The 53774-nt window shown below is 67.4% G+C and carries 60 protein-coding genes, 2 pseudogenes and 1 riboswitch (1 of these 63 only partly in view); of the genes and pseudogenes, 29 read left to right on the top strand and 33 right to left on the bottom strand.

Annotated features, from left to right (window positions below; all coding sequences use genetic code 11):
• Positions 1-773: pseudogene (locus ACFVWG_RS15630) on the top strand (MFS transporter) (its annotated part extends 241 nt beyond the left edge of the window); the annotation flags it as partial.
• A gap of 17 nt (positions 774-790) precedes the next feature.
• Here ACFVWG_RS15630 and ACFVWG_RS15625 read toward each other — a convergent pair.
• Entirely contained in the window at positions 791-1564 is a 774-nt protein-coding gene (locus ACFVWG_RS15625) for a TetR/AcrR family transcriptional regulator (protein WP_391543967.1), read from the bottom strand.
• 46 nt (positions 1565-1610) lie between these two features.
• Here ACFVWG_RS15625 and ACFVWG_RS15620 point away from each other — a divergent pair, with 46 nt between their 5' ends.
• Positions 1611-2516 carry an SDR family oxidoreductase gene (locus ACFVWG_RS15620; RefSeq protein ID WP_391543966.1) on the top strand — a complete coding sequence of 302 codons (906 nt, stop codon included), beginning with the start codon at positions 1611-1613 and terminating at the stop codon, positions 2514-2516.
• 89 nt (positions 2517-2605) lie between these two features.
• Here ACFVWG_RS15620 and ACFVWG_RS15615 read toward each other — a convergent pair whose 3' ends face one another.
• A complete protein-coding gene (locus ACFVWG_RS15615; RefSeq protein WP_391543965.1) occupies positions 2606-3202 on the bottom strand; it encodes a LysE/ArgO family amino acid transporter in 597 nt (198 codons plus the stop codon).
• 73 nt (positions 3203-3275) lie between these two features.
• Here ACFVWG_RS15615 and ACFVWG_RS15610 point away from each other — a divergent pair, with 73 nt between their 5' ends.
• Together ACFVWG_RS15610 and ACFVWG_RS15605 are read left to right on the top strand one after the other, a co-directional pair.
• The gene (locus tag ACFVWG_RS15610) at positions 3276-4160 is read left to right on the top strand and encodes a LysR family transcriptional regulator ArgP (protein WP_391543964.1); all 885 of its coding nucleotides are present in this window, start codon (positions 3276-3278) and stop codon (positions 4158-4160) included.
• Between the two features lie 57 nt (positions 4161-4217).
• Positions 4218-4355, top strand: a complete 138-nt coding sequence (locus ACFVWG_RS15605; protein ID WP_391543963.1) for a hypothetical protein — start codon at positions 4218-4220, stop codon at positions 4353-4355.
• Here ACFVWG_RS15605 and ACFVWG_RS15600 read toward each other — a convergent pair.
• Both ACFVWG_RS15600 and ACFVWG_RS15595 read right to left on the bottom strand, forming a co-directional pair.
• Positions 4345-5190, bottom strand: a complete 846-nt coding sequence (locus tag ACFVWG_RS15600; RefSeq protein WP_391543962.1) for a hypothetical protein — start codon at positions 5188-5190, stop codon at positions 4345-4347. The two genes, ACFVWG_RS15605 and ACFVWG_RS15600, sit on opposite strands and share 11 nt — an antisense overlap.
• Entirely contained in the window at positions 5187-5687 is a 501-nt protein-coding gene (locus ACFVWG_RS15595) for a GNAT family N-acetyltransferase (RefSeq protein WP_391543961.1), read from the bottom strand. Before ACFVWG_RS15595 ends, ACFVWG_RS15600 begins: the two co-directional genes overlap by 4 nt.
• A gap of 72 nt (positions 5688-5759) precedes the next feature.
• Between ACFVWG_RS15595 and ACFVWG_RS15590 the strand changes: the two genes are divergently transcribed.
• Complete coding sequence (locus ACFVWG_RS15590) at positions 5760-6866, top strand: calcium:proton antiporter (RefSeq protein WP_391543960.1); 1107 nt, start codon at positions 5760-5762, stop codon at positions 6864-6866.
• On the opposite strand, the gene ACFVWG_RS15585 is transcribed toward ACFVWG_RS15590, so the two are convergent.
• The 4 genes from ACFVWG_RS15585 to ACFVWG_RS15570 form a co-directional block, all read right to left on the bottom strand.
• Positions 6832-8229: an ankyrin repeat domain-containing protein gene (locus tag ACFVWG_RS15585; protein WP_391543959.1), complete on the bottom strand. Its 1398-nt coding sequence runs from the start codon at positions 8227-8229 to the stop codon at positions 6832-6834. The genes ACFVWG_RS15590 and ACFVWG_RS15585 overlap by 35 nt on opposite strands.
• A 150-nt stretch (positions 8230-8379) precedes the next feature.
• Entirely contained in the window at positions 8380-8736 is a 357-nt protein-coding gene (locus ACFVWG_RS15580) for a YybH family protein (protein WP_391543958.1), read from the bottom strand.
• Between the two features lie 13 nt (positions 8737-8749).
• The gene (locus tag ACFVWG_RS15575; protein WP_391543957.1) at positions 8750-9826 is read right to left on the bottom strand and encodes an amidohydrolase family protein; all 1077 of its coding nucleotides are present in this window, start codon (positions 9824-9826) and stop codon (positions 8750-8752) included.
• 12 nt (positions 9827-9838) lie between these two features.
• Positions 9839-10741 (bottom strand): AraC family transcriptional regulator, encoded by a 903-nt coding sequence (locus ACFVWG_RS15570; protein WP_391543956.1) that lies wholly within the window; start codon positions 10739-10741, stop codon positions 9839-9841.
• 112 nt (positions 10742-10853) lie between these two features.
• On the opposite strand from ACFVWG_RS15570, the gene ACFVWG_RS15565 reads away from it, so the two are divergent.
• The 4 genes from ACFVWG_RS15565 to ACFVWG_RS15550 all read left to right on the top strand — a co-directional run bounded on the left by ACFVWG_RS15565 (position 10854) and on the right by ACFVWG_RS15550 (position 13373).
• Positions 10854-11780: an NAD-dependent epimerase/dehydratase family protein gene (locus ACFVWG_RS15565; RefSeq protein ID WP_391543955.1), complete on the top strand. Its 927-nt coding sequence runs from the start codon at positions 10854-10856 to the stop codon at positions 11778-11780.
• 98 nt (positions 11781-11878) lie between these two features.
• Positions 11879-12307 carry a hypothetical protein gene (locus ACFVWG_RS15560; protein ID WP_391543954.1) on the top strand — a complete coding sequence of 143 codons (429 nt, stop codon included), beginning with the start codon at positions 11879-11881 and terminating at the stop codon, positions 12305-12307.
• Positions 12308-12310: 3 nt separating this feature from the next.
• Positions 12311-12733 carry a thiol-disulfide oxidoreductase DCC family protein gene (locus ACFVWG_RS15555; protein ID WP_391543953.1) on the top strand — a complete coding sequence of 141 codons (423 nt, stop codon included), beginning with the start codon at positions 12311-12313 and terminating at the stop codon, positions 12731-12733.
• The gene (locus ACFVWG_RS15550) at positions 12705-13373 is read left to right on the top strand and encodes a TetR family transcriptional regulator (protein ID WP_391543952.1); all 669 of its coding nucleotides are present in this window, start codon (positions 12705-12707) and stop codon (positions 13371-13373) included. Before ACFVWG_RS15555 ends, ACFVWG_RS15550 begins: the two co-directional genes overlap by 29 nt.
• Here ACFVWG_RS15550 and ACFVWG_RS15545 read toward each other — a convergent pair whose 3' ends face one another.
• Positions 13374-13874 carry a DinB family protein gene (locus tag ACFVWG_RS15545; protein ID WP_391543951.1) on the bottom strand — a complete coding sequence of 167 codons (501 nt, stop codon included), beginning with the start codon at positions 13872-13874 and terminating at the stop codon, positions 13374-13376. It lies immediately after the preceding gene.
• 177 nt (positions 13875-14051) lie between these two features.
• Here ACFVWG_RS15545 and ACFVWG_RS15540 point away from each other — a divergent pair, with 177 nt between their 5' ends.
• From ACFVWG_RS15540 to ACFVWG_RS15500, 9 genes are all read left to right on the top strand, one after another.
• Positions 14052-15677, top strand: a complete 1626-nt coding sequence (locus ACFVWG_RS15540) for a DEAD/DEAH box helicase (protein ID WP_391543950.1) — start codon at positions 14052-14054, stop codon at positions 15675-15677.
• 167 nt (positions 15678-15844) lie between these two features.
• On the top strand, positions 15845-16741 hold the full coding sequence (locus ACFVWG_RS15535) for a phosphotriesterase (protein ID WP_391544378.1): 897 nt from the start codon (positions 15845-15847) through the stop codon (positions 16739-16741).
• A gap of 12 nt (positions 16742-16753) precedes the next feature.
• Positions 16754-17122, top strand: a complete 369-nt coding sequence (locus tag ACFVWG_RS15530; RefSeq protein ID WP_391543949.1) for a DUF1304 domain-containing protein — start codon at positions 16754-16756, stop codon at positions 17120-17122.
• A 38-nt stretch (positions 17123-17160) separates the two neighbouring features.
• Positions 17161-18537: an MFS transporter gene (locus ACFVWG_RS15525; protein WP_391543948.1), complete on the top strand. Its 1377-nt coding sequence runs from the start codon at positions 17161-17163 to the stop codon at positions 18535-18537.
• Positions 18538-18666: 129 nt separating this feature from the next.
• Positions 18667-18733: riboswitch (cobalamin riboswitch) on the top strand.
• Positions 18734-18785: 52 nt separating this feature from the next.
• The gene (locus ACFVWG_RS15520) at positions 18786-18983 is read left to right on the top strand and encodes a CbtB domain-containing protein (RefSeq protein WP_344163225.1); all 198 of its coding nucleotides are present in this window, start codon (positions 18786-18788) and stop codon (positions 18981-18983) included.
• A gap of 3 nt (positions 18984-18986) precedes the next feature.
• Positions 18987-19736, top strand: a complete 750-nt coding sequence (locus ACFVWG_RS15515) for a CbtA family protein (RefSeq protein ID WP_391543947.1) — start codon at positions 18987-18989, stop codon at positions 19734-19736.
• Entirely contained in the window at positions 19733-20278 is a 546-nt protein-coding gene (locus tag ACFVWG_RS15510) for a histidine phosphatase family protein (RefSeq protein WP_391543946.1), read from the top strand. The genes ACFVWG_RS15515 and ACFVWG_RS15510 overlap by 4 nt, the downstream gene beginning before the upstream one ends.
• Before the next feature lie 12 nt (positions 20279-20290).
• Complete coding sequence (locus tag ACFVWG_RS15505; protein ID WP_391543945.1) at positions 20291-21352, top strand: alpha/beta hydrolase; 1062 nt, start codon at positions 20291-20293, stop codon at positions 21350-21352.
• The gene (locus tag ACFVWG_RS15500; RefSeq protein WP_391543944.1) at positions 21349-21717 is read left to right on the top strand and encodes a hypothetical protein; all 369 of its coding nucleotides are present in this window, start codon (positions 21349-21351) and stop codon (positions 21715-21717) included. The genes ACFVWG_RS15505 and ACFVWG_RS15500 overlap by 4 nt, the downstream gene beginning before the upstream one ends.
• A 135-nt stretch (positions 21718-21852) precedes the next feature.
• On the opposite strand, the gene ACFVWG_RS15495 is transcribed toward ACFVWG_RS15500, so the two are convergent.
• The 4 genes and pseudogenes from ACFVWG_RS15495 to ACFVWG_RS15480 all read right to left on the bottom strand — a co-directional run bounded on the left by ACFVWG_RS15495 (position 21853) and on the right by ACFVWG_RS15480 (position 23494).
• The gene (locus ACFVWG_RS15495; RefSeq protein ID WP_391543943.1) at positions 21853-22404 is read right to left on the bottom strand and encodes a DUF5753 domain-containing protein; all 552 of its coding nucleotides are present in this window, start codon (positions 22402-22404) and stop codon (positions 21853-21855) included.
• Positions 22405-22515: 111 nt separating this feature from the next.
• Positions 22516-22671 (bottom strand): annotated as a pseudogene (locus tag ACFVWG_RS15490) (helix-turn-helix domain-containing protein); the annotation flags it as partial.
• Between the two features lie 53 nt (positions 22672-22724).
• Positions 22725-23264, bottom strand: a complete 540-nt coding sequence (locus tag ACFVWG_RS15485; RefSeq protein WP_391543942.1) for a DUF6879 family protein — start codon at positions 23262-23264, stop codon at positions 22725-22727.
• Positions 23261-23494 carry a hypothetical protein gene (locus tag ACFVWG_RS15480; RefSeq protein ID WP_391543941.1) on the bottom strand — a complete coding sequence of 78 codons (234 nt, stop codon included), beginning with the start codon at positions 23492-23494 and terminating at the stop codon, positions 23261-23263. The genes ACFVWG_RS15485 and ACFVWG_RS15480 overlap by 4 nt, the downstream gene beginning before the upstream one ends.
• A gap of 110 nt (positions 23495-23604) precedes the next feature.
• On the opposite strand from ACFVWG_RS15480, the gene ACFVWG_RS15475 reads away from it, so the two are divergent.
• Positions 23605-24054 (top strand): hypothetical protein, encoded by a 450-nt coding sequence (locus ACFVWG_RS15475; protein WP_391543940.1) that lies wholly within the window; start codon positions 23605-23607, stop codon positions 24052-24054.
• Between the two features lie 54 nt (positions 24055-24108).
• On the opposite strand, the gene ACFVWG_RS15470 is transcribed toward ACFVWG_RS15475, so the two are convergent.
• The 4 genes from ACFVWG_RS15470 to ACFVWG_RS15455 all read right to left on the bottom strand — a co-directional run bounded on the left by ACFVWG_RS15470 (position 24109) and on the right by ACFVWG_RS15455 (position 26833).
• Positions 24109-24486 (bottom strand): VOC family protein, encoded by a 378-nt coding sequence (locus tag ACFVWG_RS15470; protein ID WP_391543939.1) that lies wholly within the window; start codon positions 24484-24486, stop codon positions 24109-24111.
• Positions 24483-25112 carry a class I SAM-dependent methyltransferase gene (locus tag ACFVWG_RS15465; RefSeq protein WP_391543938.1) on the bottom strand — a complete coding sequence of 210 codons (630 nt, stop codon included), beginning with the start codon at positions 25110-25112 and terminating at the stop codon, positions 24483-24485. Before ACFVWG_RS15465 ends, ACFVWG_RS15470 begins: the two co-directional genes overlap by 4 nt.
• 148 nt (positions 25113-25260) lie before the next feature.
• Positions 25261-26109 (bottom strand): fumarylacetoacetate hydrolase family protein, encoded by an 849-nt coding sequence (locus tag ACFVWG_RS15460; RefSeq protein ID WP_391543937.1) that lies wholly within the window; start codon positions 26107-26109, stop codon positions 25261-25263.
• Positions 26110-26137: 28 nt separating this feature from the next.
• Entirely contained in the window at positions 26138-26833 is a 696-nt protein-coding gene (locus tag ACFVWG_RS15455) for a GntR family transcriptional regulator (RefSeq protein WP_391543936.1), read from the bottom strand.
• Between the two features lie 122 nt (positions 26834-26955).
• Between ACFVWG_RS15455 and ACFVWG_RS15450 the strand changes: the two genes are divergently transcribed.
• From ACFVWG_RS15450 to ACFVWG_RS15425, 6 genes are read left to right on the top strand one after another with little or no spacing between them, the layout of a single operon-like run.
• On the top strand, positions 26956-28044 hold the full coding sequence (locus ACFVWG_RS15450) for a sugar ABC transporter substrate-binding protein (protein ID WP_391543935.1): 1089 nt from the start codon (positions 26956-26958) through the stop codon (positions 28042-28044).
• Positions 28041-29129 carry a mandelate racemase/muconate lactonizing enzyme family protein gene (locus ACFVWG_RS15445; protein WP_391543934.1) on the top strand — a complete coding sequence of 363 codons (1089 nt, stop codon included), beginning with the start codon at positions 28041-28043 and terminating at the stop codon, positions 29127-29129. Before ACFVWG_RS15450 ends, ACFVWG_RS15445 begins: the two co-directional genes overlap by 4 nt.
• Positions 29126-30205, top strand: a complete 1080-nt coding sequence (locus ACFVWG_RS15440; protein WP_391543933.1) for an ABC transporter permease — start codon at positions 29126-29128, stop codon at positions 30203-30205. The genes ACFVWG_RS15445 and ACFVWG_RS15440 overlap by 4 nt, the downstream gene beginning before the upstream one ends.
• Positions 30202-31197, top strand: a complete 996-nt coding sequence (locus ACFVWG_RS15435) for an ABC transporter permease (RefSeq protein WP_391543932.1) — start codon at positions 30202-30204, stop codon at positions 31195-31197. The genes ACFVWG_RS15440 and ACFVWG_RS15435 overlap by 4 nt, the downstream gene beginning before the upstream one ends.
• Positions 31194-32711: a sugar ABC transporter ATP-binding protein gene (locus ACFVWG_RS15430; protein ID WP_391543931.1), complete on the top strand. Its 1518-nt coding sequence runs from the start codon at positions 31194-31196 to the stop codon at positions 32709-32711. Before ACFVWG_RS15435 ends, ACFVWG_RS15430 begins: the two co-directional genes overlap by 4 nt.
• A 31-nt stretch (positions 32712-32742) precedes the next feature.
• Positions 32743-33588 carry an amidohydrolase family protein gene (locus ACFVWG_RS15425; RefSeq protein ID WP_391543930.1) on the top strand — a complete coding sequence of 282 codons (846 nt, stop codon included), beginning with the start codon at positions 32743-32745 and terminating at the stop codon, positions 33586-33588.
• A gap of 1088 nt (positions 33589-34676) precedes the next feature.
• Here ACFVWG_RS15425 and ACFVWG_RS15420 read toward each other — a convergent pair.
• From ACFVWG_RS15420 to ACFVWG_RS15385, 8 genes are all read right to left on the bottom strand, one after another.
• The gene (locus ACFVWG_RS15420) at positions 34677-35483 is read right to left on the bottom strand and encodes an alpha/beta hydrolase family protein (RefSeq protein ID WP_391543929.1); all 807 of its coding nucleotides are present in this window, start codon (positions 35481-35483) and stop codon (positions 34677-34679) included.
• 19 nt (positions 35484-35502) lie between these two features.
• Entirely contained in the window at positions 35503-36594 is a 1092-nt protein-coding gene (locus tag ACFVWG_RS15415; RefSeq protein WP_391543928.1) for a DNA polymerase IV, read from the bottom strand.
• A gap of 25 nt (positions 36595-36619) precedes the next feature.
• On the bottom strand, positions 36620-37405 hold the full coding sequence (locus tag ACFVWG_RS15410) for an ABC transporter permease (protein WP_391543927.1): 786 nt from the start codon (positions 37403-37405) through the stop codon (positions 36620-36622).
• Positions 37402-38205, bottom strand: a complete 804-nt coding sequence (locus ACFVWG_RS15405; protein ID WP_391543926.1) for an ABC transporter permease — start codon at positions 38203-38205, stop codon at positions 37402-37404. The genes ACFVWG_RS15410 and ACFVWG_RS15405 overlap by 4 nt, the downstream gene beginning before the upstream one ends.
• A complete protein-coding gene (locus ACFVWG_RS15400) occupies positions 38202-39194 on the bottom strand; it encodes an ATP-binding cassette domain-containing protein (RefSeq protein ID WP_391543925.1) in 993 nt (330 codons plus the stop codon). Before ACFVWG_RS15400 ends, ACFVWG_RS15405 begins: the two co-directional genes overlap by 4 nt.
• Positions 39195-39435: 241 nt before the next feature.
• The gene (locus tag ACFVWG_RS15395; protein WP_391543924.1) at positions 39436-39798 is read right to left on the bottom strand and encodes a hypothetical protein; all 363 of its coding nucleotides are present in this window, start codon (positions 39796-39798) and stop codon (positions 39436-39438) included.
• An 86-nt stretch (positions 39799-39884) separates the two neighbouring features.
• Positions 39885-40184 carry a zf-TFIIB domain-containing protein gene (locus tag ACFVWG_RS15390; protein ID WP_391543923.1) on the bottom strand — a complete coding sequence of 100 codons (300 nt, stop codon included), beginning with the start codon at positions 40182-40184 and terminating at the stop codon, positions 39885-39887.
• Positions 40185-40284: 100 nt separating this feature from the next.
• Entirely contained in the window at positions 40285-42195 is a 1911-nt protein-coding gene (locus tag ACFVWG_RS15385) for a penicillin-binding transpeptidase domain-containing protein (protein WP_391543922.1), read from the bottom strand.
• Positions 42196-42301: 106 nt separating this feature from the next.
• On the opposite strand from ACFVWG_RS15385, the gene ACFVWG_RS15380 reads away from it, so the two are divergent.
• Entirely contained in the window at positions 42302-42631 is a 330-nt protein-coding gene (locus ACFVWG_RS15380; RefSeq protein ID WP_391543921.1) for an L-rhamnose mutarotase, read from the top strand.
• On the opposite strand, the gene ACFVWG_RS15375 is transcribed toward ACFVWG_RS15380, so the two are convergent.
• From ACFVWG_RS15375 to ACFVWG_RS15355, 5 genes are all read right to left on the bottom strand, one after another.
• Positions 42628-43326, bottom strand: coding sequence for a pirin family protein (locus ACFVWG_RS15375; RefSeq protein ID WP_391543920.1), 699 nt, complete (start codon positions 43324-43326; stop codon positions 42628-42630). The genes ACFVWG_RS15380 and ACFVWG_RS15375 overlap by 4 nt on opposite strands.
• 5 nt (positions 43327-43331) lie before the next feature.
• A complete protein-coding gene (locus ACFVWG_RS15370; RefSeq protein WP_391543919.1) occupies positions 43332-43841 on the bottom strand; it encodes a DUF664 domain-containing protein in 510 nt (169 codons plus the stop codon).
• Positions 43842-43927: 86 nt separating this feature from the next.
• On the bottom strand, positions 43928-45307 hold the full coding sequence (locus ACFVWG_RS15365; RefSeq protein ID WP_391543918.1) for a trypsin-like peptidase domain-containing protein: 1380 nt from the start codon (positions 45305-45307) through the stop codon (positions 43928-43930).
• A gap of 109 nt (positions 45308-45416) precedes the next feature.
• Complete coding sequence (locus ACFVWG_RS15360; protein ID WP_391543917.1) at positions 45417-46889, bottom strand: sensor histidine kinase; 1473 nt, start codon at positions 46887-46889, stop codon at positions 45417-45419.
• A gap of 95 nt (positions 46890-46984) precedes the next feature.
• Positions 46985-47677, bottom strand: coding sequence for a response regulator transcription factor (locus ACFVWG_RS15355; RefSeq protein WP_391543916.1), 693 nt, complete (start codon positions 47675-47677; stop codon positions 46985-46987).
• Between the two features lie 129 nt (positions 47678-47806).
• On the opposite strand from ACFVWG_RS15355, the gene ACFVWG_RS15350 reads away from it, so the two are divergent.
• Complete coding sequence (locus ACFVWG_RS15350; RefSeq protein ID WP_391543915.1) at positions 47807-48805, top strand: acetamidase/formamidase family protein; 999 nt, start codon at positions 47807-47809, stop codon at positions 48803-48805.
• Between the two features lies 1 nt (position 48806).
• Here the strand turns inward: ACFVWG_RS15350 and ACFVWG_RS15345 are convergent, their stop codons facing one another.
• Complete coding sequence (locus ACFVWG_RS15345) at positions 48807-49745, bottom strand: LLM class F420-dependent oxidoreductase (RefSeq protein WP_391543914.1); 939 nt, start codon at positions 49743-49745, stop codon at positions 48807-48809.
• Complete coding sequence (locus ACFVWG_RS15340; protein WP_391543913.1) at positions 49675-50649, bottom strand: DMT family transporter; 975 nt, start codon at positions 50647-50649, stop codon at positions 49675-49677. Before ACFVWG_RS15340 ends, ACFVWG_RS15345 begins: the two co-directional genes overlap by 71 nt.
• Positions 50650-50766: 117 nt before the next feature.
• Here ACFVWG_RS15340 and ACFVWG_RS15335 point away from each other — a divergent pair, with 117 nt between their 5' ends.
• Together ACFVWG_RS15335 and ACFVWG_RS15330 are read left to right on the top strand one after the other, a co-directional pair.
• Complete coding sequence (locus ACFVWG_RS15335) at positions 50767-51228, top strand: Lrp/AsnC family transcriptional regulator (protein WP_391543912.1); 462 nt, start codon at positions 50767-50769, stop codon at positions 51226-51228.
• A 70-nt stretch (positions 51229-51298) separates the two neighbouring features.
• Complete coding sequence (locus tag ACFVWG_RS15330; protein WP_391543911.1) at positions 51299-52510, top strand: pyrophosphate--fructose-6-phosphate 1-phosphotransferase; 1212 nt, start codon at positions 51299-51301, stop codon at positions 52508-52510.
• Positions 52511-53546: 1036 nt separating this feature from the next.
• Here ACFVWG_RS15330 and ACFVWG_RS15325 read toward each other — a convergent pair.
• The coding region (locus tag ACFVWG_RS15325; RefSeq protein WP_391543910.1) for a hypothetical protein at positions 53547-53774 on the bottom strand (228 nt) is incomplete at its 5' end.

Genomic DNA, 53774 nt, shown 5'->3' with positions numbered 1-53774 from the left:
ACGCCGGCTTCGCGCTCGGCTTCGTGCTCTGGGGGATCTCCTCGGCGCTCATCTCCGGCACCTACGAAGCCTTCGTGTACGACGAACTGGCCGTCCGCTCGCTGACATCTCGCTATGCGGCCCTCTTGGGCCGGGCTCGTTCCGCGTCGTTCATCTGCAACCTCATCGCCACCGTGCTGGCCGCGCCACTCTTCGCACTGGGCGGCTACGCCTTGGCTGCCGCGGTGAGCGTGCTCAGCAACCTCGCCCAGGTCGCCATCGCCTGGTCCCTCCCCGAGGCACCGCGCATCGCGTCCGCCGGGGAAGCCCCAGCGGGCGGAGGCCCCTTCGCCAACTACCTCGCGATGCTGCGAGCCGGTCTCAGCGAGGTGCTCACAGGCCGGACGGTACGACGCGGTGTGGTGCTGGCCGCGTTGCTGGGTGGATTCCTCAGCTTCGACGAGTACTTCCCGTTGCTGGCAAGGGAGATGGGTGCCGCGACTCCCATCATCCCGTTGGTGATCGCAGGAACGGTTGCGGCCCAGGCGATCGGCGGTGCGCTCGCAGGACCGGCGTACAGGTTGCCTGCAGCAACGTTTGCCGGAGTACTCGGGGTGACCGCGATCCTGATCGCCTCCGGATCGTTGAGTCGCTCGCTCTGGGGATTCCTGCCGATCGCCGTCGGCTACGGACTGATGCAGTTGGTGATCGTGGTGGCCGACGCGCGACTGCAGGATGCGATCACCGGTCCGGCGCGGGCGACCGTCACCTCGGTCTCCGGGTTCTTCAACGGGATCGTGGCGATCTCGATCTACGCCGGGTTCGCCCTCGGGTCGGTCTGGTTGTCGATGGCGACGCTGGTGGCCGCGCTCACGGTCCCCGTGCTGCTGACCGCGTTCGTCGTACCGGCAGCGATGCCGGCGGTCAAGATCTCCAACGCTGACTCGAATCCACCGTCGAAGTCATAAGCCAGCCCCTCGGCGCCCAGCTCGCTCACCACTCGAGCGAGCGTGGGCGCCTTTCCCTCCGGCAACTCGGCAACCCGCGTCAGCAGATCAGGCGCGAGATCAAACGTCTCAGCCCGTACGGCGACCTCACCGAGCAGGAACCCGTGGATGAAATCGACCAGCGTGTTCACCGCCTCGACGATCTTCCGCGCCGGCAACCCGCCTCGGTCGAGCGCGCGGTAGAACGGTTCGACCGTGACCACCACGACCGCCGACACCGCGGAGGTGTCGGACAGGATCTGCAGCGCCAGATTCGGATGCGCCCGCAGCGCGTTCCGATACGCGCGCGCCGCGTCCTTCACCTGGTCCTGCCACCCGACCGCATCGCCAGGATCCGGAAACTCCAGCTCGGCGAACACGAGCTCCGCCAGCCCAGCCAGTACGGCGGCCTTGTTCGGCAGGTGGTGATAGAGCGACATCGGGTTGACGCCGAGCGTTGCGGCCAGCCGGCGCATGGTCAGCGCGTCGATGCCTTCGTCGTCGACGATCCGCAGCGCCGCGGTCAGGATCGCCTCCCGGCTCAGCCGCTCCTCGCCGCTCCGAGGGCGCCCACCGGACCGCTTGCCAGCATTAACCATACATCGTATGGTACATAACCATACGTTGTATGGAAAGGATTGAGTCATGAAGCCGTTGGCGGGGAAAGTGGCGCTGGTGACCGGGGGCAGCCGAGCGGCCGGGCGGGGGATCGCCGTCCAGCTCGGCGCGGCCGGCGCGACTGTCTATGTGACCGGCCGGACCACGCGCACCAGTCGCTCGGAGATGAACCGCCCCGAGACGATCGAGGACACCGCCGAACTGATCGATCAGGCCGGCGGCCACGGCATCGCCGTACCGGTGGACCACCTCGAGCCCGCGCAGGTGAAGGACCTGATCGACCGGATCGAGGGCGAGCAGGGTGCGCTGCACATCCTGGTGAACGACATCTGGGGTCAGTTCGGCGAACCCGAGTGGGACAAGACCGTCTGGGAGAGCGACCTGGAGGCCGGGCTACGGCTGCTCCGGCTCGGCGTCGACACGCACGCGATCACCAGCCACTACGCGCTGCCGCTCCTGATCAAGTCGCCCGGCGGCCTGGTGATCGAGATGACCGACGGAACGAACGACTACAACGCCGACCGCTACCGCGTCTCGTTCTTCTACGACGTCGCCAAGGGCGCGGTCAGCCGGATGGCGTTCGCCCTCGCCCACGAACTCGACAAGCACGAGGCGACCGCCGTACTGCTGACTCCCGGCTGGCTGCGCTCCGAGGCGATGCTCGAGGGATTCGGCGTCACCGAGGCCAACTGGCGCGAGGCGAAGGTCCCTGGTTTCGGCATCTCCGAGAGCCCGTCGTACGTCGGCCGCGCGGTCGCGGCACTCGCCGCAGATCCCGACGTACGCCGCTGGAACGGCATGTCGACCTCGAGCGGTGAACTCGCCAAGCTCTACAACTTCACCGACCTCGACGGCAGCCAGCCCGACGCCTGGCAATACCTGATCGACGGCGAACGTGCCGCCGACCCCCTCGACCCAGCCGACTACCGCTGACCCCCGTACAGCGGGCATCAAGCGTTAACGTCCGAAAACACGCCGACCACGTACTGCGACTCTTCGGACGTTAGCCCTGGGTGTGGATATCAGCTGAGGAGTAGGAGGGTGGCGAGGGTGGTCATGAGGGTGGCGATGGTGGTGTCCAGGAATTGCCAGGCTCGGGGGCGGGCGAAGAGGGGGGCCAGGCGGCGGGAGAGGAAGCCTAGGGAGAAGAACCAGGTGAAGCTGGCGGTGACGGAGCCTAGGCCGTAGAGCCAGCGGGCGTTGGGGCCGTGTTGGTTGGCTAGGGCGCCTAGGAGGACGACTGTGTCCAGGTAGACGTGGGGGTTGAGGTAGGTGAAGGCGAGGCAGGTGAGGATGACTGTTCGCAACGCCGTGGGGGTGTGGTCGGTGGCGGTGAGGGCTGTGGGGCGGAAGGCGCGGCGGGCGGCGAAGGCGGCGTAGGTGAGGAGGAAGGCGGTGCCGGCGTACTTGGTGATGGTGAGGGCCAGGGGGCTGCCCGAGATGAGGACGCCTAGGCCGGCAATTCCGCTGGTGATGAGGAGGGCGTCGGAGAGGGAGCAGACCAGGACGACCGGGAGGACGTGTTCGCGACGGAGACCCTGGCGGAGAACGAAGGCGTTCTGGGCACCGATGGCGACGATCATGGCGAGGGTCGTGGCGAAGCCGGCGAGGGCGGTCATGGGTTCGACGGTAGGAAGATCTGGCCCGGTAAACCAGCTAAAGACTCTGACGTGGCATTAGACTTGCTTCATTATGCAGATCGACTCCGCGCAGTTGGAGACGTTCGCGGCGGTGGTGGACGAGGGCAGTTTCGACGCCGCGGCGCAGCGGCTCCAGGTCACGCCGTCCGCCGTCAGTCAACGGATCAAGGCGTTGGAGAGCCGCCTCGGTCAGATCGTGGTGATGCGCGGGAAGCCCGCCAGGCCGACGACGGCCGGTGAGGCGGTGCTGCGGTTGGCGCGGCAGGTTGCCCTGCTGGAGTACGAGGCGATTGCCGCCGTACAGGGAACGGTTGACGCACTTCGGCTACCGGTCGCCGTCAACGCGGACTCGCTGAACCACTGGTTCCTGGCCGCGATGCTCGACCTGTCCGAGCAGTTTCCCGCGCGGTTCGTGCTCCATCGCGAGGACGAGGAGTACTCCGCGGAGTTCCTCCGCAACGGCACCGTGCTCGCCGCGGTGACCGGTGATCCGCGTCCCGTTCAGGGTTGTCGCGTCGTACCGCTCGGCAGGATGCGCTACCTCGCGGTCGCCACTCCCCAGTACGTCGAGCGCCGGCTGTCCGGGCGACCACTCGCTGAGGCCTTGGCCGATGCCCCGCTGATCGTGTTCAACGACAAGGACGTTCTCCAGCATCGCCTGATCCGCAAGGTGACACGGCGCAAACTCGATCCGCCGAGCCACGCCGTACCGGCTGCTGGGGCCTTTCATCAGGCGGTGCAGATCGGGCTCGGCTGGGGGATGATCGAGGACCAGGTCGCCGGTCCGGCGATCGCGGCCGGCCACCTGGTGAACATTGCCCCCGGCAAGTATCTCGACGTGCCGTTGTACTGGCAGCACTGGAAGCTGGAGTCCGAGGTGCTGGCCGCCCTCACTGCTGCGGTACTGCGGGCAGCGGCTGCGAGTCTCCGTAAGTGACCAGGTCGATCGAGTTGCCGACCTGGCGGTGTCGATGCCGACGCCGAACCGGCCGAGGTGGAGCGGATCGGGTCGTTCCTCCAAGCGCTCCTGCTCGGCGTCGTCGTGCTCTACCTGTTCGATCCCGCCAAGGCGCCGAGCCCGGAGGACCTGGCCGCGTCGATCCGCACAGTCGCCAAGCGGATCACCACTTAAGCCCCATCGGGTTGTCGGGCGGAATCAACGCATCCGACATCAGTACGGCGCTCAGTGGGTGGACGAGGTCGTGCAATTCGTTCGTCAGGTCGTCGCCGAGCGCACGCCAACCGGCGTCGGCCAGCGCATCGGTCGTGTCCTCGACCTGCTGGCGGAGTGCCCGTCCGGCATCAGTCAGTGCACCATCCGCGTCGAGGAGTCCGCGCGAACGCAGGTCATCCGACGCAGCGGCCCATTCCTCTTCGCTCCAGTGCCGGGCGAGGTGGAAGAGCTCCTTCGACGGACCACCGGCCGCCGAGGCCGTGATCAAGGCCTGGCAGGGATCGAGCTCGGCGGCGACGAGCGCCGCTACATGCCCATCGCCGCGGGACTCGCGCAGGATCGTGGTCGCGTGCCAGAGCGCGAGATGCGGCTCGGTCGGCCAGTCGAGCGCCGCGTTGGCCGCTCCCAGCGCACGCCCGCCCAGCGGAGCGGCCTCGGCCGCCTGTCGTGCTACCTCGGCCGCGCGCCCGAATTCCGGTGCGTCCGGGAACAATCGTCGTACGGCGAGATCGACCGCGCCGAGCCGCGCTGCCAGCACCTGCTCGGGTGTCGCACGCGTCCAGGCGTCGGGCAGCGCCCTGGAAACCATCGACGGATGGAAGTTGTAGAAGACCGCCGTCACCAGCTCGGGCGAGGCCGCACCCAGGGGAGCGGATCGGCAGGCGAAGTAGCTCATCCAGCCGCCCTTGAGGCCCAGGGCGTCGGTCGCCTGCCGGGTCTCCGGGGCGAAGAAGGTGATCGCGTTGAAGGGCTCGAGCGTCTTCCACATCCGGCGCGCGCGGTTGTCCGTCACACCAGTGGACGGTACATCACATGCAATCCGACGTACCCGAGTTTGGCGTGTTCGAACGCCTCCGGCACAGTCCCGATGATCCGGAAACCGAGTGCTTGCCACAGGTGTACGGCGGACTCGTTCGTCTCGACCACCGCGTTGAACTGGATCGACCGGAACCCCTCCTGCCCGGCCCACGCGATCATGTCCTCGGCCAGCTTCCGGCCAACGCCCTGACCTCGAGCAGCCGGCGAGACCATGAAGCTCGCGCTCGCGACATGCGATCCCGGACCCGGCCGGTTCGGGTACATGTTCGCGCTACCGAGGACGGTGCCGTCGGCATCGACAGCAACTGTGGTCCTGTTGGCGCTGGACGGCGTCATCCACAGGGACTCTGCCTGCTCGAAGGTCAGCGACGGATCGTAGACGTAGGTTTCCTGCGCGGTGACGATGTCGTGGAAGAACGGCCAGATGGTCGGCCAGTCGGCGTCGGTCGCGACCCTGATCTGCACTGTCATGATGCGAAAAGCATCACCTCGGCCGCCGCAGGTGCCAAACGATTTAGCTGAGAGCCAATAGGATTGGTGAGGATGACGAACTCCGTGGTCCATGGGTTGCCGCGCTGGAGTCTGGCCGTGCCCCCGCTCGCCTTCATCGTCCTGCTGCTGTCCTGGGGCCGCGATCTCGGGGCGATCCTGCTGATCCTGGTCTGCGCCGGTTTGGGTGCTGCGGTGATCGCGGCCGTTCACCACGCCGAGGTCGTCGCGCACCGCGTCGGCGAACCGTACGGCACGCTGATCCTCGCGCTGGCCGTCACGATCATCGAGGTCGCACTGATCGTCACGCTGATGGCGTCCGGCGGTGACAAGGCTGCCTACCTGGCGCGCGACACCGTGTTCGCCGCGGTGATGATCACCTGCAACGGGATCCTCGGGATCGCCTTGGTCGTCGGATCGTTGAAGCACCACGTCCAGGAGTTCCGGGTCCACGCGTCGAGCGGCGCGCTCGCCGTGATGACTGCGCTCGTCACGCTCAGCCTCGTCCTGCCGACATTCACCACGAGTGCATCGGGTCCGCGCTTCAGCGGGCCTCAGCTGGCGTTCGCCGGTGTGGTCTCCCTGGTCATGTACGGCGTCTTCGTCTTCGTGCAGACCGTCCGGCACCGCGACTACTTCCTCCCGGTCGAGCCGACCGCGACTGATCTTGAGGAAGAAGAGGAGCACCATGCGGCCGCTCCGAGCAGCAAGGTCGCGCTGGTCAGCCTCGGACTGCTGTTCGTCTGTCTGGTCGCCGTCGTGGGTCTGGCCAAGACGGTCTCGCCGAAGCTGGAGTCCGCAGTCGAGGCGGCCGGTGCCCCGCTCGCGGTGGTCGGTGTCGTGATCGCGCTGCTTGTGCTGCTGCCGGAGACGGTTGCGGCCGTGCGCGCGGCACTCCGCAACCGCCTCCAGACCAGTGTGAACCTGGCGCTCGGCTCAGCTCTGGCCAGTATCGGCCTGACCATCCCCGCGATCGGTGTTGCCTCGATCTGGCTCAGCGGTCCGCTTGTCCTTGGCCTTGGTGCCAAGGAGATCGTGCTGTTCGCGCTCACGGTCGCAGTCAGTACGATCACCCTTGCCACCGGCAAAGCGACCCTGTTGCAGGGCGCCGTTCACCTGATGGTGTTCAGTGCGTTCCTGTTCCTTGCGGTAAGCCCTTGAGATAGGCCGCCACCACCTGCTGGTGGTTGTGCTCGGCCCAGCTCAATGCGTTCCCGCCGTACATCGGATCGCGCAGCTCGGGATCGGCGCCGAGCTCGATCAGTCGCCGTACCGTCTCGAGATGGCCGTTGAGCGCCGCCCGATGAATCGGGGCTGAGTGCGTCATCAGGTTCAGGTCGAATCCCAAGCGCTGTAAGGGTTCCAGCGCCTCGGTTCGGCCGGTCTCCGCAGCCCGCAACGGAAGATGCGGATCCTTGGCGACGGCTCGGGCCGCGAGGGCAGCGTCGACAGTTGGCAGTTCCCCGCGCCACACCGCGGCGTACAGCTCATGGAGATCGTCCAGCGGTGCCGCGCCGTGAGCGCGCAGCAGCTCGGCGATCTCCGTGAAGCCTTGTACGGCGGCGAACTCGTACGCGCGATGTCCGCCGAAGCCCGGGTGTTCCGTACCGCGGTTGTCCGGATCGATGCCCTGAGCAAGCACCAGCTCGACCCGATGCAGCAGTCCGGCGGACGATGCGAACACGAGCTCGTCCTCCAGCAATTGCTGCGGTGTCGGATGCGCCGTGGTCATCCGCTCGTGCCACGGACCGCCGTCACCTCGACCCAGTCCGAACTCCAACAACAGTTCCAAGTGCACATCGTCGTACGGCGGGGAACAGCCCGGGCCGCAGTTGTACATGGTCTGACTGTCGTTCGGGTCCGCGCCGGCCTCGAGCAGTAACCGGGCCAGCTCACCCCGGTTCCGATGCGGCGGCTGATCGCCTTCACCGCGCCCGAAAACGCCGGTGATCGCGGTGAACGGTGAAGGCATGCCCTGCCACAGATAGCCCGCGTTCGGGTCCGCGCCGTTCTCCAGCAGCAGCCGCGCGATCTCGACCTGATGCGGTGCATCGAGACGGCTGTAGGTGAGATAGAGCAACGGTTCCCAGCGGTACGGTCCACCCTCAACCCTTGCCTGACTGAGATTCCGCCGTACGGCGTCGAGGTCGCCCGCGACGACCATCGTGTAGATGTTGCTCTGGGCAACTTCAGGCAAGAACTGGCGCGCCGCCTCGTGACGGGCCGGATCATCCTGCCCATAGTGCAATGTCGCCAGCTTGAGGAACTCGTCGGCACGCTGCTCCGGCGTGTCCAGTGGGCCACCAACCGACTGGCGGTGCGGGGATCGGCTGTAGCGGTCGACCAATTCGAGGTGGTGCACGATCCGCGGCCAGCTGGGGAATCCGTAGCTGCGGGCAGTCGCCAGCTGGGCCTCGGCCAAGGTCGCGTCGGAGTTGTCCGCCCGGAGCTCGGTCAGCAGGCGTTTGGCCTGCTTGCGCAGGTGATCCAGGTTCGGGTCGTTCGGAAGATTGCGGGTCGGCATCAGCCGACCTCCTCTCTACGAGCCTGCTGTCCGCATCGTCAGGCGAGAAAGGAGGTGTGGAAACAAAGCACCAACTCACTGCATTCAGGTGGGCTGAGCCCTTCCCGCGGACCGGTGGCGCCCTGAGCGCCTACCGAAAACAGTAACCCATCAGGGTTTCTCCATCCACCACTCGACAAACTCGTGCGCCCGGTCCTTGGTCAGCCGGATCACCCACAGGTTGCTGAACTCACCCGGCGGATCGGTCAGGTACGTCGTCCACCCGCGCACGAACCCGACGCCGTCCCCGAACCCGAGCACCTCGTACTCGAAGGCCGTCTCACCCGGCGCATCCGCGACCTCGGCCCAGGCCGCCACGATCGCGTCCCGGCCGACCACCGGCTCGTCGTCCGGCCGTCGGTACCAGACCGCGTCCTCGGTCCACAGCGCCGCGACATCGGCCGGATCGTTCGACTCCCAGGCCTTGCGGTACTTCGTCACCCACCGGTCCAGATCCTTCTCCCGCATACCAGACCCCCTCTCAACCGATCCGGTTTCCATTCAGTACGACGCTCGCCGGGGTCGCGAGGATTTCCGGGTGCTCGCGCGGATCGGCGTCGTACGTGACGAGGTTCCCGTCGCCGGTCAGCCCCAGGTACTCCTGAGCTCCGGTCGAGGCGGCGACCAGGGCCTGGGTGACGGTCAGGCCGTGCTTCACGAGCAGGTCTACCTCGGCCGCGACCGAGCCGACCACGTCAGAACCGGCCAGCACGCGGACGCCGTACCGGTCGGTGAGCACGAGCATGGCGGCGGTCTGCTCTGCGCGGGCGAGTCTGCGGGCTCGTCGTTCCGGGGTCTCGTTCGGGTCTTCGCCGATCGAGGCGCAGAGGGTTGGGGTCCAGGCGCCGCCGCGGGCGCCGAGGGTCTCCAGGTCCTGCTCGGTGAGTGCCTTGCCGTGTTCGATCGAGTCGACGCCGACCCGGATCAGTTCGCTGACGATGTCGGTGTTGCAGTGCGCGGCGACCCGCGCGCCCCGGCTGTGGGCGAGCTCGACCATCGCCTGGATGACGTCGGTCTCGTAGGTCTGGTTGACCGCGCTGCCGCGGATCGGGCCCTCCGGACCGACCTCCCCGAAGTCGGCGACGAGCTTCAACCAGGTCGCGCCGTCGGCGATCTCGGCCTCGACCGCGGCCAGCAGTTGCTCGGGCGCGACCGGCTCATGCGCTGCCGGGAAGTAGCGACCGGCCGGGGCAAGAAAGCGGCCGGCGGCCACAACGACCGGACGGCTGTCGTCCTCGGCCGTCGCCAGTTTGAGCGTGACCGACCGGTTGCCACCGACATCGCGCAGCGCGCTGACCCCCGAAGCCGCGAGCTCATCAAGCCGCTCCCGCGCAAAGTCGTCCCCGAACAGCGTCGGCCACCCGTCGGCACCTCGCCCCAGCGTCAGGTGGCAATGCGAGTCGACCAGCCCCGGTACGGCGTACCGGCCGGGCAGCGGCTCTGGATCGCCTGCACCGATGGTCAGGCGGGTGGTGTCACCGGCGGGAAGGACGGTTCCTTCGAAGACCCAGGCCTGGCGGTACTTCGGCACCCATTGATCCGAATCCTTCTCGCGCATACCGGCATCGTCTCAAGCGCCGCGACGGTAGCGGCTGGGTGGTACGCCGTACTCGCGTTTGAAGGCCTTGGTCAACGCGAATTCGGTGCTGTAGCCGGTGCGGGTGGCGATGCTGCGGAGAGGGTCGTCAGTAGTGCGCAGCCGACGGGCTGCCAGGGTCATGCGCCACCAGGTCAAGTAGCTCAGGGGCGAGCGGCCGGCTGCGGCGGTAAACCGTTTGGCGAAGGTGGCGCGGGAAAGACCGGACAGGGCGGCGAGCTCCGCGACTGTCCAGGAGCGCTGCGGTTCGGAGTGGATGCCGTGGAGGGCCGCCATCAGGGCTGGATCGGTCAGCACGGCTGCCCAGCCCTCGGTGGAGCGGTCGTCGAACCAGGAACGCAGGACGAACAGCAACAGCATGTCGACGAGACCCGTCAGGATCGAGGACGTGCCTGCGCGGGGTTCGCTGAGCTCGGCGCTCAGCAGTTCGATCGCCGCGCGTAGAGACGCGGGCTGCCCGAGCTGGAGCGGCAGGTGGACCACCTCGGGCAGATCGTCGAGCAGCGGGTGGCTGCGGGCGCGGTCGAAGTAGTACGCCGCGCAGAGCAGACGGGTTGTCGTCCCGGCCTCCGAGAGCATCGGCGTACCGATCGGCGCGGTGTCGTCCGCGTCGATCCGGAAGTCGACCAAGGGACTGCCGGGCTGATCGGCCAGCGCGTATCCGGCGCCGTGTGGCACGAAGACCACGTCGCCAACGCTCAACTGGATCGGCTCGCCGTGCGCCGGGATCAACCAGCAGGAGCCTTCGAGCAGGACATGACAGCCGGCGCCGTCACTTGGCGGGAAGCGAATCCCCCACGGCACCGTCTTCTGCGTATGCGCGGCATGCGGGCGGCCGGTTCGCAGCGCGGTCAGTACGTCGCTCAGCACGTCCACGTCACCAGCTTACCGACGCAGACGCCTGGACATGAGGTCGAGCGTCGAGGCCATGTCCTGAGCCAGCTCCAATTCCTACGGTTGAACTACATCAACCTTCAGGGAGGATCTCATGTCGTTGTCTGTCGTCGTCGGCGCCGGAAGTACTGGTCGCGCCCTGGCTCTGCTCCTCGCCGAGGACGGAGAGCAGGTTCGGCTCGTCACGCGCAGCGGATCGGGCCCGCGTCATCCCGGCATCGAACTGGTCGCCGCCGACGCCGCCGACGCCGATCGGCTCAGCCGGCTGACCGAAGGTGCCGCCACGCTCTACAACTCGGCGATGCCGCCGTACGACCGCTGGCCGACCGACTGGCCGCCGCTCGCGGCCGGGATGCTCAGTGCAGCGGAGCGAACCGGCGCCGGCTACGTCATGCTCGGGAACACCTACGGCTACGGTCCGTTCACCGGACCGATCACAGAGGACCGGCCAATAGCGCCGACCACGGTCAAGGGGCGGGTGCGAGCGCAGCTGTGGGCCGACGCCCTGGAGGCCCACCAAGCGGGTCGCGTTCGAGTCACCGAGGTCCGCGGCAGCACCTTCCTCGGCGGCGAAGCGCAGTCCGTCTTCAACTTCGCCGTCGTACCCCAGGTGCTGGCGGGCACCGCCGCTGTGTATTCCGGCGCTCTCGATGTCGACCACAGCTGGACGTACGTCGCCGACGCCGCCCGCACGATGATCGCCGCCGCGCGCCACGGTGACGCCTGGGGAACTGCGTGGCACATCCCGTCCACCTCGGCAGCGCCCCTGCGCGTTGTGACCGAGCAACTGGCCGCACTGGCCGGCGCTCCGGCTCCGCAGCTGAGCGAGATGTCAGCCGAGGAGCTCGCCCGGATCGCCGAGCAGAACTCGGTCATGGCCGAACTGGTCGAGATGCAATACCTGAGTCGCGAGCCGCACCTGCTCGATTCCACCCACACCGAGGCGGTCCTCGGCGTCACGGCAACCCCGCTGGACGTCGTACTGAAGGAGACGATCGACGCCGCTCGCGCTGCCGCCTGAGGCCGAGGTCACGGCGAATCCGACTTGAACATGTTCAAAACCTCGTCGTACGCTCAGCTCACGATGAATTGAACGTGTTCAACTTGTGAGGGACCGACATGAACATGACTGTGACGACGTACCTGACCTATCTGGCGATCGCCGTACCGCTGACGATCTGGGTGGCCCGCACGCTGAGCCGGAACGGGCGGATCTTCCTGATCGACGTCTTCGACGGCAACGACGCCTTCGCCGATGCGGTGAACCGGCTGCTCGTGGTCGGGTTCTACCTGCTCAACCTGGGGTTCGTGACGCTGTTCCTGAGCCTGAAGGACCCCGTGCCGGACGCCAGCGGGCTCTTCGAGGCGCTGAGCGTGAAACTCGGCGTCGTGATGCTGGTGCTCGGCGGGGTGCACCTCGGCAACGTCTGGGTCTTCAACCGGATCCGCCGCCGCAGCCAGGCCGACCGGATGATCACGCCGCCGGTGCCGCCGAACGTCGTACTGGCTCCGCAGCAGCCCGAACCGCCGTCCACCTACGGCTACTGACCCATGCGGGAGCTGACAGTGCTGTACGACGCGCAGTGCGGTCTGTGCCGGCGGTTCAAGGACTGGCTGGCGGCACAGCGGCCGGCATCTGACGGCGAGGGCGGGGTGGTGCAGAGGCGGTTCGTCGCGGCGGGGTCGGCGGAGGCGCGGGCGCTCTACCCGACGCTGGATCACGCCAGCACGCTGCGCGAGGTGACGGTGGTCGCCGACGACGGTTCTGTGTACGTCGGCGACCGGGCCTGGATCGTCTGCCTGTGGGCCGCGTGGGACTGGCGCTACACAGCTGTCCAGCTGTCCACTCCGGCCATGCGGCCGGTGGCGCGACGCATGGTGCAGTCGGTGGCCGGGCTGAGGCGGTTCACGGTGGACCGGCCAGGGGGTGACTACGCTGACGGCTGTGACGGACAGTGCGACCACCAAGGGTGAGCAGACGCGCGAGCTGATCCTGTCCACTGCGCTGCGGTTGTTCCGCGAGCAGGGGTACGGCAAGACGACGATGCGGGCGATCGCGACCGAGGCCGGTGTCTCGGTCGGCAACGCCTACTACTACTTCGGCTCCAAAGAGCATCTGATGCAGGCGTACTACGACCACCTGCAGGAGCAGCATCGGGAAGCGGTGCGGTCGGTGCTGGTCGACGAGAAGGCGTTCGCTGCGCGACTGAGCGGCGTACTGCGGGTGTGGCTGGACGTGTCCGCGCCGTACCACGAGTTCGCGGCGACGTTCTTCAAGACGGCTGCGGATCCGAGGAGCCCGCTGTCGCCGTTCAGCACGGAGTCGCAGCCGGCCCGGGACGCGAGTATCGAGATCTTCCGGGAGGTCGTGGCCGGGTCGGACCTCAAGCTCTCGGCCGACCTGGCTGCGGAACTCCCCGAACTGCTGTGGCTGCTGCAGATGGGGATCGTGCTGTTCTGGGTCCACGACGACAGCGAGGACCTTCGCCGTACCAAGACTTTGATCGAGCGGTCGGTGCCGCTGATCGACCGGCTGCTGCGGCTGACCCGGATCCCGGGTGTGCGCGGCGTGGTCAACGACATCGTCGGTCTGATCCGCTCGATCAAGTCCTAGTTATTCGCCGGTGCTGCCGTCGATCCGCTCGCGGAGGAGATCGGCGTGGCCGTTGTGCCGGGCGTACTCCTCGATCAAGTGGATGTAGAGGTAGCGAACGCTGTAGATCTCCACCCGACGCGGACGGCGGAACGGGTCATCGAGAGCGTGTCGCGACGCGATCTTGTCCGACTCCTGTACGGCCTCCGCGTACGTCTGCAGGTCCGCCTCCGCCTGGGCCGGGTCGACGAGATCGAAGTCGCCGTCGGGATGTTCGGCCGTCCAGTAGCGATCCGGAACCTCCTCGCCGGCCAGACAGGACTTGAACCAGTACTGCTCGACTTCCGTGAGATGGCGCACTAGTCCGAGCAAGGACATGCTGGACGGCTCCGCGCTGCGCCGAACGAGCTGTTCAGCGCTCAGATCGGACACTTTGAGCAGCAAGGTCTGCCGGTGGAAGTCGAGAAATCCCTGCAGCAACTCGCGTTCGGAAGCCGCCGTGGGTGGGTCGATTCGGGTCACCGGAGACAATCTAGTGGGGTGCGGACCTGGTGTGCCGTACACTGATTGTGACGGCCCGCCCAGTTCTGCCTCGGGCCAGGAGCACTCTGTGACAGAGGTGCTCGCAGTCGACCCCCAAGCGCCGCGGCCCCTGACGGCCGCGCCGGGCAGGACGACCCCACGATTTTTGGAGTACCTATGGCGGCCCGCCGCCCCTTTACGCAAGCCACGAACACGTCCACCTCCGCCTCGTCCTCGAACGGCCCGTCCTCGAACGGCCGCCCGCGCCGGCGCAAGCCCGCGGCGAAGAAGCCCACCGGGAATGTTGCTCAGAGCAACAGCTCGGTCACGGCGACGGAGTACGAGTCCGTCATCCCGATGGATGTTCCGGATGACCTGACCTTCGCCGATCTCGGCGTACCCGCTGCACTGGCCGACGCCCTGGCCGCGACCGGGGTCACCAAGCCCTTCCCGATCCAGGCGGCGACGCTGCCGGATTCCCTGGCCGGCAAGGATGTTCTCGGCCGTGGCCGGACCGGTTCCGGCAAGACCTACGCCTTCGTGCTTCCGCTGCTGGCGCGCCTGTACCTGCGCGGCAACAAGCGGCAGCCGAAGTCCCCACGGGCCCTGATCCTGGCGCCGACGCGGGAGCTGGCCACCCAGATCCAGGCCTCGATCCAGCCGCTGGCCGATGTGCTCGAGCTGCGCACGATGACGATCTTCGGCGGTGTCGGTCACGGCCCGCAGACGACCGGACTGCGCAAGGGCGTCGACATCGTCGTCGCCTGCCCCGGCCGCCTGGAGGACCACCTCAAGGCCGGCAACCTCAGGCTCGACGCGGTGGAGATCACCATCCTCGACGAGGCCGACCACATGGCCGACCTGGGCTTCCTGCCCGCCGTCCGCCGGATCCTCGAGGCGACCCCGGTCAAGGCGCAGCGGCTGCTGTTCTCGGCCACGCTGGACGCGGGCGTCGACGTACTGGTCAAGCGCTTCATGAACAACCCGATCACGCACAGCGTCGACTCGGCGCAGTCGCCGGTCTCGAAGATGACCCACCACGTCCTGCACGTGAAGGCCGACAGCCGGGTTCCGGTGCTGGTCGACCTGACCGCCGCTCCGGGACGCACGCTGGTCTTCACCCGGACCAAGTACGGCGCCAAGTCGCTCACCAAGAAGCTGATCGCCTCCGGTGTGCCGGCTGTCGAGCTGCACGGGAACCTGTCGCAGGGTGCGCGCACGCGCAACCTCGAGGCGTTCTCAGCCGGTACGGCGAAGACGCTGGTCGCGACCGACATCGCGGCGCGCGGAATCCACGTCGACGACATCACGCTCGTCATCCACGCCGACCCGCCGGTCGAGCACAAGGCCTACCTGCACCGCTCCGGCCGCACGGCCCGCGCGGGCGCCGAAGGCACGGTCATCACGCTGATGACCGACGACCAGGTCCGCGACGTCCGCGACCTGACCCGCAAGGCCGGCATCGCCCCCAAGACCACCAAGCTGTCGATCGGGGACCCGCTGCTCGCCGAGCTCGCCCCCGGTGAGCGCGTCTTCGTCGAGCCGCCCGCCAAGGCCCCGGTCGTCGCCACCACCAGCACGCCCGGCCGAGGCCGGGGACGCAGTCGTGGCGCTGGCGGAGGCTCGGGCCGCAGCGGTGCAGGCTCCACCCGTACGGCGACCGGCAGCACCTCGCCGCGCTCCGCTGGTGGAAGCACCAAGACCCGCACGGTCGCCTCCTCCACGGCGACCCGCCCCGGCGACAGCCCCTCCGCCTCGCGCGGCGGCCGCCGTCGCCGCGGCCCCCGCAAACAAGCCGCCTAACTCCCACCCGGCGACCGACCCCTGCACCGCGTCGGCCGCCCACGCCACCACTGGTGGCGTGAGACACGAACTCATGGCCGGAGACCTGCTACCACAGGGCTCCGGCCATTGTTTGGTGTCTCCTGCCACCACTGGTGGCCGGGGCGGCGGGTTAGGTTTGGCTGGTGATGATTCGGACTGTGGTGGGGGAGCTGACGCCGGAGCGGCTTGGGGTTTGTGACTCGCATGATCATCTGTTCTTCCGGTCGGTGTTGTTGGCCGGGCAGGAGTTGGATGATGCGTCGGCCGCGCTGGCCGAGGTTCGTGAGTTTGCTGCGGCCGGTGGTCAGGCGATCGTGCAGTGGACACCGCATGGGCTAGGTCGCCAGGCTGAGCTGTTGCCCGAGATCTCAACCCAGACTGGGGTTTCGCTGCTCGCGGCCACCGGATTGCATCGGGCCGAGCACTACCCGGACGGCTTCGTCGAGAAGGTGCGACCGCGGCTGGCGGAGATCTTTCACACCGAGCTGACCGTTGGCATCGGCAACAGTTCCGTCCGGGCCGGGTTGATCAAGGTGGCCGGAGGATTCCACCGGCTTGATGAGCACGCCCGGTTCGTGATGGAAGCGGCCGCCGAGGCTCATCACGCGACAGGCGCCCCGATTGCGATCCACCACGAGCTCGGTTCCGCGGCTGACGCCGTACTGGATCTCCTCGTCGACACTCTCGCCGTACCGCCGACGAGCGTCATCCTTGGGCATCTCAACCGCTTCCCTGACGCGCGGGCCCATCTTGATCTGGCGAAGCGTGGCGCGTGGCTTGCGTTCGATGGGCCGTCGCGGGCCAACAACGCAACCGATCCGCACCTGCTCAGTTGCCTGGCGGCGCTCCTCGATGCCGGGTATGGCGATCGCCTGCTGCTCGGCGGGGACACCACCACCGCCAAGGCTCGCGGCGCGACCGGTGAAGGCCCGGGGATGCAGTTCCTGCTCACCACGCTTCGGCCGCGGATCACCCGCGAGTTCGGGCCGGAAGCGGCCGCCGCCATTTTCGAGTCGAACCCGGCGCGCGCGTTCGCCTGGTAGTACGGTTCGCCCATGAATGTCGTCGCACAGGTCTTCGTCGTGGTGGCCGGGCTGTTCCATGTGGTGGTCTTCGCCATGGAGAGCCTGCTGTTCCGCAAGCCGAGCACGTACAAGCGGTTCCTGGTCAAGGACGACGCCGAGGCCGCAGTCGCGAAGCCGTGGGCGTTCAACCAGGGTTTCTACAACCTGTTCCTGGCGGCCGGCGCGCTCGGAGGCCTGATCGCGGGCGGCGACAAGGGTCACGCGATCGCGCTCTTCAGTTGCGCCTGCATGGCCGGCGCGGGCATCGTCCTGCTCGCCTCCGACCGCCGGATGCTCCAGGCCGCCGCCACTCAGGCCCTGCCCCCGCTCCTCGCCCTGGTGCTTGCCGCAGCTCTCTAATTGACTTCAAGCGCACTTGAAGTCAGAGGCTCTTCGGTATGACGACGACCGCCGAACCGGCCACGACAACTCCAGGTGTGCTCTCCCCGCAATACCGCGCGTTGACGATCGGCATGGTCGCACTGATCACGCTCGTTGCCTTCGAGAACCTGGCCGTGACGACGGCGATGCCGACTGTCGCCCAGGCTCTCGACGGCCTGTACCTCTACGCGCTCGCGTTCGGTGGCCCGCTGGCCTCCGGCGTGGTCGGGATGGTTGTCTCCGGCACCTGGAGTGACCTCCGCGGCCCGACCCGGCCACTCTGGCACGGCACTGCGTGGTTCCTCGGCGGGCTGGTCATCGCCGGGATCGCGCCGAGTATGGAGGTCCTGGTCGCCGGCCGGATCATCCAGGGCTTCGGCTCCGGTCTGTTGACCGTCGCCCTGTACGTCGTCGTCGGGCAGCTCTATCCGGCGATCCTCCGAGCGAAGATCTTCGCCGCGTTCGCCACCGGTTGGGTGGTCCCGTCCCTCGTCGGTCCGGCGATCGCGGGCCTGATCGTGGAGCACACGAGTTGGCGGATCGTGTTCCTCGCCGTACCGGTGCTGGCGATCCCCGCCGTCTTCGTGATGCGTCCGGGACTGGCGCGCGGCGACCGGTACGACGTACGTCCGGGGCGACTGTGGGATCGGCAGGCGCTGTGGGCCGTCGCGGCGGCGGTTGGCGTCGGCGTACTGAACTTCGGCGGTCAGGAGCACGGCGTACTGCAGATTGTGTTGCTGGCGGTCGGCCTGGCCGCGATCGCGGTGTTCGCGCCGAAGCTGCTCCCGCGAGGGACCTTCGTGCTCGGGCGGGGCCTGCCGTCGGTCGTCGCGTTGCGTGGACTGGTCGCGGCGGCTGGGTTCGGGGCCGAGGTCTTTCTGCCGCTGATGCTCACGCGGGAGCGGGGACTGTCGCCGGCCTTCGCGGGCCTGGTGCTGACCGTGAGCGGGGTGAGCTGGACGCTCGCGTCGTGGTGGCGCGGTCGGCCGAAGCACCGGTTCGGTCCGGCCGTGTTCCTGCAGGTCGGGATGCTCGCGATCGTCGCGGGCATCGCGATCGCCGTCCTGACTCTGAACCCGAATGTGCCGGTCGTGGTCGGCATCCTCGGCTGGAGCCTGACCGGGTTCGGGATGGGAACAGTGTTCCCGACCCTCTCGGTCCTGGTGCTCGAGTACTCCGAACGCGCCGAGCAGGGCGTCAACAGTTCGGCCGCGCAGCTCAGCGATTCGTTGTCCACGGCAACGGTCTTGGCCGTCGGCGGTTCGCTGTTCGCGGCGATCGAGCCGCACTCCCCGGTGACCGCTTATCTGGTCGCGTTCGGAGTTCCCGCCGTACTGGCTTTGTTGGGTGTCCAAGCAGCCCGACGGACCCAGGGCGTGCCTCGGTCAGCTTGAAGTTTGCTCTGGACGCCGCAGGCCTAGAGGTCGGCACCGGCTGAGGTCATTCTCACCCCCGGACCGTCGTCCGTTGACCTGTCAGCGGACGGGCGGCTACGGTTCGGGGGACAACCTGCGATGCCAGAGGGAAGCCGGTGGGAATCCGGCACGGCCGCGCCACTGTGATCGAGCCCCGGCTCGTGAGTCAGGATGCTCGGGCACCAGCAGCCTTTCGAAGGGGACGCGCACTTCCCCAGGAGGTTCAGATGGCAGCTCCTGCCCAGTCGGTCGGCGTACCGGCGATCTCGTCCCGGTTGCTCCTGCTTTCCGCTCTCAGCGTCGGTCTGATGCTGCTGCTCGCGTATCTGGTCGGCTTCGACCAGGGCGCCGTGTCGCAGTCGGGCATGTACCTGCACGAGCTGATGCACGACGGTCGTCACCTCCTCGGCGTGCCCTGCCACTGACCGATGCGCACCTTCGGACAACTCCTGGTGCGCGGTTTGATCGTCGGACTCTTCGCCGGCCTGCTGGCCGGAACCTTCGCTTATGTGCTGGGCGAGCCGCGGGTTGACGCCGCGATCGCGATCGAAGAGGCCAACGCCACCGCGCACAGTCATGACCACGGCGACGAGCATGCCGCTGGTGAAGAAGAAGCTCCCCTGGTCAGCCGTGAGGGCCAGAAGGGCGGTCTCTTCCTGGCCACCGGCCTGTACGGCGTCGCCCTCGGTGGCATCTTCGCGGTCGGCTTCACGCTGCTCCGGCGCCGGCTTCGGACCGGCAACGACGCGTACGCCGCCCTCGGCCTGGCCGCCGCCGGGTTCATCGGCATCGTGCTCGTGCCGTTCCTCAAGTACCCACCGAACCCGCCGGCGGTCGGCGATCCCGAGACGATCACCCGCCGTACCGTCACCTATCTGTTGACGATCGTGATCGGATTGCTCGCGGTCTGGGCCGGCGTGGCGCTGTCCCGCTGGGCAGCCCGGTACGGCGATGTCGCCCGGCTCGCCGGTGGCGTCGCCGGACTCGTGGTGACCGTGGTGGCGGCGTACCTGATCCTGCCGCGGATCAACGAGGTTCCGGACACGTTCCCCGCTACGCTGCTCTGGCAGTTCCGGTTCGCCTCGCTCGGTACGCAGGCGACGCTGTGGCTCCTGCTCGGTTTCGGGTACGCCGCCACGGTGGCCCGCCGGCCATCCGAACAGAAGGTGTCTGTTTGAGCTCGTTGACGCTGGTCGCCCACGCACTGACCCCCGCGCTGCGCGGCCTCGTCCTCGGTGGTGCCGCCGAACCGGACCCGGCGAGCGTCGAGGCTGCCCGTGAGCTCAAGCTCGACGCGGACGCCACGTACGCCGGTCCCGAGCCGGCCGCCGTCCGCACCGCGGAGGCTCTCGGCCTGACGCCAGTCGTCGAGCCGGCCCTCCGTGATCGCGACTACGGCGAGTGGAGCGGCCGCGGTCTGGAGGAGTTGCTGACGGCCGATCCGACCCGGGTTGCTGCTTGGCTGGAGCGGCCGCACACGGCCACCCCAGGCGGTGAGACGGAGAACGACGTCATCACCCGCGTCGCGGACTGGCTGGGCGATCTCGTGGCCGGGGAGGGCAACAAGTTCGTCGCGGTTGTTCATCCGGCTGTTGTGCGCGCCGTGGTCCTCTATGTGCTCGACGCTCCGGCCGAGTCACTCCGGCATGTGGACGTCCGCCCCTTGGCAACAGTCAACCTGTCCCACCACACTGGCAGCTGGTCCCTGGCCTTCGGCTGATTGGTGTGGCGGATGAGTGAGCTCGCCTCGCGGTATCGCGAGAACCACGCGCGCCTGCTCGCTGCCCGCCAACAACTCCAGCAAGCCGTCGACGCCGGTACGGCGACTGCTCACGACCGCAAGCGGCTCGAGACCGTCACCGAGTTGCTCACGCCGGTCAAGGGCACCGACGTCGATGCCAATGGCAACGTCATCGAGGTCGAGCGACCCCGTCAGTTCCTGTCGGTCGACCCTCTCGGTCAAGGCCGGGCGGTTGAGGTGCACGGTGATCTCGAGCAGGCGCAGAACGTCGCCGTACTGGTTCCGGGCATGGGCAACAGCCTGGAGACCTTCCGCGGCCAGTCCGACCGTGCCGACCTGATCCGGACCGAGGCCGGCCCGGGTACCGCCACGATCGCCTGGCTCGACTACGACTCACCGCAGGGCTTCGTCGAGGCCGCGAGCAAGCAGGCCGCCCTCGACGGTGGCCCGCGCCTCGCGACCTTCCTGACCGACCTGCGCGAGCTGACCGATGCGACGACCACTCTGGTCGGCCACTCCTACGGAACCGACGTCGTCGGCCAGGCTTTGTTGAACGGCGGTCGCGCCGACCGGGTCGTCCTCACCGGCTCGCCGGGCATCACCAAGTACGTCGATGAGGCCGCCGACTTCGTCCAACTGCCCACCCGCCTGTACGTCGAACGCGCTCCCGGCGACTACGTGTCGTACTCCGAATGGCACGGCCCCGACCCGGCGACCTTCCCCGATGCGATCCGGATGGCGACCAACGGCGACGAGGCAGTCTCGGTGCACTGGCACAACGAGTACTACCGCGTGAACAGCGAGGCCCTCCGCAACATCGGCCGCGTCGTCCGCGGCGACCTCGCCTCGATCACCACCACCGGCACCACCCGCTCCCAAGAAACCAAACTCGCCTGGGGCACGGTCCTCAACAAGGCCGCCGGCGTAGCCCACAAGGTCTACGACGGCCTCGCGCCCCCTTCCGTTGATCGCGCTCCCCACCCCACCGGCCGGGCGACCGCCCGCCCGACCGGCGCACCCCGACCACGGACCACGGAAGGACCCCGGCGATGACCACCCCCCGCGACACGCTCCGCGACGAACTGCTCGCCGTCGCGGTCGCCGTCGCACCGGATCAGCAGCCCGTCGTCACCCACGACCCCGGCCCCATCAACCCCGGCGTCCTCTTCGACGGCCGCGGCCCCGCCACCATCGCCCGCATCACGGTGGAGACCGGCAACCCCACCGCCCCCGACCCAGCCGCCGCAGTCACCGCTGCAGCCGCAGCCTTCCGCGCCCGCGGCTGGACCACCGCCATCGCTCCCACCGAAAACGGCCACCACCGAGCCACCGCCACCCGCGACGCCTTCGACGTAGCCATCCACGCCTGGACCACCGACTGGCGCCTAACCCTCACCGGCGAAACCACCGTCGACTAGCGGCGGACCGCCACCACCGTCTAACTGGGTAGCCCAGTAGTGCGCCCACGCTCAGCGCCCCTTGCCCGGACCCCTAATGACGAGGTTGCACAGTGGCGCAGGTCCGCATCTGTCACCCGCCACGCCCTCAAGCAGTCAGCTGTCCGTGAGTTCTTGCCGGATTTGGCGGATCAGCTCCATGGCACGGTCGCCGGTGAGGGCTACGGCAGACAACCGCTCGAAAGCTTCGCGGTAGGCGGTCGTCTGCTCCGGGTCGGTGATGTCGACCTTGGCCGTCTCGAGTCCGATCTCCACGAGGTCGGGCAGTCCTTCGTCGCGCTCCGCGAGAACACTCCACGCGTGATAGGAGAAGGCCCCGAACGGCGCACTGAACGGGACGATGCCAATGTTCGCGGTGCCGTCGGCAAGGAAGAGCAGAAGCCGATCCAGCTGCGACACCAACGTCCGAGCAGTCTCGATCGGCCAGCGAAGTGCCGCCTCCCCGATCAGGAACCGGAGCGTCGTACCCGAGTCGAACAAGAGCGCCTGCCGTGCCATCCGCGCCGCGACGGCTGCCTGCAACTCCGGCCCGTCTGAGTAGGCGCAACGGAAGATCTCTCGAGCGTAGTCGGGTGTCTGCAGCAGCCCTTGCACGAGACGCGGATGCCAATCGAGGTGCAGCCGTCCGGTCGCTTCAACGTCTGCCACATCTCGCTGAAGGCGAGCAACTCCGCCACTGACCTGGCCATGCCAAGGCGCCGCGTAGACGTCGGTCGCAATCAGTTCTGCCAGTGCTGTGATCTCGCCGGTGCGTTCAGCGTCAAGCCTGCAGGCGGTTGCCCACGATGCGGCCAGGTCTGGCGAGACGGCCGCTTGCCCCAGTTCGATCCGAGACAGCGTCGACTGCGAAAGGCCCAGGGTCTCAGCAAGACTCACCCCGGACAGATCCGCCAGCTTTCGGGCACCACGAAGCAGTCCACCGAGCTTTACTCGGCGGACTGCGCTCTCACTTCCGTACGGCTGAGGGATTACCGCTGACCGTCCTTCAACTCGTCGATGAACTCCAGCAAGGGCTTGGAGTGTGCCATCGCCACCTCGCGATAGCCCTGGCAGCTCGCCAGTACGGCGGGGTCATCGTCCAGCTCCCAGCCGAGTTTGACACCGGTCGTCACGTCGTACCGGTACCAGACAACTGTGTCGTCGAACAACGCGAACTCGGACGGGATCTCTGCCAGCGCGGGATGGCTGTCCCGAAGGGCGATCCGCACATCTTGTCCGGTCGCCAGATTGTTTGCCTGGTACGCCGCGAACTCGTAGCGAAGGTAGTCGTTCAACGGCAGATCGATGACGTGCAGGAGCGTGTTCGTACAGCCGGCCGCGATCTGATCCGCCACCTCCTTCCACTGCGAATCGCTCGACGGGCTGACCTTGCCGGTCGCCCGCCACTCCGCAATGCGATCCGCCTCGTCCGGCCAGTCGTACGACTGCAGGAGTTCGATCCGGAAGATCGATCGCCGCGCTCCGTCGTACAACTCGATCAAGCTCTTGTTGTCGAGCGGAGTGATCATCGGTTCGCCCGAATCGCATCGGCAGCCTCGAGGAGCGTCGCCACCGGAAGGCGCCCCAGCAGTTCGCCGGCCGGGATCTCCGCAGGCGCAATCCGCTGGAGTCCATCAGGCACTTCGCAAAGCTGCACCAGCACGTCGCCCGCATCCGCGTCATCGAGCCAGACCCGTGCACAGCCGTTCTTGTCCGTGGTGCCGTCAGCATCCTCATGGGCGATCAGACGCAGCGTCATGGAGTCCTCCGCAGGCAATGGGCGATCGAGTCTCCATTCACCCATCCGCTCTGGGTAGCTGTCAATGACCCACCTTCACCCATTAATCTCTGGGTAGAAATGGGTAGAGTGTGAATCGTCAGTCTGGATCGGAAGGGGGTGCCACGCTGAACACGTCAACGATCAGCCCGGACGAGGCATCGACGCCGGAGGCCGTTCTCGCGGAGGTGCGTCGACTCCTCGACGAACACAGGCCATCCGAGCAGTGTGTCCGCGCGATCCGGCGACTTCTCGATCCGCCAGTGGAGCGGCAGGCCATCGAGCTCACTGAGCGGGGCTGGCCCGTCTTGCGAGCGTCGGCTGTCCGCAGGTCTCCAGTCGATGACCTGCGGTGGTGTGATCTGACGGCAGGCCAGCGCGTCCACCACTTCGAGTACGGGGCTGGGACCGTCGAGAGCTCAGGTCCGGACTGGATCTACATCACGTGGGACAACCCGGACGAGCACCTCAACCACCACACCGCGGCCATCGTCCGCCACCTCACGCGAGGGACTCACGCCGTACCGATGGATTCGTACTAACCACATTCCGAATAGTGCTATACGGCAATCGTATAGTGCGGCGGCCTTCGGTACTCAGCTGGTGGCGGCTCGTTCGGTGGCGCTGCGGAGGACGCAGAACTCGTTTCCTTCGGGGTCGTGCATGACGACCCAGCCCGTGCCGTCGGGGTTGCGGAGATCGTTGGCGATGGTGGCGCCTAGGGTTTGGAGCCACTCGACCTCTTGGTCGCGGGTGCCGTCTGGCTCCAGGCAGAGGTGGACTCGGTTCTTGACGACCTTTTCGTCGTCGTTCTGCTCGAACAGCAGGGTCATGCCGTCGGTGATCACTTCGGCGCCGGGGTCGCCTGGGTGGTCGTCTTCGTGGCGGGAGGCTCGGAGGACCTGGACCCAGAAGCCGGCCAGCTCGTAGGGGTCGTGGGTATCGAACGTCACCGTTCGCACGCGTGAGGTCATTTCGTGAACACCAGCCGATCTTCTGGAATCTCAGCCCCCAGGTACGGCGTGAATCCGGCCGCAACCGCAAGCTCTGTCAACTGCTCCGGCAACCAGCGATGAACCCACACGTCCATCGGGAGATCGCCGTACCCCGAGGTCTTGTGCGTGGACTCCTCGCCGACATGAAACCCCATCAGCAGCACGCCGCCCGGCGCCAGCACGCGATGGAACTCGGACAAAGCCTCCGGTACGACGTCGCGCGGCAAATGGATGATCGACCACCAGGTGACCACGCCGCCGAACGATTCGTCGGGGAACTCGAGCGCGGTCATCGAGCCGACGCGGAAGTCGAGCTCGGGATGATCGCGCTGGGCGACCTTGACCATCCCGGGGGACAGGTCCAGCCCGATCACGGAGTTCGGGCCGGCGAGATCGTTCGCGGGGTGGGCTGTGGTGCTCGTGGCGAGGAGGGCGGTAGTGCGGCCGGGGCCGCAGCCGGCGTCGAGCACCGGCCGTCCGGCCGCCAGCCGCGCGACCAGGTCGAAGCCCTCGATCTCCCACTCGGGACCGTCCACCACGCGCTCGGCGTACGACACCGCAACCGTGTCGTACGACGCGCGGATCCGCGCTAACTGTTCCGTCATACCGCGACCCTAAAAGCCCCCACCGACAGAACGCGCCCCCTGAGCCGGACGACGCCCCTCAGTCACCGCGGAGCGCCGTACCGGGGACACCCAATCGGGACCGGGGACACCTGGTCAGATGTCCGCGGTCTCCATGAGGTGTACGGGGTCAGGCTTTGCCGAGGTTTTGCTTCTGCTTGCCGAGACCCTCGATCTCCAGCTCCATCACGTCACCGGGGGACAGATAGGGGAAGCGGCCGGACAGGGCCACGCCCTCCGGCGTACCGGTGTTCACGATGTCGCCGGGGCTGAGCACCATGTACTGCGAGAGGTCGCGGATCAGCGCGGCGACCGAGAAGATCAGGTCCCGGGTGTTCGAGTCCTGGCGGGGCTCACCGTTCACGAAGGACTTGAGGCCGAGGTTCGTGGGATCGACCTCGTCGGCCGGGACCAGCGCCGGGCCGAGCGGGTTGAAGGTCTCGCAGCACTTGCCCTTGGACCACTGGCCGCCCGATTCCTCAATCTGGAAGGCGCGCTCGGAGACGTCGTTCGAGACGGCGTACCCGGCGACACAGGCCAGCGCTTCCTCGTCGGTCTCGACGTACCGGGCCTGCTTGCCGATGATCACGGCGAGCTCGACCTCCCAGTCGGTCTTGACCGAACCGCGGGGGACCAGGACGTCGTCGTACGGGCCGACGACGGTGTTCGGGTGCTTGAAGAACACGATCGGCTGCTTCGGCGGCGCGGACCCGGACTCGGCCGCGTGCGCGGCGTAGTTCATCCCGATGCAGACGACGGCGCCGGGACGGGCGATCGGGGCGCCGACGCGCAGGCCCTCGGTGTCGGCCGCGGTGAGCTCACCGGCCTCGAGGGCGGCGCGAGTGCGGGCGATGCCGTCACTCGCGAGGAACGCGCCGTCGATGTCGGCGGTGAGCGGGCTCAGGTCGTAGACGGTGCCGTCGGTGGCGCGCACGAACGGGCGCTCCTCGCCGACCGCGCCGAGGCGCAGCAGTTCCACAGATGTCTCCTGATTCAGACGGACGGGATCACTCTTGGTCGAACATCGGTCGCAACCGCTCGCGGGACGCCTCGATGTGCGCCCGCATCGCCGCGGCCGCCTCGTCGGGGTCGCCCTTGCGCACGGCGGCCACTACGGTCTTGTGCTCCCGCAGCGCCTTCGTCGCGATCCCACCGCCGTAGTACAGCCGGAACAGGTGGAGGTGGCAGTGCGTGCGGGCGAAGGACAGCCGCGTGGTCTCGTTGCCGGCCAGCTCCAGCACCAGGTCGTGGAAGCGCTGGTCGTGCGCAGCCATCGCCCGGTAGCTCTCGTACGCGGGCCGGTCCGGTACGTCGGTGTAGCTCAGCATCTCGTCCTTGAGCCGGACGAGGTCCTCGGTGCCGGCCCGCTCCGCCGCCCGACCGGCCGCCCACGGCTCGATGTGCAGCCGGAACTCGAACAGGTCCTCGAACTCGGGGCGACTCAGCCGTGACGACACCCGGTAACCGCGCAGCGGCTCCTTGATCACCAGTCCGTCGGACTCCAGCCGGGCCAGCGACTCCCGGATCGGAGTCTGCGAGATCCCCAGCTCACGGGTCAGGGCGTCGATGTTCAGCCGGGTGCCCGGCTCGACCACGCTGTCCATGATCAGGCCTTTGACGGTCTCGTAGACGTCGTCGCTCAGCACCTGTCGCTGGGGCAGCCGGGACAACTGCCCGGCCAGACCCACATGCGCATCAGTCACAGTGCATTCCTCCCGACCCATAGTCTGCCCGACTCGCATCGTTACCGGGGCGAGTCTTGACGCCTTCAGTGTGAGGCGGCAGCATCAGGTTGGCAATATCCTATAGGATCTGGAGTCCGCTCATGACTGTCGCTCTCCGTCGAACCGCTCTCTGCCTCGCGACCTTCGCGCTGGTCGCGACCGGCTGTACGACCAAGCCCGCCGACTCGACCTCCGGCGGAGCACCGAAGGACGACGCGTCCAGCGGAGCCAGTTCGGGACCAGTGACCCTGAAGGACGGCTCCCAGGTCAAGCTAGCGCTGATCCCGGGCGGCGCACATCCCTATTTCCAGCCGTGGAAGACGACGGCGGACACCGACAAGACCGACTTCAAACTCGGGGGCGTCACGTTCAACGAGACCGGCGAGTGGGACCAGGGCAAGCAGAACAACGTGATCAACTCGCTGGCCGCGCAGGGGTACAACGCGTTCGGCATCTTCGGCGTGTCGCCGACCGACATCAACTCGACCTTCGAGGACCTGAAGGCGAAGGGGTTCGCGGTCGGTTCGCTGGCCTCCTGTCCCGCCGGTGACACCAACGAGGCCGACTTCTGCCTGTCCACGGATGTCGAGGCAGCGGCGTACAAGGCGGCGAAGGCAACGATCGAGGCGATCGGCGGCGAGGGCACGATCGTGCACCTGACCGGCAACAACGTCGACTCGAACACCCAGCGCCGGATCGCCGGAGTGAAGAAGGCGGTCGCGGAGACCAACGGCAAGGTCACCGAACTGCCGGTGATCACCGATATCGACAAGGACCTGTCCACCGCGCAGAAGGCGGTCGCCGACCTGCTCGCGTCCAAGGGCAAGGACATCAAGGGCATCGTCACGACGGCGTACAACCCGGCCGTGGCCGCGGCCGACGGAGTTGCCTCCAGCAAGCTTCCGATCAAGGTCGTCGCGATCGACGACGACGCGAAGATCCTGTCCGGGATCAAGTCCGGCGGGGTCGCCGCGACCGTCACGCAGAACCCGGTCGGTCAGGCCTACGTCGGCGGTTGGCTGCTCGCGCTGCTGCAGTCCAAGCAGTGCACGATGAAGACGCCTGGTGTGATCGTGGACTCCGGCTCGTTCGTGGTGACGAAGACCAACGTGGACACGTACGACGACGAGCGCAAGGCGAAGACCAAGGCGCTGCAGACCGAGTTCGAGAAGCAGTTGAGCTGCCAGTGAGCGCAATCACGAAGGCATCGGCACACCTGGTCGATCTTGAGGTCGAGACGGTCCGGACCGACGCTGTGCAGTCGTTTCTCAAGCAGGAGACCGTGTTCGTCTCGCTGGAGACGTCAGACGGGCTGAGCGGGCTGGGGTACTCGTACACGATCGGTACGGGCGGAACCGCCGTACTGGCGTTGTTGCGGGACCATCTGCTGCCGCGGCTGATCGGGAAGGACGCACGCAACGTCGAGGCGTTGTGGTCGGACCTGTTCTGGTCGACGCACGCAACCACGGTCGGTGCGATCACCTCGCTGGCGCTGGCTGCTGTCGACACTGCGCTGTGGGACCTGCGGTGTCTGCGGGCTGCGGAGCCGTTGTGGCGGTTGGCTGGTGGCTACCGTCAACAGGTGCCGTTGTACGACACCGAAGGTGGTTGGCTGCACCTGACCACGGATGAGCTCGTTGCGGGTGCTCTGGCGTCACAGAAGGCCGGGTGGCCGGGTGTGAAGCTCAAGGTGGGCAAGCCGCGCGTCCACGAGGACCTGGAGCGACTGCGCGCCGTACGGGATGCTGTCGGGCCAGCCTTGGACATCATGGTCGATGCGAACCAGTCGATGACGTACGCCGAGGCCAAGCGTCGAGCGGCTGCCTTTGAGTCGGTGGACCTGTCGTGGTTCGAGGAGCCGTTGCCGGCGGACGATGTGACCGGCCACGTGCGGCTGGCTTCGGCGACGTCGATTCCCATTGCTGTGGGGGAGTCGCTGTACTCGATCTCGCAGTTCCGGGAGTACGTCGCTGCTGGCGCGGCCGGAATCGTCCAGGTCGACGTGGCGCGGGTCGGCGGCATCACGCCGTGGCTGAAGGTCGCGCATCTGGCCGAGGCCTTCAACCTGGAGGTCTGTCCGCATTTCCTGATGGAGATCCACGTCAGCCTGACCGCCGCCGTACCGAACGGCCGGTACGTCGAGCACATCCCGCAGCTGCGCGCCATCACTCGGTCTGAGATGGCCGTGGTGGACGGGCACGCTGTTGCGCCGGACGTGCCTGGGCTGGGGATCGACTGGGACTCTGACGCGATCGACGATCGGCGGGTCGCATGACCGCGCCGGTGTCGGAGACCGCGACGCAGGCGTTGCAGGAGGACGCACCGGTCGAGAAGCCGCCGCGCGGCACACCATGGTGGGCCAACCAGCGGGTCGGGTTGCTGATCCTCGTCGTACTGCTGGGTGCTCTGTTCGGGGTGCTGCGGCCGTCGTTCTTCAACCAGCAGTTGGTGATCTTCCCGCTGCTGCGCGACATCGCGATGTTCACCGTGGTCGGGCTGGCACAGCTATGTGTGCTGTCGATCGGGCACATGAACCTCGCCGTCGGCCGGATGGCGGCGTTCTCGATGATGATCACCGGCATCTCCTACGACCTGTGGCACTTCACCCTGTACTCCGGTCTCCTGGTGGGTCTGGTGGCAGGTACGGCGATCGGTGCGTTGGCCGGCTGGGTGATCGCGCGGACCGGGGTCAACTCGTTCGTGGTGACACTGGCGCTGGACTTCCTGCTGCTGGGTCTGATTCCGCTCGTCTACACATCTCTGACAGATAGCGCGGCGTTCGTGGTCAAGCCCCCGGGGATGCGGGAGCTGCGGAACTACTCGCTGGCCGACGTGTGTGTCGGCAACGTGTGCGGATCGCCCGCCGTACCGCAGCTGGCGCTCTTCGCCGTGATCGCCATGGTGGTCGTGGGCTGGATCTATTCGCGCACCCGGCTCGGCCGTGAGCTCCTGATGACCGGCTCGTCGGTCCGCGCCGCTGAGCTGTCCGGAATCCCCACTGCGCGCCGCGTGATCACTGCGCACGCCATGTCCGGCTGCCTGGCCGCGTTGGCCGGCTTCATGCTGGCTGTCTCGACCGGCTCGATCAAGGCCACGATCGGGGAGGAGTTCATGCTCCCGTCGTTCCTCGGACCGATCCTCGGCGGCACCTTGCTCGCCGGCGGCTTCGTCTCGATCTGGGGCACGCTGATCGGTACGGCGCTCACCTCCGTGATCCGCAAGGGTCTCGACCTGCTCGGCGTCGGGCTCGAGAGCTTGAACATCTACCTCGGTCTGATTCTGCTGCTGGCGCTGTCGACCGACCGCGTCCGAACAGTCCTGTCCGAGCGGCAGGAGGTGCGACGACAATGAAACGCTTCGCTCGCTCGACCGAGATGACGTTGCTCGTCATCGGCATCGTGTTCTTCGTGGGCCTGGTGATCGCCTCCGGCGGTGACCTGCTCGCAGCGAATTCCTTAAGAGTGCTACTTCAGTTCCTTGCCGTGCCGATCCTGATCGGATTGGCTCAAATGGTGGTTCTGGCAGTGGGTCAACTCAACCTGGCCGTCGGCGCGATCGGTGGATTCGCGGCGGCGGCGATGGGCGTGCTCATGGCCGATCACGGGGTGCCGGTTCCGCTGGCGCTGCTGATCGGGTTCCTGCTCGCCGGGGTCGTCGGTCTGCTGAACGGCGTGCTCGTGGTGCTGACCCGGATCAACGGGTTCATCGTCACGCTGGCGACGATGACGATCCTGCTCGGCGTGCAGTACCGGCTGGTCGGGACGCGGACTGTCGACGCTTATCCCCAAGGGCTGAAGACTTTCGGGTCGGCGGCGATCTTCGGGGTCGTGCCGTGGATCTTCGTGGTCGCATTGATCGTGGCCGGGCTGCTCGCGGTGCTGCTGAAGCGGACGGTGCCGGGCCGGCAACTGCTCGCCTCGGGTGGGAACCCGATCGCCGCCCGGCTGTCCGGGATCTCCAACGACCGCTCGGTGATCGTCGCGCACGCGTTGTCCGGGGCGATCCTGGGCATCGCCGCGATTCTCACTGTGGCTTCGTCGCCGGGCGTGAACAAGAGCATCGGCGGTGACTGGCTGCTGCCCTCGTTCGCGGCGCCGATCATCGGTGGTGCACTGCTCACCGGCGGATCGGCCGTCGTACTCGGGACCGTGCTGGCGGCGTTCATCGTGCGCTTCGTGGACACCGCGCGGGCCGAGTTCTCGCTCGAACCCTCCTGGGTGAACTTCGTGGTCGGTGCCGTCGTCCTCGGCTCGGTCGTGCTCGGACAGGTCCGCACTCGTCGGCAAGACCGGCGGTCAGTGGTGAAATCGCCCGACGTGGCGGTTGCCGGAGGTGTGTCATGACGCTGTTCCAGGCCGCGGAGATCGTGAAGGTCTTCCCCGGCGTTCGTGCGCTCGACGGCGTGACGCTTTCGCTGGAGGCGGGTTCCGTTCATGCCTTGCTCGGTGAGAACGGTGCCGGCAAGTCGACGCTGATCAAGGTGATCACGGGGCTCTATCGGCCCGACGGGGGTCGGCTGCTGCTCGACGGACGCGAGGTGTCCTTCGGGTCGCCGCACGAGTCGGCCTCGGCCGGAATCGGCGTCGTCCACCAGGAGCGCAACCTGATCCCCGGCTTCACGGTCGGGGAGAACATCCTGCTCCAGAAGTTGCCGACGTCCCGCGGCCTGGTCGACCGGGCCGCGATCCGGTCCGAGGCCTCACGCTGGCTCGCCGAGCTGGAGCTCGACATCGACCCGGATCAACCGGTCACCGAACTGTCGGTGGCGCAGGCACAGCTGGTCGAGATCGCCAAGGCGCTGTCGGTGGAGAGCCGCGTGTTGCTGCTCGACGAGCCGACCGCGTCGATCACTCCCAACGAAGCGGCCCTGCTCTTCCGGGTTGTGGAGAAGCTGAAGGACGACGGACGCGCAGTGCTGTTCGTCAGTCACAAGCTGGAGGAGGTCTTCCAGATCTGCGACACCGTGACGGTGCTCCGCGATGGCGCCTCGGTGCTGTCCGGCGGTGCGTTGTCAGAGCTCACCCGCGATCAGGTCGTCGACCTGATGGTCGGTCGAGTGCACGAGGCGCTCAACCTGCCCGACCGGACCGTCGACACGGCGGTCGCTCCGATCCTGGAGCTGCGCGGCGTCGGTACGGCGACCGGTCACGCCGAGGTGGATCTGACCGTGCGACCGGGTGAGATCGTCGGGCTGTACGGTCTGGTCGGTGCTGGGCGGAGTGAGCTGGCCAAGGCGCTGCTCGGGCTGGATCGGATCACCGCAGGCGAGGTGTTGGTGCGCGGCAAGGCGGTGAAGATCCGCACGGTCCGCGATGCCCTGCGCAACCACAAGATCGGCTACGTCACCGAGAACCGCAAGGAAGAAGGCGTCTTCCTCGAGCAGTCGGTCGCGCGGAACATCGCCGTCACGATCTGGGACCGGCTCCGCAAACTCCTCGGCTACGTCCCTGCCAAGGCCGAGACCGAGATCGTCACGTCGTACGTCGAACAACTCGGTATCCGCATCGCCTCCCCGTCCCAGCTCGCCGGCACGCTGTCGGGTGGCAACCAGCAGAAGGTGTCGCTGGCCAAATGGCTGGCAGCGCAGACCGAGATCCTGATCATCGACGAGCCCACGGTCGGCATCGACGTCCGCACCAAAGATGCCTTCCACACCCTGATCTGGGACCTGGCAGCCAACGGCCTGGCCATCCTTCTGATCACCTCGGACCTCCCCGAGATGATCACGCTCGCCGACCGGGTCGTCGTCATGCGCGACCACCGCATTCGCGGCGAACTCGCCAACGACCACGACTACGACCACATGAGCCAGCAAGTCATCCGTCTCATCCACGCGGAAGGCACCACCGCGGCATGAGCGAGTCAACGCCCCTAGGGATCGGAGCGGCATGAGCAGAGTCGACGCCCACCACCACGTGTGGGACCTGACTGTCCGGGACCAGACCTGGATGGTCGGGCCCGACTTCGCCCCGATCCGCCGCAACTTCAGTGCCGAGGATCTCGCCCCTCTCGCCGCCGCCGCGGACATCACCGCCACGGTCTTGGTGCAGACAGTCAGCGTCCCGGCCGAGACCGGCGAGTTCCTGGAAGTTGCCGCAAGCAACGACTTGGTTGCCGGCGTCGTGGGTTGGGTGGACCTGACCGCGCCCGACGTCGCCGACGTACTGGCTGAGCTCCAGGCCCGTCCGGACGGTCAGTATCTGAAGGGAATCCGGCACCAGGTGCACGATGAGCCGGATCTCGAGTGGTTGCTGCGCCCCGACGTACAACGTGGTCTGGCCGCAGTCGCCGACGCCGGCCTCGTCTATGACCTCCTCACCAGAGCCCCGCACCTACCGGCGTCGATCAAGGCCGCCCAAGCCCTCCCACAGCTCTCCTTCGTCGTCGACCACATCTCCAAACCGGTGGTCGGCGGTCCTCTCGACCCCTGGGCCACCGACCTCCGCGCCCTGGCCGCCCTCCCCAACGTGACCTGCAAACTCTCCGGCATGGTCACCGAGGCCGACTGGTCCACCTGGACCCCCGCCGACCTCAAGCCGTACGCCGACGTAGTCCTCGACGCCTTCACCCCGGCCCGCGTCATGTTCGGCTCCGACTGGCCCGTCTGCCTCCTAGCCGCCCCCTACGCCGACGTAGTCGAGGCCGCCGAAACCCTCACCGCCCATCTGACCCCCACTGAACGCGCATCCATCTTCACCACCACAGCCACCACCACCTACAACCTCACCCCCTAACGGCCCCGCGGCCGGCAACTCGGCCGGCGACGTACGGCGGTGGTTGCTCGCCGCTGCGGCCGATCTACAGAGACGGGTGGCTTGGGCCCGGCGCGTGGCTGAGGTGGATGGCTCGGTAGGCGATCACGTGCGCGCCGCCTGGGTCTGACGGGCTGTGGTTGCGGCCGGTAGTGGCGAGGCCTGAAAAGTGACTCGTTGTGGCGGGTTGTGGCGAACATTCCCGCAGGAGCTTCTCGTCCCCTTCCGCATCTGATGGGTTCACCCATCCGCTTGTGGGTTCTGCACCCGCATGCGAGTCCAGAACCCACCACCTCATGGGGTAACCCATCAGATGGCGAGACCCCGGGGGTGCTGGGGGTACTGCCGCGCCCGGCGGCACTCGCTAAGTGGTGCATTTTCGTCACCGAGTCCCTAGAACTCGGCAATTAACGCGACCGGCCCCGCGGTGCGGTCGGTCGGCTCGCTATGGGTGAGTTTTTCGGCGCATGGGCCCGAAAAACTCACCGATAGCGCGGAACAGGCCCGACGCCGGTCGTCCCCGGCCACTGGGTGGAACATTTTGTGCAAATGGCGACCAGAAGTTTCCACTCAGCGCAGCTCCTGGACCCCAGCCACAGCCCGGAAGCCCAAGCAACGGGCAACGCGGTCACTAACCGCACCATCCCCTCAGCCCCGCGCTCAGCCTGGCCACCCGTCACTGTAAATCGGCCGCAGCGGCGAGCAACCACAAACTCACGCCCCCGGCCGCAGACGGAATGGCGAGCAACCACCCCGCCGTACCGGCCTAACCGCACCCAAACACACCTCTGTGGAAACTAATTGCCACGGAGAGGCAGTAATCATCCGCAAAGGGCTCGACCTTGCTGCGCCACGGCACGGTCACCTGCCAGTTGGCCCCACTGTGGTTCGCCCGCATTTGAACGGATATCCGTCGAACTTGACGCTTCTCCCCTGAAATTTCGAGGGGAGAAGCGGCAATCTGAGGGGAGATCCCCTGAAATGGCGGGTGGCGGGCAGCAGGCGGGAGGCGGGAGGCGCGGCAGGCGGCAGGCGGCAGGCGGCAGGCGGGAGGCGGTGGGGGGTGGGGATTAGGTGAGGAGGCGGGTGGCTTGGGTGCGGCAGGTGGTCCAGGCGGCGTTGTGGGGGTCGATGAGTTCGAAGTGGCCGACGTGCGGGAGTTCGGTCATGGTGACGGTGTCGCCGGCGGTGCGGGCCGCGGCGAGGTAGGTCTGGCTTTGGATGAGCGGCACGGCGGCGTCGCGGTTGCCGTGGATGAGGGCGACCGGGACCTTGAGCGGGAGACGCTGCAGGGGGGAGGCATCGGCGTACCGGTCTGGGTGGGCTTCGGGCGTGCCACCGAGAAACTCCTGTACGGCGCTGCCACCGACCTGCTGGCGATAAGCGGCGGCCAGGTCCAGTACGCCGGCTTGTGAGACCGCGCCGCGGAGGCGGACCCGCGGAGAGGGGCGGGACGCGGCCCAGAGGGCTAGTTGGCCGCCGGCGGAGTGGCCGATGGCGATGACCCGGGTGAGGTCGATGCGGGGCTGGTCGGCGAGGGCGTCGATCGCGGCGGCGACGTCCTCGAAGGTGGTGGGCCAGCCGCCGCCGTTGCCGACGCGGCGGTACTCGATGGCGTAGCCGGCGATGCCGTACTGAGCCAGGTCCGCGGCTAAGGGCGTGGCGAGGCTCATCCCGTACGCGCTCTGCCAGAAGCCGCCATGGATAACCACGGCCGTCGGCACGCGAGCCGTACCGGGTGGCAGGTGGAGTTCGGCGATCTGGGACTCGTCGTCGCCGTACGAAAGCTGCAAGGCATCGGAGGCGGCGGCGGGCCTGGCGGTGCAGCCGGCCAGCGGCAGGGCGGCAGCGGCGGCGAGGAGAGCCCGTCGGTTCATCACGACAGTTCTTCGAGGCCTACGCGTCCGCGGATGGGTCCACGGCGAACTCGACGCGGACCCCGAGCAGCCGGACCGGGCGGCGGAGCTCGAACTTCTCCAGCAGTTCAAGCGCGGTCGACGCGATCACCTCGGGATCCTGCGTGATCGCCTTGAGCTTGCGGCTCTTGATCGGCGTGAAGAACGACGTGAAACGGACCTTCACCCAGACGCGCTGGATGCTGCGGCCCTCCGCGACCACATCCCGCGTCACCTCGACCGCGATCCGACGCAGCTCCTCCGCGACCTCGGCAGGCGTGGCGAGATCGTGTTCGAACGTCTCCTCACGGCTCCGCGACACCGGCTCCCGCGGTACGTCGGTCACTTCGGTGTCGCCGAGTCCGCGTCCGAGGGCGGCGTACCAGGCACCCATCTTCGGCCCGAACCGCTTCTTCAGCTCATCGACATTGGCAGCCGCGAGTTCTGCCACCGTCGTGAGCCCGAGCTCCTGCAGATTGCGCTCCATCCGACTGCCGATTCCCCAGAGCTCGCGGACCGGCCGATGATCCATCACCTCGCTCCAGTTCGCGGCCGTCAGCCGATAGACGCCGGGCACGTCGGCACCGGCGCCCTCGAACGACGAGGCGTGGGATCGCGGCTGCTTGGCGAAGTTCGTCGCCAGCTTCGCCCGCGTCTTGTTGTCCCCGATTCCGACCGAGCACGTCAGCCCCGTGCGCTCCACGACCGCGGCCCGCAGCGCGTTGGCCAGCTCTTCGGGAGGGCCGGCAGTCTCGGCGCCGACGAAGCATTCGTCCCAGCCCCACACCTCGACCACGACCGGAAACGCCCGCAGCGTGTCCATCACCTCGGCCGAGGCAGCGTCGTACGCGGCCGGATCCGACGGCAGGAAGACCGCGGCCGGGCACTTCTTGTACGCCGCCCGGATCGGCATCCCCGAGTGGACGCCGAACTCACGAGCCTCGTACGACGCGGTCGCCACCACCTGACGTGGTTTCGTGGGATCGCCCGAACCGCCCACCACGACCGGCAGGCCGCGCAGCTCGGGCCGGCGCCGGATCTCGACGGCCGCGATGAACTGGTCCATGTCCACATGCAGGATCCACCAGCTCATCGCGACCTCCCGTCCACAAGCAGAGTCAGCTCGACGCACTCGCGTACGTCCGGAGCCCACGCTGCCACAGCAACCGGATCAGCAACACCGCAACCGCCGACAGACCGATGCCGAGCGCCACGGAACCCCAGCCGAGGTCGCCCGACAAGGCTTGCACCGGGTACGACGTTGCGAACGCCACCGGGAACGCGAACGTCAGGAAGGTCCGCACCGCCACCGGGAAGAACGTCAGCGGGTACCGCCCGGCCTCGACTGTGCTCAGGTAGACCACGCCGATCGCCCCTACCGACTGAAGCCAGAACGCCAGATACGACATCGCCGACCACACCGCCGTGAGCAGCACCAGTCCGCAAGCAGCCAGTACGACGGCCTGCAACACCTCGCCGAAGTCTGGCGTCAGCCCCGACTGGACGAGTCCGAAGACCAGAACAATGATGCCGCTGGCAACATTGCTGAGCTCGGCGACGTTGATCCACCGGAAGGTCAGATAGAACTGGCTCGACACCGGCCGCAGCAGGACGGCGTCCAGTTCACCTTCGGTCAGGTACGACGTCATCCGGTTGAGGTTGGGCGCGATGAATGTCGCGATCAACCCGGTGACGACCTGGTAGACCCCGACGAGCGTGATCACCTCTGCCCGTGTCCACCCGTGCACCTCTTGGGTGAACCCGAACAGCAGCAGGGTCGGCACGATCCCGAGCCCCAGCTGGACCAGCCCGACCAGCAACGTAGTCAGGAAGTGCGCGCGATAGTGCGTTTCCCGTACGACGGCCTGCGCGAAGAACCGTCGCCACAACCGCAGGTGTCTCATGCGCCCACCGCCGAGTACGCGCGGATCCCGGCGGCCCAGACGACGCGGGCGAGCAGGGCTGCGCCGACGACGTACCCGAGCTGGATCGTGAGACCTGTCAGCAGTTCGCCGCCGGACAGGTTGCCAGCGACGATCTCGACCGGGAAGGACACCGTGTAGCGGTAGGGCTGGTAGTCGACGAAGCCACGTGACCACTCCGGCATCAGCGCCAGCGGTACGACGGAGCCGGAGAGCACAGAGCCGATGATGACCCGAGCCTGGACGAGTGCGCTCACATCGTCCATCCAGAAGGCGAATGCCGCGATCAGGATGTCGATCGTGAAGACCAGGATCGCGCCGAGCGCCAGGGCGAGCACGAACAATGCCCAGCGGCCGACGCCCGACGGGACGTTCATCGAGTCGCGGAAGATCCACCAGACCAGGCCGAGCATCGGGACCAGCGCGAACAGCTTGAGGAACTTCTCCGACAGGTTGTTCGCGACGAACCCGAGCAGCAGCGACGCCGGCCGGACCATCCAGCTGGACAGCTTGCCGAGCCGGATGTCGTTCGCGAGGAAACCGGCCATCCATGACGAGGTCGCCATCGTCGCGATGCCGAGCAGGACGAAATACGTGGTGACGTACCGCTGATCCACCGGGAGCTGGGCGCCGTTCGCGAGTGCCGTCCGCCAGATCAGCAGCGAGATGAGCGGCGTACAGATGTTGGCCAGCATGAAGATGACCCACGAGCCGCGGTAGATGGACTGCTGCGCGACCTCGGCAGCGACCATCCGGCGCAGGATCCTCAGGTTGCGGATCATGACGCCTCCCCGCGATGCTCGAAGAGGTCGCGCATGATGTCTTCGATATCCGCGTCCGCGACGTCCAGGTCGACGAGCGGACCGAGCCTGGTGAGCTGCTCCAAGACCTCGCCCGTGCGTTCGCGATCCGCCTCGAGCCGGACCGTCAGGCCGGTGACCTCGACCGCACCGACCCCAGTCAGCGCGCCGACCTCGACAGGACTCGCGTACGTCGCCCGCACCAGCTTGCGTGGTTGTGCGGTCCGGACGAGATCATCGAGTTCGCCGTCGAACTGCAGCCGGCCGTGGTCGATGATCATCACCCGTGAGCAGAGGGCTTCGATGTCGTCCATGTCGTGGCTGGTGATCAGGATCGTCGTACCGCGGAGCTTGTTGACGTCGGCCAGGAAGCTCCGCACCCGCGCCTTCGCGACCACGTCGAGGCCGATCGTCGGCTCGTCCAGGAACAGGATCTCCGGGCCGTGGACGAGGGCGGCCATCAGCTCGAGCTTCATCCGCTCGCCGAGTGAGGTCTTGCGGACCTGGACGTTCAGCAGATCCTGTACGTCGAGCAGTTCCGCGAGTTCGGCGACATTGCGCTCGAACTCCTTGGTGGACAGGCCGTACATCTCCTTGTGCAGCAGGAGACTCTCCATCGCCGGCACGTCCCACCAGAGCATCGTCTTCTGGCCCATCACGAGCGCGATCCGGCGCAGGTAGTCGTGCTTGCGGTCCGACGGCGTGTGGCCGAGGACGTCGAGGTCGCCGGATGTCTTGTACAGCAGGCCGGACAGCATCTTCAGCGTGGTGGTCTTGCCGGCGCCGTTCGGGCCGAGCAGGCCGACGACCTCACCAGGTTCGATGGTGAAGTTGATGCGATCGACGGCCAGCCGGGTCTCGTACTTGCGTCGTACCAGGCTCTTCAGAGCTCCGCCGAGACCGGCGCGCTGCTGGTGGAACGTGTAGGTCTTGGTCAGATCACGCGCAGAAATCGCATCAGTGGGCGTCACAGGTGGAGCACCGCTTTCGAGAGAGCTGGACAGGACCGGGCAGCAACCCAGGGCCCGTCACGGCACCGCGATCCCGAAGGATGGCGGGAAAATCAACCGTGCGCGCAGCTATCTCGAAACGGGGTAGTCACCGCTCCGACGCTAATACGGAGCAGAGAGTGATGTCCACCGAGTTAGAAGTCATCAATGGACTGAACCTCGCCCCGGCTGTCAACGGCCGGAGCGAGGCCCGCCCGACGAACTACCGCACCAGGACGATCGAGTTGATCGGGGTGTAGTCATATGCCCCGTACGTGCCGGTCGCACGCAGGGGGTCGGTGCAACGGCCGCCGTCGCGGTCATAGCAGATAGTGAAGCCCGCACCGCCGGTCTGGTTGTTGATCGCGTACTTGATTCCAGTGACGTTGGACAGGTTGTGTGCGCCGTAGCTGTACCAGATGTTCTTGCTGAGAATGGTGCCGTTCGGTTCTTGCAGACAGACAGCGCCGCTGGGGCAGTTCGCCAGTACGCCGTCCGTCGTGGCACTGGCAGTCGGCATCAGCAACGCGCCGGTCCCGACCACCGCGGCGGCAATTCCAGCAGCCGTCATCGCAAGCTTCCGCATAAAGTTCCTCCTCACAGGTGAGGCCCCCCGACGGGACCCGTCACTGAACGTAGCCCAGTGATTGCGGAGAGGAAATCCTTTCGAACTCAGTCGAACAGGTTCTCCAGGAAGGACTTCTGCTTCTTCTTGTGGTGCTGACCGGAGTAGCCGCGGTCGTCGTACCGGCGCTGGTCCTCGTACTTGCGGTCGTCGTCGTACCGCTTCTTCTCCTCGTACCGCTTCTCCTGCGGCGGCGCGTTGAACCGCGCCTCGGCGTCGACCAGGCGCTCCAGCTCGCCGCGGTCGAGGAAGATCCCACGGCACTCGCCGCACTGGTCGACGGTGATCCCACTACGTTCGTACGTCCGCATCGCACCGCGGCACTTCGGGCAAGTCAGGGTCTCCATCGAGCAACCCTAAGTGACGAAAACCCCGAAATGCCGCGCTTTCAGCGAACTCTCAGCAACTTACTCCGTGCACCGCCAACTCACTTGAAGCGGGCGAGGCTCATTTGAATTTGGAGAGGAAGGCTTTGACGATCGGGCCGGCTGCCTTGCCGCCGGACGCGCCGCCTTCGACGATGACCGCGAAGGCCACGTCACCGCGGTAGCCGACCATCCAGCCGTTGGTGCCGACCTTGCCGTTGGTGACGACCTCCGCCGTACCGGTCTTGGCACCGACCGTGCCGCTCTGGGCGAGGGCGTGGGCGGTGCCGCCGGTGACGGTGGTGCGCATGAAGGTGCGGAGGGCGGCGACGGTGTTCGCGGGCAGCGGGGAGGCCGCCGTACCGGCTGCGTCCTTGCCGGGGACCAGGACCGGCTTCATCGCGGTGCCGTGGGCGACGGTGGCGCCGACCAGGGCGATCGCGAGCGGGCTGGCGGTGACGGTGCCCTGACCGATCATCGAGGCCGCCTCCTCCACGTCGTCCTTCGGCTCCGGAACCTTGCCGCCGTACGCCGGGATGGACAGCTGCAGGTCACGGCCGATGCCGAACATCGCCGCAGCCTTCGTCATGCCGTCCTTCTGCAGCCGTGCGTGCTGCGAGATGAACGCCGTGTTGCAGGACTGGTTGAACGCCTTCTGCATGGTGCCCGCGCCGTACGCCGCGAGGGCGTCGTAGTTCTTGAACGTCTTGCCGAACACGTTGATTGTGTCGGTGCAGGGCAGCGAGCTGTTCGTGGTGAGGCCGTTGCTGAGCAGGGCGGCCGAGGTGACGGTCTTGAACGTCGATCCGGGGGCGTAGCGACCCTGGAAGGCACGGTTGTAGCTGGTGATGTCCGGGCCGTTGGCCGCGGCCAGGATCTCGCCGGTCGATGCCTGCACGGCGACCAGCGAGGCGTGCAGCTTCTGGGTGGCCAGCGCGGCCTCGGCGGCACCCTGCAGCTTGGTGTCGATCGTGGTCTTCACCGGCTTCCCGGCGACACCCTTCTGGGTGAAGACCTCCTTGATCGTCAGCTTGGTCTTGCCGTCGCGCAGGCTGACGATGCCACCGGGCGTGCCGGCCAACTGCTGCTGGAACGCGTACTGCAGGCCGTTCACGCCGACCTGGTCCTGCGCCGACGCGGTCGGGCCCGCGTTCTTCAGCGTGTCTTCGTTCGCCAGCTTCATCGAGCCGAGCAGCGAGCGGGCGAACGTCGGGTTGGCCGCGAGCGACTGCGTGCCGCCCATGGTCAGTACGCCGGGCAGCTTGCCCATCGTCGGCCGTAGTTTCTCCCACTGCTCCGCGCGGATCGTGATCGCGTCGACGAACTGACCGGCCGGAGCCGCCTTCGCCCGCTTGGACAGCTTCGCGCCGTCCACGTCGAGGTTCTTGGTGAAGGCCGCGTATGTCGCCGGCGTGGCGACGTTGCCGGAGGCGACGCCCACGATGACGACCGGCCGGTTCGCGGTCAGCGCCGCGCCGTGCCGGTCCAGGATCGAGGCGCGGGCCGGGAGCGTGCGGACCCGCTTGAGGTAGTTCGTGCCGTCGCCGAGACCCGGGTAGATCGTGTCGCCGGCCGCCTTGACCTTCCAGGCGTCGCCGACCTTCACGGCGGTCGCCGTACTGGTCCACTTCATCGCGCCGATCCCGCGCAACTGCGCCTCGACCGCGAGGTCCTGGGTGCAGGTCGCGTCGTCGGCGCACTTCACGTCACCGGTCGGTACGACGGTCACCGTGCTGGCCACGATCGCCGTGTCGACGTCGTCCAGCCGCTTGCCGAACGTGGTCGGGTTGTCGGTCAGCGCGGCGGCGTCGGTCGGCTTGCCGTCCGGCGCCCAGGCCTTCACCCAGGCGTCCGCGAACTGCTTGACGACCTGCGCGGAGGCCTGTTTCTCGTCGTTCGGATCGGCCTTCCCCCCGTCGCCCGACTTGCTGTCGGAACAACCAGCGGTGATCAGCAGACTACTCAGGCAGACGACAGCAGTGGTTCGCTTCACGGTTCCAACTCTCGCACGACGATTGGCAAACACGAGGGCGAAACTACTCAACCCACCCAAGTACGACGCAGGTTCCGGCCGCGGAGTTGTCGTATTCTGCACGATTGTGACCCGCCTAGCCCTGCACAGCCGGCTGCTTCCCGGTACCGAAGAGGCCTACGAGATCGAGCACGCCCGCGTCTGGCCCGAACTCGTCACGGTGATGCGCGCCGCCGGCATCGCCGACTGGTCGATCTGGCGCAGCGGCCGCGACCTGTTCCACCTGGTGGAGTGCGACGACTACGAAGCCGCCGTCGCCCGGCTCCGCCAGGACCCCACCGACCAGCGCTGGCAGCAACACATGGCCCAGTTCGTCGAAGGCTTCGCCCAGAACCCCGAAGGCGTCGCCGGCCAGTCCCTCCGCCACGTCTGGACCATGAGCGAACAGACGGACTAGTACATCTCCCAGACCAGTACTTCGGCTCCGCCGGGACCCGCGGTGAGCCGCCGCTGACCGGAGTCGGTCAGCCGCGCGGCGTCCGCCGTACCGAGTTGTCCCATGCCTTCCAAGTCTGCTGATCCGTCAGCAACGAAGACGTGCAGGTACGGCGCTTCCGGCAGCACCACGCTTTGTGAACCAGCCAGGCGGGCTACTGAGAGGCCGGCGGACTGCTGGTGGAGCGGGATCGCCGTACCGCTCGCGTGCTTCGGCAGGCCCGAGGTGACTGGGATCAGCTCACCTGTGTTGAGGTCTACGGCGGCTTGCGCGTACGACGGGGTTAGGTCGAACTGGTCTGGACGGACCCACATCTGGACGTAGTGGACGGGGTCGGCCGTGTCGTTCCACTCCGAGTGCTGGATGCCCGAGCCGGCGGTCATTCGCTGGACCAGGCCCGGATGGACCACGCCACTGCGCCCGAGCGAGTCGCGGTGGGCCAGGGCGCCTCGTAGTACCCAGGTGACGATCTCGAGGTCCTGGTGGGGGTGCGTGTCGAAGCCGGTGCCGGGGGCAACCACGTCGTCGTTGTGGGCGACCAGGAAACCGAAGCCGACGTTGGCCGGGTCGTAGTACTGGCCGAACGAGAACGAGTGCCGCGACTCCAGCCAGTCCTCCGACGTCACGAACCGCTCAGCCGCCCGCCGAATCTCCACGACTACTAGTAATACCCCTTCTGCCCGTCAAGCAGCTCACGCATGGTGTCCAGCTGGCCGACATGGCGGGCGGTTTCCTCGACCATGTGGATCACGATCCAGCGCAGGTTCGGGACGAAGTCGGTCTGCCGGCCGAGGTCGTCCAGGGACTCGGCACCGGCGACGATCTCATTCGACCGCTTCCACTGGGCATCGAACTCGTCGAGCAACTGGGCCAGCGGTACGCCGTCCACGTGCATCTCGGCGTTCTCGACATCCTTACGGAAGGCCGGGTTCTCCGCCTCGGGAGCGTTCAGGTAGACCACTTCGAACCAGAGGTGTTCCATCCAGCGCAGATGCGACACCAACCCGGCCGGCGTCATCAGCGGGGAGTCCGGGAACACAGCCCGGTGCTCGTCCTCCACTCGCAGGCCCTCGAGCTTCCGCCGTACCAGCAGCCTTTGCAGGTCCAGCCAGCCGATCAGTTGGGTCCGCTCGTCGGCCACGATCGGCGGCCGTGCCTCATAGAGATTCACCCGAGCACCCAACCACACACTGTGGATGCCATAAAAAGGGACTCCGGCCGCTCGGTGGGCGGCCGGAGTCCTGACGTGGGGGTTGGTCAGCCGGTCGGCTTGCCGTCGTCGGAGCCGAGGGTGGCGGTGACGTCCTGGGATTTGCCGGCCCGGGTGAAGGTCACCTTGACCTCGTCGCCGGGGCGGTGCGAGCGAACTGCGGCGACCAACGCGTCCCCTGACGCAATCGCCTTGCCGTCCACAGCGGTCACCACATCGCCCGCTTGCAGACCTGCTTTGTTCGCCGCACCGCCCGGCGTGGCCTCGCCGAGGCGTGCTCCACTGGTGAGCCCGTCGGTTGACTGCGCGTCGCCGACCGTTACTCCGAGCCGCGCATGCGTGGCCTTGCCCTTGGCCACCAGCTCGTCGATGATCGGCTTGGCCTGGTCGATCGGGATTGCGAAGCCCAGGCCGATGTTTCCGCCGGCGGATTGTCCCGATCCGCCCGCGGTCTTGATCGCGCTGTTGATTCCGACCACCTGGCCGGCGAGGTCGATCAGGGCGCCGCCGGAGTTTCCCGGATTGATCGCGGCGTCCGTCTGGATGGCTGGGAAGACCGTCGTACTGTCCTGCTCCTCGTCGCCCGAGGTGACCGGGCGGTCGAGGGCCGAGACGATCCCACTCGTCACGGTGGACTGCAGGCCGAACGGCGACCCGATCGCGACCACGCCCTGGCCGACGGCGAGTTTGCCGCTGGCACCGAGGGTGGCCGGGGTCAGGTCGGTCGCGTCGGCGTGGATCACGGCCAGGTCGGTCAGCGGGTCGAGCCCCTTGACCGTCGCCGGCACCGTCTTGCCGTCGTTCAGGATCACGGTGATCTTGGCGCCCTGCCCGGCGCCGCCGACCACATGGTTGTTGGTGACGATCAGGCCGTCCTTGCTGATCACGATGCCCGAACCGGTCGCCGCACCCTGCTGGGTGGAGACCGCGATCTTCACCACGCTGCCCATCACCTTGGCCGCCGCGTTCTGCACCGAGCCGTCCGGCGCCGAGGCCGGTGCGGCCTGATTGCCGTTCAGCGGTGCGGTCACGGACGGGCTCGCACTGTTCGTGTCGTTCGTGGCCGAATACACCGCAGCGGCGCCCACGCCACCGGCCGCCCCGACCAGTAGCGCGGTCGCGGCCACGATCGCCAGGCCCATCCGCTTCGGCTTGGCCGGTGTGGGAGCCACCGGCTGCTGCTGCGGACCGAAGGGCCAGTTCGGGCCGGGGGACGCCCCCTGATGCGTCCCCGGCGCTGCGAACTGCGGGTAAGCGCCCCCACCTGAGGGGTGCTGCCCCGGCTGACCCAGCTGCGGTCCACCCTGCGGCGCGAAATGCTGTTGCTGATGTTGCCCATACATCGGCAACTGCTGCATACGCTCCGGCGGGTTGGAGCCGAAGGGGGCTTCCCCACTCTGCGGCTCGGGCGGCTGGTTGTCGGTCATGACGAGTACTTTGGCCGCCGGACCTGAGAACGCCCTGAAGATCCCGTCAGAGCTACCGAAGAACTGTGTGAAGATCCTCTGAAGGCTGCCAGGAACCTCCCAGACAGGCTCAGCGCGTCTGGGTTGCCGCGTGCGGCAGCCAGAGCGTGAACTGCGCTCCGGCGCCCGGTGCGTTCCGGGCGTAGATCATCCCGCCGTGCTGCTCGGCCGCATGCTTGACGATCGCCAGTCCCAGCCCGGAGCCGGGCCGGCTACGCGCCTCACTGGACCGGTAGAACCGCTCGAACACATGCGGCAGGTCAGCGTCGGCAATGCCTGGGCCGGAGTCAGTGACAGTCAGTACGCCGTCCTGTAGCCGCACCGTCACCAGGCCGACCGGCCGACCGTCTGTCGGTGCATCCTCAGGAACGCTGTACTTCGCGGCGTTGTCCAGCAGGTTCGTCACGGCACGGCCGAGCAGCCGCTCATCACCCCACACCGGGAACGGCTCGATGCTGACATCCCACTCCAGGTTCGGAGCACGCCGCCGTACCTTGATCAACGCGTCCTCGACCACGTTGGACATCTCGATCAGCTCCGCGTTGCGGATCTGCGGGGTGTCGCGAGCGAGCTCCGTCAGGTCGCCGATGAGGTTGGTGAGCTCGTCCATCTGAGCCCGTACGTCGTCCAGTAGTTGCTGCCGGTCTTCCGGGCGCAGCCCGCCGCGTTTGTCCGCTTGAGCGAGCAGGTCGAGGTTCGTGCGGATGCTGGTGAGCGGGGTTCTCAGCTCATGCCCCGCGTCACCGATGAGGCGTCGCTGTCTGTCTTGTGAGCGTGCCAAAGCCGCGAGCATGGAGTTGAACGACATGGCGAGTCGCGAGATCTCGTCCGACCCGTCGATCGGGATCGGTTTGAGTTCGGCCGTCCGTGCGACATGCTCGGCAGCACCCGACAACCGCGCCAGCGGGCGCAGGCCGGACGCGGCGATCGCGTTCCCCGCGATGGCCGCACCGATGACACCGAGCAGACCCACCGCCCACAGCACGATGCCCATGTTGTGCAGTGTCCGGTCGATCGGCTTCAAGGACTGGGCTACCACCAGCGCGGCCGGCTCCCAGTCGGTGTCGACGTCGCAGTCTTCACGACCGGTCGGCTGGGCGCAGTACAAAGCCGGTACGGCGACCACGCGGTAGTGAGTACCCATCGCGGCGCCCACAGTTCGCTTGGTGATCTCGTCCTGATTCTGGGCGACCGCCAACTCAGGAGCCTGCATGGGAGGAAGCAAGCTGTCCGAGTTGCCCACTCGCTGTCCGTCGGCTGTGTACACCCCGAGCAAGATGTCGCTCAGGCCGAGCGCCTCAGGACCGAACTTCACCAGGTTGCCCTGCCGCGTGAGGATCTGCTGCTTGGCGGCCTGGCTGGCGCGGTCGGTGAGGCTCTTGTCGAGGTTCTGGTACATCTGCTGCCGCACCGACACGTAGGCCGCGATGCTGACGAAGGCGACCGCCAGGCCAACCGCAACCGCGGCGAGCAGTGTCACCCGCGCGTGCAGACTCAGCTTGTGGAGCTTCTCCTGCCACCAACTCTGGGTGCTGGCGACCACTCTCCGCCCGTTGCTTTGGGCAACGGGTTGTGCTTCCGGCCGGGGCTGGGGTTGTGGTGCGCGGCGGGCGTAGGACGGGAAGTCGTTGGGACCGGTCACGGTGGGGTGTCCCGGAGTACGTAGCCGATGCCTCGGACCGTGTGGATCAGTCGGGGCAGGTCGTTGGTTTCGGTCTTGCGGCGGAGGTAGCCGATGTAGACCTCGAGCGAGTTGGCGGTGGTCGGGAAGTCGTAGCCCCAGACCGCGTCCAGGATGACGGCACGCTCCAGCACCCGGCGTGGGTTGCGGATCAGCAGCTCGAGCAGCGAGAACTCGGTGCGGGTCAGCTGGATCGGTACGTCGCCACGGTGCACCTCGTGCGCGTCCACGTCGACCACGAGGTCGGCGTACTGGAGGACTTCGCCGCGCGGGCCGCCCTCGCCGGGCGTGCTGCTGCGGCGCAGGAGGGCGCGAAGGCGGGCGAGGAGTTCCTCGAGCGCGAAGGGTTTGGTCAGGTAGTCGTCGCCGCCGGCGTCCAGGCCGTCCACCCGGTCCGCGACCGCGTCGCGCGCGGTCAGCACCAGGATCGGCACGTTGTTGCCTGCGGCCCGCAGCGCCTTGGTGGTCTCCAGACCGTCCAGCCGCGGCATCATCACGTCCATCACCACGACGTCCGGGTCGACGTTCCCGATCACGGCCAGCGCCTCGGCGCCGTCGGAGGCGGTGACGACCTCGAAGTCGTTGAACTCCAGCGAACGGCGCAGCGAGTCCCGGACCGCCCGGTCGTCGTCCACCACCAGTACCCGCATGCCGCTTCTCCGCTCGAGGTCGAGTGGGCGGTCCAGCACAGACCACCGCGAAACCGAGAGTAGGCGGTCCCCTTGAGAAACGCCTGAGAACCCGCTGATCACCGCCGAAGGACGCGTAAATTGCAGACCGTGGACATCGTTGAATTCACCCCGGACAACGAGCAACTCACCTGGACCTTCGGCGGGGCCGCGCCGCTACGGAGGGTCAAACCCGGTACGGCGATGCGGCTGTGGACCGAGGACGCGTTCTGCGGCCGCCTCCGGAGTACGACGGATCTGGCCAGCGCGAGTCTGAACATGCCGTTCGTGAACCCGCAGACCGGGCCGTTCTACGTCGAGGGTGCTGAGCCGGGGGACACGCTCGTCCTGCACTTCGTCGAGCTCACACCGGCGCGCAGTTGGGGTGCGTCGGCGACGATCCCGTTCTTCGGTGGTCTGACCAGCACGGACCGGACGGCGACGCTGCAGGATCCGTTGCCCGAGCGGACCTGGATCTATGAGGTGGACACCGAGCGGCAAACGGTCGGGTTCCAGGCGCAGGGGAGCGAACTGGAGCTCGCGCTGCCGATCAACACCATGCTCGGCACGGTCGGGGTGGCGCCGGCTGCGGGTGAGGTGCGCTCGTCGCTGGTCCCGGATGTGTTCGGCGGGAACATGGATACGCCGGAGATGAAGGCCGGGGCGACGTGCTTCCTGCGGGTGAATGTCGAGGGCGCCCTGTTCTCGGTGGGTGACGGTCACTACCGCCGAGGTGAGGGCGAGTCCTGCGGTACGGCGGTCGAGGGCGCGATGAACGTCGTACTGATCGTTGAACTGCTGAAGACGCCTGGGCCGGCCTGGCCGCGGATCGAGAACGACGACTACCTGGCTGTGGTCGGGTCGAGTCGGCCGCTCGAGGATGCTTGGCGGGCTGGTCAGGTCGACATGGTCGGCTGGCTCGGTTCTCTCTACGGCCTGGACAAACTCGACGCCTACCAACTGCTGAGCCAGATCAGCGAGGTCCCGTTGGCGAATGTCGTCGACGCCAACTACAGCGTCGTCACCAAGGTCCCGAAGCGGTTGCTCCCGCAAACCGAGGTCTACAACAACATCCACACCCACCTCCGCGACCTGGCCGCGACTGTCTGACTCAAGCGAAAGCCGGTACGACGTCCGTCGCGAACCGCTGGAGCGGTTCGTGGTCGTAGGCGACGCCGGGGATGTAGACCACGACGTACTCGATGCCCGCCTCCTGCAGTTGCTCCAGCCGGATCCGGATCTCCTGGGTGGTGGCGATGTCGGCCGGTGCCCCGGAGCCGCCGCCAGCGCCGATTTCCCGGAACTCGTCGACGGTGTAGCGCCCGCGAGCCTTCGCGCTGGCGGTCACCGGGTCTGCCCCGGCGTCGACCGGGAACAGGTTGAGGCTGGTCGACTTGACGATCTCGTCGTAGTCGCGGCCGACCGCATCGCAGTGCGTTCGCAGGACCGCCAGCTTGTGTTTGATGATGTCGACCTGACCGGTGCCGAAGTTGCAGGCATCGCCGTACCGGGCTACCAGGCGGAGCGTCACTCGCTCGCCTCCACCGCCGATCCACAGCGGTGGTTTGCGGCGCGGTTCGACGATCGGCTTGTCGACCGAGTGGTAGGTGCCGTGGAAGACGACATCGTCCTCGGTCCACAGGCGGTGGATCAGCTCAACGGATTCGGCGAACGAACCCATCCGCTCCTTGAGTGAGGTCCACGGGTAGCCGTAGGCCTTCCACTCGTGGTCCGACCAGCCGGCGCCGAGCCCGGCGTACAAGCGGCCGTGGCTGGCGACGTCCACGGTGGCGGCGATCTTCGCGTACAGCGCCGGGTTGCGATAGCCGTTACAGCCGACCAGCTGGCCGATCTTGACCCGCTGGGTGTCGCGGGCCAGCGCGGCCGTGGTGGTCCAGGCCTCGAACACTGCCTCGCGGACCGGCTCGGGAACCGTGTGGAAGTGGTCGAACAGCCAGATCGAGTCCCACGGGCCGGCGTCAGCGGCTCGGGCGACGGCCGTCATCGCCTCCCACTTCTGGATCGGATCGTCGAACTCGACCAGGTCCATCCGCCATCCTTGCGGAACGAATACTCCGAACTTCATCGATGCTCCTTGGGGTACGACGGGAGATCGCGACGCCGGTCAGGCACAGGGCGCCGCCGATCAGGGCGAGGAGGGCGGGGGTTTCGCCGAGGAAGATCCACCCGAGGGCGATGGCGACCACAGGTACGGCGTACACGGTGACGCCCATCTTTCCGGCCGTGGTGCGGCGGAGGGCGAACGCCCAGGTGGTGAAGCCGAGCGCGGTCGGGAAGGCCGCCAGGTAGACGACCCACCAGATCGTGGTTGCGCTTGCGGTGTGCAGTTCGTCGATCAGCGTCGGGGTGAAGGGGAGGCACGCGACCGCGCCTACGGTGCAGGCGAGCCAGGTCACCTCGGCGGCGGGAAGCCTGCTCAGTAAGGGCTTCTGGGTGACGACACCGACGGCGTACGCGATGGCTGCGATGAGGCAGAGGACCACGCCCCACGTCTCCGCGTGGCCGGACGAGGTCGACGTACCGATCACGACGATGCCGGCGAAGGCGACCAGGCCGCCGATGACCAGTCGGCGGGGGAAGCCTTCGCCCAGGGTGAGACCGGCCAGTACGGCGATCAGCAGCGGCGCGATGTGGACGAGCATCGCCGCGGTACCGGCGTCCAGGCGGCGCTCGGCTTCGTTCAGCGCGACGTTGTAGACGCCGAACCAGAGCAGGCCGCAAGCGAGGAGCTGCGGCCAGTCGCGCTTGGCCGGCCAGCGACGTACTCCTGGCTGGGCCCAGAGGAAGAGGCCGAGCAGGAGGCTGCCGAGGCTCAGCCGGGCCAGGGACAAGGCGCCGGCCGAGAACTCGGTGCCGAGGTGCCGGATGGCGACGAACGACGAGGCCCAGAGGACCACAGTGACCGCCGCTGCGATGGTTGACTGCTTCTTCACTCTGTTTACTCTAGGAAGATCGATCACCGTCTCCCATGGCGATATGAACTGGAGAACGTCCGGATGGTTGCCGAAATGAACGCAGAAGGCGCACGCCTCCTTCAAACTGAGAAACCGGTGATTGACGAGCTGAATCTGCGCCTGCTGACCGAACTGTCGGCGGACCCGCGGTTGCGAACCACCGAACTGGCGCGACGGCTCGGGGTGTCGGCGCCGACCGTGCGGGAGCGGGTCGCGCGGCTGGAGGAGTCCGGGGTGATCCGCGGGTACCGGCTCGAGGTGGATCCGGCGGCGTTCGGGCTGCCGGTCGCGGCGTGGGTGCGGCTGCGGCCCGGGCCGGGGCAGATTCCCCGGATCATCGCGCTGGCCGAGCGGACGCCCGAGGTGGTCGAGTGCCATCGAATCTCTGGGGAGGACTGTTTCCTGATCCGGGTGCAGGTGCCCACGATCGCCGGCCTGGAGGGCGTACTCGACAAGTTCCTGGTGCACGGTCAGACGACCAGTTCGTTCGTCGTCTCGTCGCCCGTCCCGCCCCGGTCGGTACCGCTTGTCCGTCAGATGGGCACCGACCACCGCTGAGGGTGGTCTGCATCACTACGCTGTTGCCGACTTCAGTGACATTCAGAGGACCTCCGGAAGGACCTGCCCCATGGCTGCCGACAAGTCTGTCCGCAGAGTTGCCCTGCTCACGGCCGGTGGTCTTGCGCCGTGCCTGTCGTCCGCCGTCGGCGGGCTGATCGAGCGCTACACGGAAGTAGCGCCCGACGTGGAGATCATCGGATACCTGAACGGGTATCACGGACTGCTCAGCGGGCGGCACGTCGTCGTCACGCCCGAGGTGCGGGAGAAGGCGGCGCTGCTGCACAAGTTCGGTGGCAGCCCGATCGGGAACAGCCGGGTGAAGCTGACCAACACCGCGGACCTGGTGAAGCGCGGTCTGATCCAGGACGGACAGAACGCGCTGCAGGTCGCCGCGGAGCGGCTGGTTGCGGACGGCGTCGACGTACTGCACACAATCGGTGGCGACGACACCAACACGACCGCCGCGGACCTGGCGGCGTACCTGCAGGAGCACGACTACGACCTGACCGTGGTCGGCCTGCCGAAGACGATCGACAACGACGTGATCCCGATCCGGCAGAGCCTGGGTGCGTGGACCGCGGCCGAGCAGGGCGCGCTGTTCGCCCGCAACGTCGTCGCCGAGCACAGCTCGAACCCGCGGATGCTGATCGTCCACGAAGTAATGGGCCGCAACTGTGGCTGGCTCACCGCGGCGACCGCGAAGGCCTACCGCGACTGGCTCGACGAGCAGGAGTGGAACCCGGGCATCGGCCTCGACGAGTCGAGCTGGGACGTGCACGCGGTGTACGTGCCGGAGGCAACAGTCGACCTGGACGCGGAGGCCGAGCGCCTGCGCAAGGTGATGGACGAGAACGACTGCGTGACCATCTTCCTGTCCGAAGGCGCCGGCGTACCGTCGATCGTCGCCGAGATGGAAGCCCGCGGCGAAGAGGTCGGCCGCGACCCCTTCGGTCACGTCAAGCTGGACACGATCAACCCCGGCGCCTGGTTCGCCAAGCAGTTCGCGGAGCGGATCGGCGCCGAGAAGACGATGGTCCAGAAGAGCGGCTACTTCAGCCGTTCAGCCGCCGCCAACGACGCCGACCTCGCCCTGATCAAACAGTGCACCGACTTCGCCGTCGACGCCGCCCTCCGCGGCGAGAGCGGCGTAGTCGGCCACGACGAGGAACGCGGCGACGAACTGCGCGCCATCGAGTTCCCCCGCATCGCCGGCGGCAAAGAGTTCGACCCGACCGTCGAGTGGTTCACCAGCCTGAAGGCGACGATCGGCCAGTCGTAACTCGCTCGAACTCACCGCTTTGTGGAAACTCCTGGTCGCTCCGCGGCAATTAGTTTCCACAAAGGTGTGTCTGGGTGCGGTTAGGCCGGTACGGCGGGGTGGTTGCTCGCCATTCCGTCTGCGGCGGGCCGGTACGGCGGGAATGGTTGCTCGCCATTCCGTCTGCGGCCGGGGGCGTGGGCCTTGGGTTGCTCGCCGCTGCGGCCGATTTACAGTGGCGGGTGGCTGGCGCCGGTGCCTGGCTGAGGGGGATGGTGCGGTCGGTGACCGCGTGGCCGTTGTTTGGGCTTCCGGGTTGTGGCTGGGGTCCAAGATCTGCGCCGAGTGGCGGGTGCGGGGCGGATGGTTGCTCGCCATTCCGTCTGCGGCCGGGGAGGTGGGTTTGTGGTTGCTCGCCGCTGCGGCCGATTTACAGTGGCGGGTGGCTGGCGCCCGGCGCGGGGCTGAGGGGGATGGATCCGTCGGCGACCACGTTCCCGTTGTTTGGGCTTCCGGGTTGTGGCTGGGGTCCAAGATCGGCGCCGAGGAGACGGTTCTGGTCGCTATTTGGACACAACGTTCCATCCAGTGAGCGGGGCGACCGGCAGCGGGCATGGTCCGCGTTATCGGTGAACTTTTCGGGTCCATGCGCCGAAAAAGTCACCGGTAACGCGCAGCCGGACCCCAGCCGTGGGGTTGGGCGCGCCAATTGGTGAGTTTTGGGGACTCGGTGACGAAAATCCACCAATTAGCGAGGGCTGCCGGGCGCGGCAGTACCCCAGCACCCCGGGCCTCACCACCTGATGGGTTAACCCATGAGGTGGTGGGTTTTGGACTCGCATGCGGGTGCAGAACCCACAAGCCGATGGGTGAACCCATCAGAGGCGGATGGGGGCGAGAGCCTGTGCGGGAGCGGCCGCCGCAACCCACCACAACGAGTCACTTTTCAGGCCTGCTCGCTACTGGCCGCAACCGAAGCCCGGAAGCTCAGGCAACGGCCACTGTGGTCGCCGGCGGATCCATCCCCCTCAGCCCCGCGCCGGGCCTCAGCCACCCGTCACTGTAAATCGGCCGCAGCGGCGAGCAACCACAAACCCACGTCCCCGGCCGCAGACGGAGTGGCGAGCAACCACACCGTCGTACCGGCTCGGCCGCAGTCGGAGTGGCGAGCAACCACACCGTCGTACCCGGCTCGGCCGCAGTCGGAGTGGCGAGCAACCACACCGTCGTACCCGGCTCGGCCGCAGTCGGAGTGGCGAGCAACCACACCGTCGTACCCGGCTCG

This window comes from Kribbella sp. NPDC058245, assembly GCF_042882005.1.
GTDB lineage: Bacteria > Actinomycetota > Actinomycetes > Propionibacteriales > Kribbellaceae > Kribbella.
Note: the sequence above shows the minus strand (reverse complement) of the source record. Positions and strands in the feature narration are given on the sequence as shown.

What these genes read in the sequence shown, in the direction of transcription:
- ACFVWG_RS15625 (WP_391543967.1), bottom strand. Translation starts at nt 1,564, where the DNA reads ATGGTTAATGCTGGCAAGCGGTCCGGTGGGCGCCCTCGGAGCGGCGAG.
- ACFVWG_RS15620 (WP_391543966.1), top strand. Translation starts at nt 1,611, where the DNA reads ATGAAGCCGTTGGCGGGGAAAGTGGCGCTGGTGACCGGGGGCAGCCGA.
- ACFVWG_RS15615 (WP_391543965.1), bottom strand. Translation starts at nt 3,202, where the DNA reads ATGACCGCCCTCGCCGGCTTCGCCACGACCCTCGCCATGATCGTCGCC.
- ACFVWG_RS15610 (WP_391543964.1), top strand. Translation starts at nt 3,276, where the DNA reads ATGCAGATCGACTCCGCGCAGTTGGAGACGTTCGCGGCGGTGGTGGAC.
- ACFVWG_RS15595 (WP_391543961.1), bottom strand. Translation starts at nt 5,687, where the DNA reads ATGACAGTGCAGATCAGGGTCGCGACCGACGCCGACTGGCCGACCATC.
- ACFVWG_RS15590 (WP_391543960.1), top strand. Translation starts at nt 5,760, where the DNA reads ATGACGAACTCCGTGGTCCATGGGTTGCCGCGCTGGAGTCTGGCCGTG.
- ACFVWG_RS15585 (WP_391543959.1), bottom strand. Translation starts at nt 8,229, where the DNA reads ATGCCGACCCGCAATCTTCCGAACGACCCGAACCTGGATCACCTGCGC.
- ACFVWG_RS15580 (WP_391543958.1), bottom strand. Translation starts at nt 8,736, where the DNA reads ATGCGGGAGAAGGATCTGGACCGGTGGGTGACGAAGTACCGCAAGGCC.
- ACFVWG_RS15575 (WP_391543957.1), bottom strand. Translation starts at nt 9,826, where the DNA reads ATGCGCGAGAAGGATTCGGATCAATGGGTGCCGAAGTACCGCCAGGCC.
- ACFVWG_RS15565 (WP_391543955.1), top strand. Translation starts at nt 10,854, where the DNA reads ATGTCGTTGTCTGTCGTCGTCGGCGCCGGAAGTACTGGTCGCGCCCTG.
- ACFVWG_RS15560 (WP_391543954.1), top strand. Translation starts at nt 11,879, where the DNA reads ATGAACATGACTGTGACGACGTACCTGACCTATCTGGCGATCGCCGTA.
- ACFVWG_RS15555 (WP_391543953.1), top strand. Translation starts at nt 12,311, where the DNA reads ATGCGGGAGCTGACAGTGCTGTACGACGCGCAGTGCGGTCTGTGCCGG.
- ACFVWG_RS15540 (WP_391543950.1), top strand. Translation starts at nt 14,052, where the DNA reads ATGGCGGCCCGCCGCCCCTTTACGCAAGCCACGAACACGTCCACCTCC.
- ACFVWG_RS15535 (WP_391544378.1), top strand. Translation starts at nt 15,845, where the DNA reads ATGATTCGGACTGTGGTGGGGGAGCTGACGCCGGAGCGGCTTGGGGTT.
- ACFVWG_RS15530 (WP_391543949.1), top strand. Translation starts at nt 16,754, where the DNA reads ATGAATGTCGTCGCACAGGTCTTCGTCGTGGTGGCCGGGCTGTTCCAT.
- ACFVWG_RS15525 (WP_391543948.1), top strand. Translation starts at nt 17,161, where the DNA reads ATGACGACGACCGCCGAACCGGCCACGACAACTCCAGGTGTGCTCTCC.
- ACFVWG_RS15520 (WP_344163225.1), top strand. Translation starts at nt 18,786, where the DNA reads ATGGCAGCTCCTGCCCAGTCGGTCGGCGTACCGGCGATCTCGTCCCGG.
- ACFVWG_RS15515 (WP_391543947.1), top strand. Translation starts at nt 18,987, where the DNA reads ATGCGCACCTTCGGACAACTCCTGGTGCGCGGTTTGATCGTCGGACTC.
- ACFVWG_RS15505 (WP_391543945.1), top strand. Translation starts at nt 20,291, where the DNA reads ATGAGTGAGCTCGCCTCGCGGTATCGCGAGAACCACGCGCGCCTGCTC.
- ACFVWG_RS15500 (WP_391543944.1), top strand. Translation starts at nt 21,349, where the DNA reads ATGACCACCCCCCGCGACACGCTCCGCGACGAACTGCTCGCCGTCGCG.
- ACFVWG_RS15485 (WP_391543942.1), bottom strand. Translation starts at nt 23,264, where the DNA reads ATGATCACTCCGCTCGACAACAAGAGCTTGATCGAGTTGTACGACGGA.
- ACFVWG_RS15480 (WP_391543941.1), bottom strand. Translation starts at nt 23,494, where the DNA reads ATGACGCTGCGTCTGATCGCCCATGAGGATGCTGACGGCACCACGGAC.
- ACFVWG_RS15470 (WP_391543939.1), bottom strand. Translation starts at nt 24,486, where the DNA reads ATGACCTCACGCGTGCGAACGGTGACGTTCGATACCCACGACCCCTAC.
- ACFVWG_RS15465 (WP_391543938.1), bottom strand. Translation starts at nt 25,112, where the DNA reads ATGACGGAACAGTTAGCGCGGATCCGCGCGTCGTACGACACGGTTGCG.
- ACFVWG_RS15450 (WP_391543935.1), top strand. Translation starts at nt 26,956, where the DNA reads ATGACTGTCGCTCTCCGTCGAACCGCTCTCTGCCTCGCGACCTTCGCG.
- ACFVWG_RS15440 (WP_391543933.1), top strand. Translation starts at nt 29,126, where the DNA reads ATGACCGCGCCGGTGTCGGAGACCGCGACGCAGGCGTTGCAGGAGGAC.
- ACFVWG_RS15435 (WP_391543932.1), top strand. Translation starts at nt 30,202, where the DNA reads ATGAAACGCTTCGCTCGCTCGACCGAGATGACGTTGCTCGTCATCGGC.
- ACFVWG_RS15430 (WP_391543931.1), top strand. Translation starts at nt 31,194, where the DNA reads ATGACGCTGTTCCAGGCCGCGGAGATCGTGAAGGTCTTCCCCGGCGTT.
- ACFVWG_RS15425 (WP_391543930.1), top strand. Translation starts at nt 32,743, where the DNA reads ATGAGCAGAGTCGACGCCCACCACCACGTGTGGGACCTGACTGTCCGG.
- ACFVWG_RS15420 (WP_391543929.1), bottom strand. Translation starts at nt 35,483, where the DNA reads ATGAACCGACGGGCTCTCCTCGCCGCCGCTGCCGCCCTGCCGCTGGCC.
- ACFVWG_RS15415 (WP_391543928.1), bottom strand. Translation starts at nt 36,594, where the DNA reads ATGAGCTGGTGGATCCTGCATGTGGACATGGACCAGTTCATCGCGGCC.
- ACFVWG_RS15410 (WP_391543927.1), bottom strand. Translation starts at nt 37,405, where the DNA reads ATGAGACACCTGCGGTTGTGGCGACGGTTCTTCGCGCAGGCCGTCGTA.
- ACFVWG_RS15405 (WP_391543926.1), bottom strand. Translation starts at nt 38,205, where the DNA reads ATGATCCGCAACCTGAGGATCCTGCGCCGGATGGTCGCTGCCGAGGTC.
- ACFVWG_RS15395 (WP_391543924.1), bottom strand. Translation starts at nt 39,798, where the DNA reads ATGCGGAAGCTTGCGATGACGGCTGCTGGAATTGCCGCCGCGGTGGTC.
- ACFVWG_RS15390 (WP_391543923.1), bottom strand. Translation starts at nt 40,184, where the DNA reads ATGGAGACCCTGACTTGCCCGAAGTGCCGCGGTGCGATGCGGACGTAC.
- ACFVWG_RS15365 (WP_391543918.1), bottom strand. Translation starts at nt 45,307, where the DNA reads ATGACCGACAACCAGCCGCCCGAGCCGCAGAGTGGGGAAGCCCCCTTC.
- ACFVWG_RS15355 (WP_391543916.1), bottom strand. Translation starts at nt 47,677, where the DNA reads ATGCGGGTACTGGTGGTGGACGACGACCGGGCGGTCCGGGACTCGCTG.
- ACFVWG_RS15345 (WP_391543914.1), bottom strand. Translation starts at nt 49,745, where the DNA reads ATGGACCTGGTCGAGTTCGACGATCCGATCCAGAAGTGGGAGGCGATG.
- ACFVWG_RS15330 (WP_391543911.1), top strand. Translation starts at nt 51,299, where the DNA reads ATGGCTGCCGACAAGTCTGTCCGCAGAGTTGCCCTGCTCACGGCCGGT.